36 protein-coding genes and 2 pseudogenes are annotated in these 43,728 nt (G+C 65.8%); 17 read left to right on the top strand and 21 right to left on the bottom strand.

The window, feature by feature from the left end:
- Nucleotides 1-181, bottom strand: a 181-nt coding sequence (locus tag AB0J47_RS38665; RefSeq protein ID WP_364358426.1) for a hypothetical protein, incomplete at its 3' end; no start/stop codon positions are given.
- A 53-nt stretch (nucleotides 182-234) separates the two neighbouring features.
- Here AB0J47_RS38665 and AB0J47_RS38660 point away from each other — a divergent pair.
- The gene (locus AB0J47_RS38660; protein ID WP_364358423.1) at nucleotides 235-1,266 is read left to right on the top strand and encodes a neutral zinc metallopeptidase; all 1,032 of its coding nucleotides are present in this window, start codon (nucleotides 235-237) and stop codon (nucleotides 1,264-1,266) included.
- Nucleotides 1,267-1,299: 33 nt separating this feature from the next.
- Here AB0J47_RS38660 and AB0J47_RS38655 read toward each other — a convergent pair whose 3' ends face one another.
- On the bottom strand, nucleotides 1,300-2,595 hold the full coding sequence (locus tag AB0J47_RS38655; protein ID WP_364358420.1) for an ammonium transporter: 1,296 nt from the start codon (nucleotides 2,593-2,595) through the stop codon (nucleotides 1,300-1,302).
- 82 nt (nucleotides 2,596-2,677) lie between these two features.
- A complete protein-coding gene (locus tag AB0J47_RS38650) occupies nucleotides 2,678-3,502 on the bottom strand; it encodes a hypothetical protein (protein WP_364358417.1) in 825 nt (274 codons plus the stop codon).
- A 467-nt stretch (nucleotides 3,503-3,969) separates the two neighbouring features.
- On the opposite strand from AB0J47_RS38650, the pseudogene AB0J47_RS38645 reads away from it, so the two are divergent.
- The 3 genes and pseudogenes from AB0J47_RS38645 to AB0J47_RS38635 form a co-directional block, all read left to right on the top strand.
- Nucleotides 3,970-5,571, top strand: a pseudogene (locus AB0J47_RS38645) (DNA polymerase III subunit gamma and tau); the annotation flags it as partial.
- Between the two features lie 1,806 nt (nucleotides 5,572-7,377).
- Nucleotides 7,378-8,592: an acetyl-CoA C-acetyltransferase gene (locus tag AB0J47_RS38640; protein WP_364358414.1), complete on the top strand. Its 1,215-nt coding sequence runs from the start codon at nucleotides 7,378-7,380 to the stop codon at nucleotides 8,590-8,592.
- A gap of 103 nt (nucleotides 8,593-8,695) precedes the next feature.
- The gene (locus tag AB0J47_RS38635; protein WP_364358411.1) at nucleotides 8,696-10,846 is read left to right on the top strand and encodes a 3-hydroxyacyl-CoA dehydrogenase NAD-binding domain-containing protein; all 2,151 of its coding nucleotides are present in this window, start codon (nucleotides 8,696-8,698) and stop codon (nucleotides 10,844-10,846) included.
- A 211-nt stretch (nucleotides 10,847-11,057) separates the two neighbouring features.
- Here AB0J47_RS38635 and AB0J47_RS38630 read toward each other — a convergent pair whose 3' ends face one another.
- Nucleotides 11,058-11,510: a MarR family transcriptional regulator gene (locus AB0J47_RS38630; RefSeq protein WP_364358408.1), complete on the bottom strand. Its 453-nt coding sequence runs from the start codon at nucleotides 11,508-11,510 to the stop codon at nucleotides 11,058-11,060.
- Nucleotides 11,511-11,602: 92 nt separating this feature from the next.
- Between AB0J47_RS38630 and AB0J47_RS38625 the strand changes: the two genes are divergently transcribed.
- The 3 genes from AB0J47_RS38625 to AB0J47_RS38615 all read left to right on the top strand — a co-directional run bounded on the left by AB0J47_RS38625 (nucleotide 11,603) and on the right by AB0J47_RS38615 (nucleotide 16,431).
- Nucleotides 11,603-12,043 (top strand): SgcJ/EcaC family oxidoreductase, encoded by a 441-nt coding sequence (locus AB0J47_RS38625; protein WP_364358405.1) that lies wholly within the window; start codon nucleotides 11,603-11,605, stop codon nucleotides 12,041-12,043.
- A gap of 26 nt (nucleotides 12,044-12,069) precedes the next feature.
- Nucleotides 12,070-12,681: an SgcJ/EcaC family oxidoreductase gene (locus AB0J47_RS38620; RefSeq protein ID WP_364358402.1), complete on the top strand. Its 612-nt coding sequence runs from the start codon at nucleotides 12,070-12,072 to the stop codon at nucleotides 12,679-12,681.
- A gap of 165 nt (nucleotides 12,682-12,846) precedes the next feature.
- Complete coding sequence (locus AB0J47_RS38615; protein WP_364358399.1) at nucleotides 12,847-16,431, top strand: protein kinase; 3,585 nt, start codon at nucleotides 12,847-12,849, stop codon at nucleotides 16,429-16,431.
- Between the two features lie 22 nt (nucleotides 16,432-16,453).
- Here the strand turns inward: AB0J47_RS38615 and AB0J47_RS38610 are convergent, their stop codons facing one another.
- Entirely contained in the window at nucleotides 16,454-17,770 is a 1,317-nt protein-coding gene (locus AB0J47_RS38610; protein ID WP_364358396.1) for a class I SAM-dependent methyltransferase, read from the bottom strand.
- Nucleotides 17,767-19,203, bottom strand: a complete 1,437-nt coding sequence (locus AB0J47_RS38605; RefSeq protein WP_364358393.1) for an FAD-binding oxidoreductase — start codon at nucleotides 19,201-19,203, stop codon at nucleotides 17,767-17,769. The genes AB0J47_RS38610 and AB0J47_RS38605 overlap by 4 nt, the downstream gene beginning before the upstream one ends.
- A 357-nt stretch (nucleotides 19,204-19,560) precedes the next feature.
- Between AB0J47_RS38605 and AB0J47_RS38600 the strand changes: the two genes are divergently transcribed.
- The gene (locus AB0J47_RS38600; RefSeq protein ID WP_364358390.1) at nucleotides 19,561-19,995 is read left to right on the top strand and encodes an SRPBCC family protein; all 435 of its coding nucleotides are present in this window, start codon (nucleotides 19,561-19,563) and stop codon (nucleotides 19,993-19,995) included.
- Nucleotides 19,996-20,048: 53 nt separating this feature from the next.
- Here the strand turns inward: AB0J47_RS38600 and AB0J47_RS38595 are convergent, their stop codons facing one another.
- From AB0J47_RS38595 to AB0J47_RS38580, 4 genes are all read right to left on the bottom strand, one after another.
- Nucleotides 20,049-20,399 (bottom strand): VOC family protein, encoded by a 351-nt coding sequence (locus AB0J47_RS38595; protein WP_364358387.1) that lies wholly within the window; start codon nucleotides 20,397-20,399, stop codon nucleotides 20,049-20,051.
- A complete protein-coding gene (locus AB0J47_RS38590; RefSeq protein WP_364358384.1) occupies nucleotides 20,396-21,220 on the bottom strand; it encodes a MerR family transcriptional regulator in 825 nt (274 codons plus the stop codon). The genes AB0J47_RS38595 and AB0J47_RS38590 overlap by 4 nt, the downstream gene beginning before the upstream one ends.
- 151 nt (nucleotides 21,221-21,371) lie before the next feature.
- Nucleotides 21,372-21,854, bottom strand: a complete 483-nt coding sequence (locus tag AB0J47_RS38585; protein ID WP_364358381.1) for a hypothetical protein — start codon at nucleotides 21,852-21,854, stop codon at nucleotides 21,372-21,374.
- A 99-nt stretch (nucleotides 21,855-21,953) separates the two neighbouring features.
- On the bottom strand, nucleotides 21,954-22,595 hold the full coding sequence (locus tag AB0J47_RS38580) for a hypothetical protein (RefSeq protein WP_364358378.1): 642 nt from the start codon (nucleotides 22,593-22,595) through the stop codon (nucleotides 21,954-21,956).
- 176 nt (nucleotides 22,596-22,771) lie between these two features.
- Between AB0J47_RS38580 and AB0J47_RS38575 the strand changes: the two genes are divergently transcribed.
- The 3 genes from AB0J47_RS38575 to AB0J47_RS38565 are packed head-to-tail and all read left to right on the top strand — an operon-like array spanning nucleotide 22,772 to nucleotide 24,377.
- Entirely contained in the window at nucleotides 22,772-23,104 is a 333-nt protein-coding gene (locus tag AB0J47_RS38575) for a YbaB/EbfC family nucleoid-associated protein (protein WP_364358375.1), read from the top strand.
- Between the two features lie 13 nt (nucleotides 23,105-23,117).
- Nucleotides 23,118-23,726: a recombination mediator RecR gene (recR, locus tag AB0J47_RS38570; protein WP_364358372.1), complete on the top strand. Its 609-nt coding sequence runs from the start codon at nucleotides 23,118-23,120 to the stop codon at nucleotides 23,724-23,726.
- A 36-nt stretch (nucleotides 23,727-23,762) separates the two neighbouring features.
- On the top strand, nucleotides 23,763-24,377 hold the full coding sequence (locus tag AB0J47_RS38565; RefSeq protein WP_364358369.1) for a LysE family translocator: 615 nt from the start codon (nucleotides 23,763-23,765) through the stop codon (nucleotides 24,375-24,377).
- A gap of 3 nt (nucleotides 24,378-24,380) precedes the next feature.
- Here AB0J47_RS38565 and AB0J47_RS38560 read toward each other — a convergent pair whose 3' ends face one another.
- Both AB0J47_RS38560 and AB0J47_RS38555 read right to left on the bottom strand, forming a co-directional pair.
- On the bottom strand, nucleotides 24,381-25,025 hold the full coding sequence (locus AB0J47_RS38560; RefSeq protein ID WP_364358366.1) for a hypothetical protein: 645 nt from the start codon (nucleotides 25,023-25,025) through the stop codon (nucleotides 24,381-24,383).
- Between the two features lie 130 nt (nucleotides 25,026-25,155).
- Nucleotides 25,156-25,365 carry a hypothetical protein gene (locus tag AB0J47_RS38555; protein WP_364358363.1) on the bottom strand — a complete coding sequence of 70 codons (210 nt, stop codon included), beginning with the start codon at nucleotides 25,363-25,365 and terminating at the stop codon, nucleotides 25,156-25,158.
- A 74-nt stretch (nucleotides 25,366-25,439) separates the two neighbouring features.
- Here AB0J47_RS38555 and AB0J47_RS38550 point away from each other — a divergent pair, with 74 nt between their 5' ends.
- The 4 genes and pseudogenes from AB0J47_RS38550 to AB0J47_RS38535 all read left to right on the top strand — a co-directional run.
- Complete coding sequence (locus AB0J47_RS38550; protein WP_364358360.1) at nucleotides 25,440-25,586, top strand: hypothetical protein; 147 nt, start codon at nucleotides 25,440-25,442, stop codon at nucleotides 25,584-25,586.
- An 87-nt stretch (nucleotides 25,587-25,673) separates the two neighbouring features.
- On the top strand, nucleotides 25,674-28,472 hold the full coding sequence (locus AB0J47_RS38545) for a circularly permuted type 2 ATP-grasp protein (RefSeq protein WP_364358432.1): 2,799 nt from the start codon (nucleotides 25,674-25,676) through the stop codon (nucleotides 28,470-28,472).
- Nucleotides 28,469-29,383: a transglutaminase family protein gene (locus AB0J47_RS38540; RefSeq protein WP_364358357.1), complete on the top strand. Its 915-nt coding sequence runs from the start codon at nucleotides 28,469-28,471 to the stop codon at nucleotides 29,381-29,383. The genes AB0J47_RS38545 and AB0J47_RS38540 overlap by 4 nt, the downstream gene beginning before the upstream one ends.
- A gap of 93 nt (nucleotides 29,384-29,476) precedes the next feature.
- Nucleotides 29,477-29,664 (top strand): annotated as a pseudogene (locus AB0J47_RS38535) (zinc-ribbon domain-containing protein); the annotation flags it as partial.
- A 110-nt stretch (nucleotides 29,665-29,774) separates the two neighbouring features.
- On the opposite strand, the gene AB0J47_RS38530 reads toward AB0J47_RS38535, so the two are convergent.
- The 7 genes from AB0J47_RS38530 to AB0J47_RS38500 all read right to left on the bottom strand — a co-directional run bounded on the left by AB0J47_RS38530 (nucleotide 29,775) and on the right by AB0J47_RS38500 (nucleotide 37,380).
- Nucleotides 29,775-30,200: a hypothetical protein gene (locus AB0J47_RS38530; RefSeq protein WP_364358354.1), complete on the bottom strand. Its 426-nt coding sequence runs from the start codon at nucleotides 30,198-30,200 to the stop codon at nucleotides 29,775-29,777.
- 46 nt (nucleotides 30,201-30,246) lie between these two features.
- Nucleotides 30,247-31,203: a DUF2637 domain-containing protein gene (locus AB0J47_RS38525; RefSeq protein ID WP_364358351.1), complete on the bottom strand. Its 957-nt coding sequence runs from the start codon at nucleotides 31,201-31,203 to the stop codon at nucleotides 30,247-30,249.
- 148 nt (nucleotides 31,204-31,351) lie between these two features.
- On the bottom strand, nucleotides 31,352-32,071 hold the full coding sequence (locus AB0J47_RS38520) for a glutamine amidotransferase (RefSeq protein WP_364358348.1): 720 nt from the start codon (nucleotides 32,069-32,071) through the stop codon (nucleotides 31,352-31,354).
- Nucleotides 32,072-32,111: 40 nt separating this feature from the next.
- Complete coding sequence (locus AB0J47_RS38515; protein WP_364358345.1) at nucleotides 32,112-33,347, bottom strand: MurT ligase domain-containing protein; 1,236 nt, start codon at nucleotides 33,345-33,347, stop codon at nucleotides 32,112-32,114.
- A 71-nt stretch (nucleotides 33,348-33,418) separates the two neighbouring features.
- On the bottom strand, nucleotides 33,419-34,060 hold the full coding sequence (locus AB0J47_RS38510; RefSeq protein WP_364358342.1) for a pyridoxamine 5'-phosphate oxidase family protein: 642 nt from the start codon (nucleotides 34,058-34,060) through the stop codon (nucleotides 33,419-33,421).
- Nucleotides 34,061-34,126: 66 nt separating this feature from the next.
- Complete coding sequence (locus tag AB0J47_RS38505; protein WP_364358339.1) at nucleotides 34,127-35,845, bottom strand: FAD-dependent oxidoreductase; 1,719 nt, start codon at nucleotides 35,843-35,845, stop codon at nucleotides 34,127-34,129.
- 584 nt (nucleotides 35,846-36,429) lie between these two features.
- Nucleotides 36,430-37,380, bottom strand: coding sequence for an EamA family transporter (locus AB0J47_RS38500; RefSeq protein WP_364358336.1), 951 nt, complete (start codon nucleotides 37,378-37,380; stop codon nucleotides 36,430-36,432).
- 102 nt (nucleotides 37,381-37,482) lie between these two features.
- On the opposite strand from AB0J47_RS38500, the gene AB0J47_RS38495 reads away from it, so the two are divergent.
- Nucleotides 37,483-38,379, top strand: coding sequence for a LysR family transcriptional regulator (locus AB0J47_RS38495; RefSeq protein WP_364358429.1), 897 nt, complete (start codon nucleotides 37,483-37,485; stop codon nucleotides 38,377-38,379).
- A 317-nt stretch (nucleotides 38,380-38,696) separates the two neighbouring features.
- On the opposite strand, the gene AB0J47_RS38490 is transcribed toward AB0J47_RS38495, so the two are convergent.
- Entirely contained in the window at nucleotides 38,697-40,406 is a 1,710-nt protein-coding gene (locus AB0J47_RS38490; protein ID WP_364358333.1) for an AAA family ATPase, read from the bottom strand.
- A 441-nt stretch (nucleotides 40,407-40,847) separates the two neighbouring features.
- Nucleotides 40,848-42,641, bottom strand: coding sequence for a 2-isopropylmalate synthase (leuA, locus tag AB0J47_RS38485; protein WP_364358330.1), 1,794 nt, complete (start codon nucleotides 42,639-42,641; stop codon nucleotides 40,848-40,850).
- 230 nt (nucleotides 42,642-42,871) lie between these two features.
- Here leuA and AB0J47_RS38480 point away from each other — a divergent pair, with 230 nt between their 5' ends.
- On the top strand, nucleotides 42,872-43,639 hold the full coding sequence (locus AB0J47_RS38480; RefSeq protein WP_364358327.1) for a sulfite exporter TauE/SafE family protein: 768 nt from the start codon (nucleotides 42,872-42,874) through the stop codon (nucleotides 43,637-43,639).
- Nucleotides 43,640-43,728: the final 89 nt, after the last annotated feature.

Raw genomic sequence — 43,728 nt, 5'->3', positions numbered from 1 at the left:
CCCGGGCATCAATCCGCACCCGGGCATCAATCCGCACCCGGGCATCAATCCGCACCCGGGCATCAATCCGCACCCGGGCATCAATCCGCACCCGGGCATCAATCCGCACCCGGATATCAATCCGCACCCGGGCATCAACCCGCACCCGGATACCCGCAACCGCCGGGAAATGGTCCGCCACAAGGTTATCCGCCCGGCTACCCTCCGCCTTACGCGGCGCCGTACGGTCCGCCGATGCCGTATCAGCGGCCGGGTTATCCGCCGCGTCCGTACCGGCCGCGCCGCCGGAGTTCGGGTGTTGGGCTCAGTGCCCTGCTCGGTGTGCTGACGGTCATCGTCGTGGTCGTCGGACTCTTTGTCTCATCCGCGATTTCGGCCGACAACGAGAAGAAGCACAACCGTCCGTCTGCCTACACCCCGCCGACGCCGAGCTACACCTACACGCCGCCGACATCGTCGACCTCCTCGCCGAGTCCGACATCGCGCGCCGCGGCGGCGACCACCAGCCGTGCCGCCGCGCCGACGACGACGAAACCCGCTGGACCGCAACCTGTTGCGAAAACCGGTGATAACCCGCTGTTCCGTGACAGCGACGCGGGTGTGATCAATGCCGAGTGCAGTTATCCGGCCTGGTCCGCGACGGTCGACGGCGCCACCCGGTTTTTCCAGGCTGCCGCCGCCTGTCTCGATAAGAAATGGCGTCCCGTTCTACAAGGCGCGAACCTGCCGTACTCCAGCCCGGCTGTGAGCGTGCCCGCACGCGGGGCGGACGCGGCATCACCATGTGGCTCCGGAAGTGCAAATTGGGCAGCATTTTACTGTTCGGCGAACCACACGATCTACCTGCCTCTGGACAAGATCCAGATCGAGCGGTATGGCAATGACACGGTGATCTACTTGACGGTTTTCGCGCACGAATACGGCCATCATGTGCAGGCGATCTCCGGCATTACCCAGGCAATGAGCAGCCAGCGTTCGGATGCGGGAGCGCGCAGCGCGCTCGGGCTGGAATTGTCGCGTCGCATGGAGTTGGAGGCGCAGTGCTTTGCCGGAATGTACGTCGGCACCTCGGTCGTCGATGGTGCCTTCGACAAAGCGGAGCAAAGCCGAACAACAGCGGATCAGTACGGGCGTGGAGATAAGTCCGGCGATGCCCGCGATCACGGCACCACCCAGCACTACGGGGCGTGGTTCGAGCAAGGCCAGAACTACGACCGGACCTTTCAATGCAACACTTGGAATATGTCGTCGGACGAGGTGTCCTAGCGGGCGCTTTCGCGCATCGGTGGGAACTTCGTATCAGTGATCGCCACCGTGCGGCAGCCCGAAGTGCCCCTCACCGAAACGCCGCGGCGCATGTCCGTGCACGCCTTCGGCATACGCGGTCTCCGCATGCAGCACGGAGTCGATGCCTGCGATCTCGTCTTCCTTGCTGACCCGGAATCCGAGCAACCGGTCGATGGCCTTGCCGAGCACGAAGGAGACGGCGAACGCGTACAGCGCGACCACCAGCACACCGACCAGCTGCTTGCCGAACTGCGCGAGTCCGCCGCCGTAGAACAGACCCTCGACACCACCGGTCATCACCTGGTTGGCCAACAGTCCGATCAGCAGCGTGCCGACGATTCCGCCGACGAAGTGCACACCGACCACATCGAGCGAATCGTCATAGCCAGCCTTGAATTTCCAGCCGACCGCGAACGAACACACCACACCGGCCGTCAGGCCGACGATGAGCGCGCCGAGCGTATTCACCGAACCGCACGAAGGCGTGATCGCGACCAGACCGGCCACCACACCCGAGGCCGCACCGAAGGTGGTCGGTCGACCGTCGCGGATCTGCTCGACCGCGAGCCAGCCGAGCATGCCAAGACAGCCCGCCACCAGTGTGTTCAGGAATACCGCTGCCGCGACACCATTCGCGGTCAGCGCCGACCCGGCATTGAAACCGAACCAGCCGAACCACAGCAGACCCGCACCGAGCAGCACGAACGGCAGGTTGTGCGGACGCATCGCATCGGTCTTGAAGCCGATGCGCGGGCCGAGCACAAGCGCCAGCGCCAGCGCGGAGGCGCCGGAGGCGATCTCCACGACCATGCCGCCCGCGTAGTCGAGCGCGCCGAAGGTGGCCAGCCAGCCGTCCGGCCCCCACACCCAGTGCGCGATCGGCACATAGACCACCAGCGCCCACAGCGGTACGAAGACCATCCAACCCGCGAACTTCGCGCGGTCCGCGATCGCACCGCTGACCAGTGCCGCGGTCAGGATCGCGAAGGTCAACTGGAAGGTGGCGAACAGCAGTTCCGGAATCGTGCCGTGTACGGAATTGGGATCGATGCCTGCCATCCCGAAGTGGTCGAGATTACCGATCAGACCGCCGCCCGCGTCCTTGCCGAATGCCAGGCTGTAACCGGCCAACAGCCACACCACGGTTACCAGCGGGATCGCGATGAAGTTCATCATCAGCATGTTGAGTACGCCGGTCGAGCGCACCATCCCGCCGTAGAAAATGGCCAGCGCGGGCGTCATCAGCAGCACCAGGGCGGTGCTGATGAGCAGCCAGGCGGTGGCCGCGGGATCGATGGTTGAGGACACGGGGTAACTCCTTCCACGCTTACATGCGTTGCGAAGAAGTTACCGAATGCTCACATCGTCGCTGATTATCGGCCCAGACAGTTCAGCGCCGCGCCTTCTTTGCCAAGGCGCGCAGGCCGCGCCGTCCGGGCACCGGCAGGTCCTCGCGCTCGGCCATCCATTCGGCGGTGGTGAGCCACCGGCGCTGGATGCGCGCGTCGGCGGTGTCGTGGAAGATCCGGCGGCCGCGGTCGTCGCGCAGGTCGTGGGCGAGGGTGGACCAGCGCGGCGGGCGGTCGTTTTCGGCCAGATAATCGCGCAGGTAGGTCGCCACGATCGTGCCGATCGTATTGACCGGTCGCAGCGAGACCCGGTTGCCGTACTTCGCGGAGTAGAAGCGTCGTGCGGCGCAGAGGGATCCGGGACTCGCATCAGAGGCGATCCAGCCTGCGCGCTGTGCGCGCTCGATCAACCAGAGATGTTTCACCGCGGTCGGCGCGATATCGCCGATCCGGTCGCGGATCAGCGCCATCACCGGTTCGGACTGCAGTACGTCGCGTCGGGTCGGGCCGGTGCCGTGCGCGATCCAATGGTCCTCGGCCAGCCGGGCCAGTATGCGGCCGAAGTCATCGATGCTGCGCTGAGCGCGGCGGCCGAGGCGTTCGATGCGTTCGGCCTCCCGGCGCATCTCGTTCTGCGCCGTGAGGGTGCGGATCGCCGCCATGGTCGGCACCTGGCCGCGTTCCAGTAGCTCGAGGATGGCGGCGGCGGTCGACGGATCGGCGGCTGCGGCCACCGGTAGCGAATCGCGCTTGATCGCGAAGTCCTGGGGGCTGATCGCCCGGCTGAGCAGGTCGACGGCGGCATGGTCGTCGGCGAAATCGGTGCTCGAAAGCCAGGCGGCGGCGATGTCGTCACACGACGGCACGGTGGAAATTTCCTCCGGTGAAAGTGGTGTGAGTCGGCGGAAAAGCGCCGGGAAATTGTGGGCTCAGGTTGTGCCCCGGTCGGGATGAGGGACCGGCCGGGGCCACCAACCTGATGAAGGTTTGGCTACCGAAGTTGCCGATAACCACGGTAGCCAGGCGATTGCGTAGATGTCATGCTGGTTGATTGATTCGTTATATCCGCAAATGGGTCTCGAACCGGGGCGTGAGTTCAACTAATCGGCGCGAAGTGCACTGGACGGGCGCCAAAATTCGTCGTTCGTCCGTTGTCGGTCTTCGATTGCTCCGGCATTGCCACCTTCGCCGCTGATCAGTGGGGACTAACAAAGATTCGAGTATCATGTGATCTACATCACAATCATGATGTGAAACGCCCGGTGGCACGCCGCGCCCGGCCTGTCGGTCGAGGGGAATGTGCTTTGTCGGTGGGCGCCGGTAACCTCTGGCCGTGGCTCTGTACCGGAAGTACCGACCGGCAACGTTCGCTGAAGTGGTGGGTCAGGAGCACGTCACCGACCCGCTGAGTACCGCGCTCGACACCGGTCGCATCAGTCATGCCTATCTATTCTCCGGTCCCCGGGGCTGTGGCAAGACCTCATCGGCGCGCATCCTCGCGCGCTCGTTGAACTGTGTGCAGGGCCCCACCTCGACACCATGCGGTGTCTGCCCATCCTGTGTCGCGCTCGGGCCGGGCGGACCGGGCAATCTCGATGTGATCGAACTGGACGCCGCGAGTCACGGCGGTGTCGACGACACCCGCGAACTGCGCGATCGGGCCTTCTACGCGCCGGCGGAGTCGCGGTATCGGGTGTTCATCGTCGACGAGGCGCATATGGTCACCACGGCCGGGTTCAACGCGCTGCTCAAAATCGTCGAGGAGCCGCCCGCCCACCTGATCTTCATCTTCGCCACCACCGAGCCGGACAAAGTGCTGCCCACCATCCGCTCGCGCACGCACCACTACCCGTTTCGGCTGCTGCCGCCCGCCACTATGCGTGGACTGCTCGGCAAGATCTGCGAGCAAGAGCAGGTGCCGGTCGATGAGGCGGTGTACCCGTTGGTGATTCGCGCGGGCGGTGGATCGCCGCGCGACAGCTTGAGTGTGCTCGACCAGCTCCTCGCGGGCGCCGGACCCGAGGGTGTCACCTATTCGCGGGCGGTTTCGTTGCTCGGCGTCACCGACGTCGCGCTGATCGACGATGCGATCGACGCGCTCGCCGCCAGCGATGGCGCCGCCCTGTTCGGCACCATCGACCGCGTGATGGAGGCGGGCCACGATCCGCGCCGCTTCGCCGTCGACCTGCTGGAACGTCTGCGTGACCTGATCCTGCTGCAGGCCGTCCCCGACGCCGCCGACCGCGGCCTGGTCTCCGGCCCCGGCGATGTCCTCGACCGCATGCGCGAACAGGCTGAACGCGCCGGCCCGGCCACTCTGGCCAGGCACGCCGGACTCCTGCACGAGGGCCTCGGCGAAATGCGCGGCGCCACCGCCCCTCGCCTCCTGCTCGAAATCGTCTGCGCCCGCATGCTCCTCCCATCGGTCTCCGATGCTGAATCCGCAACCCTGCAACGCCTCGAGCGCCTCGAACGCGGCATAGCGACCGGAGCGATCGCGCCGCCTGCCGCCGCGGCACCCACTGCCGCTCCGGCGCAGGCCGAACCCCCGACCTCCGCAACGTCGCCGCGTTCGTCCAATGAACCCGCACGCCGCCGAGGTGCGGAACTCCTCGCCGCTGCTCGCCGCGAAAAGGGCGCCACCCGCGCAGGCGCGAGCCTCGAGAGTGCTGCTGGGCAGGCTGGTGCTGCTGGGCAGGCTGGAGCTCCGGGGCAGAGTCTCCCTGCGGAGCGTGCAGCGGCTGTGGAACAGCAGTCGATTGCCGGGCGCGGTGCCGATCCGGAGGGCCTTGCCGGTGGGCAGGATCCGGCGGTCGGACAGGGCACTGTGGCAGCACAGCACTCGACGGCAGCACAAGCCGCGGCGACAGCAGAGGGTCCGACCGCAAGCCAGCATTCGGCTGCCGGGCAGAGCGCGGACGCCGGGCAAAGCGACGCAGGGGCCGGATTCGCCTTCGTGCCGGGCGATTCGACGGCGCCGCGCGGCGAGACGCAGACGGGTGTGGATCCCACACCCGTCGACCGGGGACCGAGCACCGGACAACTCGGCGCGCCACAGCCGACCGGAGGCAATGCGGCGACCGGGACAAGCGGCGCACCGGTCGAGAAGGCGTCCTCGGGACAAGCACGCCTTGATGCTTCGTCGGGTGCTGGCACTGTTTCGGTCGATGCCGCTCAGGCAGAGGCTTCCGTCTCGTCTTCGGCCGTCGAAGCCGCGGATCGAGCCGTCGCGCCTGGCCGCGGCGAGGCGAAGTTCGCTGGTGCCGCGGGTTCGCCGGCTGCCGCCGGATTGTTGGAACCGGAAGGAACGCGGGCTGTCTCCGAGACAACTACACCGCGACAGGGCGACCGCACTGGGGCTGCGGATTCGGCGGACTTTTCGAATTCAGATGCTGCGCAGTCGATTTCGGATCATCAGTCCGATCAGGTTGCCGCGGATCGGGTGGCGTCCGGGGCCGGTGCGGGCGAGCAGGCCGGTGGGGCGGCCGCGAGTGTCGCGGCGGATCGCGATGATGTGGTGCAACGGTCAGAGGGGGGTGTTGCGGATCCGGCTGCAGCTGGCGCGGCGCAAGTAGGTGAGTCGACGACCGGGGCGGTCGCGGCTTCTGCTCTCGCGCGGCCGGGTGGTGTGGCGCAGCAGGGCGGCGCGCAAGTTGCTGCTGTACAGCAGGTGCGCGCGCAGGAGAGCGGTGCGCAGGGTCTCGCGGACCAGGCCGGTGCGGAGGCTGGGGGGCAAGGGGCTGGGGGGCAAGGGGCTGGGGGGCAAGGGGATGGGGATTTGCTGCGGGCGGTGGAAGGGGCCTGGGGGGAGATTCGGGCGAAGGTCCGGGAGTTCGGGCCTACGGTGCAGGCGTTGTTGTCGGGGGCGTCGGTGGCGCGGATCGAGGGGGAGGTGATCGTATTCGCGCATCAGCATGCGCCGTTGGCGCAGCGGCTGTCGGATCCACGGAATGTGGAGGCGGTGCGGTCGGCGGTGCGGGCTGTGCTCGGCAGCGATCATCCGGTGCGCTGGGAGGCGGGGGGGGCCGCGCCTCGGTCCGCGGCTGCCGCACCGAAGGCGAGCCGGGGGCGCGGTCACGGCGGACAGCAGGCGGCTAATGCGCCGGGACGTGAATCCGGCAACCCGGCCGGACGCGGTTCGGATGCGCCTGCACCGCCGCGGTTCTCCCGGCCGAGTCAGGCCAGGGCGGCGGCCCCCGATCCGGCGGCGGGCGCTGGTCAGCGGTCCGCGCCGAGTGGTGACGCTCGGTCGTTCCGCGGCGATGACGATATTCCGCCGCCCGATTACCCGGATCTACCGGATGATCCCGGCCCGATGGATTACGGGCCGACCGATGGCGTCCCGCCGCCCTCCACCCCGGAGGAGGAGCAGGAAATGCTGGCCGAATCGCAGACCCCGGTGGCGCCGGGGGATCGGCGCGACCCGGATGAGGTGGCCTTGGAGTTGCTGAAAAGTGAGCTGGGTGCCACACGGCTGGATGGTTGACAACCCTCGTTCACAGGACGTTAAGTTAACCGGAGTTCGCACTCGACGGTAGTATGAACGGGTGGCCGCGAGCCGCGGTATGGCGAAGTTCTATGGTATGCGCAGGCATGCGTGTACCAAGTACTCGTCATCGCCGCTGCTTGTCGACTTTTGTACAGCGTCAGGACGGTCGGTCTCCGGACCCGATCGGCGAGGTCACTCGCATGGACGGACGAATGTTCGGCCGCCGCACCCTTAAGGAAGGAACACTCCGATATGACCACAGAGGCCTACATTTACGAGGCCATCCGCACCCCGCGCGGACGCGGCAAGAAGAACGGTTCGCTGCACTCGGTCAAGCCGATCGATCTGACTGTTGGTCTGATCCAGGAGCTGCGCGGCCGTTTCCCGAACCTCGACGAGGACCGGATCTCGGACCTGATCCTGGGTGTCGTCGCGCCGGTGGGTGACCAGGGTGCCGATATCGCCCGCACCGCCGTGACCGTGGCCGCCCTGCCCGACACCGTCGGCGGCTTCCAGCTCAACCGCTTCTGCGCCTCCGGCCTCGAGGCCGTCAACCTTGCCGCGCAGAAGGTCCGCTCCGGCTTCGACGACCTGGTCATCGCCGGTGGCGTCGAGTCGATGTCCCGCGTGCCGATGGGCTCCGACGGTGGCGCTTGGGCGCTGGACCCGGCCACCAACTACGACACCTACTTCGTGCCGCAGGGTGTCTCCGCCGACCTGATCGCCACCATCGAGGGCTTCTCCCGCGATGACGTGGACGCCTACGCCGTGCGCTCGCAGGAGCTCGCCGCCAAGGCCACCACCGGCGGCTACTTCGCCAAGTCGATCGTTCCGGTCAAGGACCAGAACGGCCTCGTCGTCCTCGACAACGACGAGCACATGCGTCCCGGCACCACCGCCGAGGACCTGGCGAAGCTGAACCCGTCCTTCGCCGTGGTCGGCGAGATGGGCGGCTTCGACGCCGTGGCGCTGCAGAAGTTCCACTTCGTCGAGAAGATCAACCACGTCCACCACGGCGGTAACAGCTCGGGCATCGTCGACGGCGCCGCGCTGGTGTTGGTCGGTTCGGAAGAGGCGGGCAAGGCCTCCGGCCTGACCCCGCGTGCGCGCGTCGTCGCGACCGCCACCAGTGGCGCCGACTCCACCATCATGCTGACCGGTCCCACCCCGGCCGCCAAGAAGGCGCTGGCCAAGGCGGGCCTGACCCTCGATGACATCGACCTGGTCGAGATCAACGAGGCCTTCGCCTCCGTGGTGCTGAAGTTCCAGAAGGATCTGCAGATCCCGGACGAGAAGCTGAACGTCAACGGCGGCGCCATCGCGATGGGCCACCCGCTGGGTGCCACCGGCGCGATGATCACCGGCACCATGGTCGACGAGCTGGAGCGCCGCAACGGCCGCTACGCGCTGATCACCCTCTGCATCGGTGGCGGCATGGGCGTCGCCACGATCATCGAGCGCGTCTAACCCAACCGACAGCTGAGAATTCACGGCGGCGTTCGCGCAGGCCCGGAGGCGGTACACGTAGGGACCGCGAACGCCGCCAATTAGACACAGGAGACACGGAGCTGTGAGCGAGACCAACATGATCGGTTGGGAGCAGGATTCGGACGGCATCGTCGTTTTGACGATGGACGACCCGAACCAGGGCGCCAACACAATGAACGAGCTGTACAAGACGTCGATGACCGCGACTGTCGACCGGCTCGAGGCCGAGAAGGACAGCATCACCGGCGTGGTGATCACCTCCGCGAAGAAGACCTTCTTCGCCGGCGGCGACCTGAAGAACATGATGAAGGTCGGCCCGGAAGACGGCCAGGCCCTCATGGAGGAGCTCGGCACCATCAAGTCGGCGCTGCGCCGGCTGGAGACCCTGGGCAAGCCGGTCGTCTCGGCGATCAACGGCGCCGCCCTCGGCGGTGGCCTGGAGATCACTCTGGCGACCCACTACCGGATCGCCGCGGATGTGCCCGGCGTGCAGCTCGGCCTGCCCGAGGCGACCCTTGGCCTGCTGCCTGCCGGTGGCGGTGTCATCCGCACCGTGCGCATGTTCGGCCTGCAGGGCGCGCTGATGCAGTTCCTGCTGCAGGGCAACAAGTATCGCCCGGCCAAGGCCAAGGAACTCGGCCTGATCAACGAGGTCGTCGGCTCGGTCGAGGAGCTGGTGCCCGCCGCCAAGGCGTGGATCAAGGCCAACCCGGAGGGCGGCGTGCAGCCCTGGGACAAGAAGGGCTTCAAGATTCCGGGCGGCACCCCGTCCAGCCCGGCCTTCGCCGCCAACCTCCCGGCCTTCCCGGCCAACCTGCGCAAGCAGCTCAAGGGCACCAACATGCCCGCACCGCGCGCCATCATGTCGGCCGCGGTCGAAGGCTCGCAGGTCGACATCGACAACGCGTCGCTGATCGAATCGCGCTACTTCGTCTCGCTGCTGACCGGCCCGGTCGCGAAGAACATGATCCAGGCGTTCTTCTTCGACCTGCAGTCGATCAACAACGGCGGTTCGCGGCCCAAGGATGTCCCGAAGAAGGAGATCCGCAAGGTCGGTGTGCTCGGCGCGGGCATGATGGGCGCGGGCATCGCCTACGTCTCGGCCAAGGCGGGCTACGAGGTCGTGCTGAAGGACGTCACCATCGAGGCGGCCGAGCGCGGTAAGAACTACTCCGAGAAGATCGAGGCCAAGGCGCTCTCGCGCGGCAAGACCACCGAGGAGAAGTCCAAGGCGCTGCTGGACCGGATCAAGCCGTCCGCGGATCCGGCCGACTTCGCCGGTGTCGACTTCGTCATCGAGGCGGTCTTCGAGAACACCGAGCTCAAGCACAAGGTGTTCCAGGAGATCGAGGACATCGTCACCCCGGACGCGCTGCTGGGTTCGAACACCTCCACCCTGCCGATCACCGGTCTGGCGACCGGTGTGAAGCGCCAGGAGGACTTCATCGGCATCCACTTCTTCTCGCCGGTCGACAAGATGCCGCTGGTGGAGATCATCAAGGGTGAGAAGACCTCCGATGAGGCGCTGGCCCGGGTGTTCGACTACACCCTCGCGATCAAGAAGACCCCGATCGTCGTCAACGACAGCCGCGGCTTCTTCACCTCGCGCGTGATCGGCACCTTCGTCAACGAGGCGATCGCCATGCTCAACGAGGGCATCGAGCCCGCGTCCATCGAGCAGGCGGGCCTGCAGGCGGGCTACCCGGCCGCGCCGCTGCAGCTGTCGGACGAGCTGAACCTGACGCTGATGCAGAAGATCGCCAAGGAGACCCTGGAGGCCGCCGAGAAGGGTGACAACACCCTCGGTGTGAAGCGGCACCCGGCGCAGGATGTCATCGACTACCTGGTCGAGCAGGGCCGTCCGGGTCGTCTGGGCAAGGCCGGTTTCTACGAATACGACGAGGACGGCAAGCGCCTCGGCCTGTGGCCCGGGCTGCGCGAGCACTTCAAGACCACCGCCGGTTTTGCTGTGCCGCTGCAGGATCTGATCGACCGCATGCTGTTCATCGAGGCGATCGAGACCCAGAAGTGCTTCGACGAGGGTGTACTGACCACCACCGCCGACGCCAACATCGGCTCGATCTTCGGCATCGGCTACCCGGCCTGGACCGGTGGTGTGCACCAGTTCATCGTCGGTTACCCGGGCGGCCAGGCGGCCTTCGTGGAGCGCGCCGACTACCTCGCCAAGACCTACGGTGAGCGTTTCGAGGTCCCGGCCTCGCTGCGCAAGTAGTCACGCGGTAACTCGCTAACGGCAAGCCCGCCACCGCATTTCGCGGTGGCGGGCTTTTCGCCGTTTCGGGGCGCAGGCGCCGCTGGGCAACGACTTCGGCCCGGTGTCCGAACCTCGGCCGAGCAGGTTACCCAGATCGTGGCACTAGCTTGCCAGACAGTAGTTCATCCGAAGGTAAAGCCGCCACCGAATTCACGGCGGCGGGTTTTGTTCAGCTGGGGCGCAGGTCCTCGGCTGCTTGGTAGTACGCGTCGGCGGCGCGGGTGAAGTAGTCGAAGAGCACCTCGCGTTGTTCGGGTGAATAGCCGCCGATGATTTCGCCGATGGCGCGCCGGGCAGGGGCCAGGATTTCATCGAGATCGGCTGGCTTGTCGATCAATTCGACAATCACCTTGCGGCGGTCGCCGGGGACCGGGACGCGGCGCACATAGCCCGCGTCTTCGAGGCGATCGATGAGGCGGGTGGTGGGACCGGTGGTCAGGCCGCTGCGGGTGCCCAATTCACCGGGCGTCATGGCGCCGTTGAGTTCCAGGATGTTCAGCGCGTAGAGGTCCGTCGCGCCCAGGTCGACGGCGCGCGCACCGGCCTGTCCGTGCAGCATGACCGCGCTCAGATAGCGGCGGTAGACCGCGCTCGCGTCCTCGCGCATCGGTGGTGTTGACACGGATACCTCCATCTTCTAATCTCTTCTTAAACGAAGAAACTTCTTACACGAAGAAAGATCTTCTAAGAAGAAATCTAGCATGGAGGACCATCATGACAAGCAATGACACCCAGGCGATCGAGGCCGTACTCGCGGAATTGGTCGACGCATGGGGCCGCGGCGATGCCGATGCATACGGCACCGTCTTCACCGAAGACGCCACCTACACAAGCTTTCTCGGCACCCTCTACCGCGGCCGCGCCGATATCGTCGCCTCGCATCGCGCCCTGTTCGGCAGTGTCCTGAAGGGCACCCTGCTGGCCGACGACATCGTCGATATTCGCTTCTACGGTCCGGATACGGCTGTGGTCAACAGCCACGGCGACACCTACAAGGGCAAGCCCAAGCAACTCACCAAGACCCAGACCTACACCTTGGTCCGCCGCGACGGCCGCTGGCTGATCGCCGCCTTCCAGAACACCAAGCGCAACAGGCTGATGGAGCGCATTACCTACCTCTCCACCCCGGCCGCCCGCCCGGCCGCCGAGCGCTGAACTCCTACTGCCCCAAAGGATCCGCTATGAACGCCCCCGAGCCCCGCAATCGCCGCCGCATCGTCTCCCGCGTCCTCGTCGCCTCCGCCATCACCCTCGGTGTCGCCGCGGGCGGCGGTTATCTCTGGCTGGACCAGACCTCGGACGTGCACAACCTCGGCACGCCCGCCTGCACCACCGTCAGCACGCCCGCACCGCAGTCGGCCCGGGAAATCTGCGATCTGCTCGACCAACTCACCGACGCCTGGGGTCGCGGCGACGCCGACGCCTACGGTGCCCTGTTCACCGAGGACGCCACCTACACCAGCTTCGTCGGCACCTACTACCAGGGCCGCGCCGATATCGTCGAGGGGCACCGCGCCCTGTTCAAGGGCTTCAAGAAGGGCACCGAACTCACCGATTCGATCCTCGGCATCCGCTTCTACGGTCCGGATACCGCCGTTGTCACCAGCCGCGGCGATACCTATAAGGGCGACCCGAAGCAGCCTGAGGAGTTGTCGAAAACGCAGACCTACACCGTTGTTCGCCAAGACGGTCGCTGGTTGATCGCCGCGTTCCAGAACACGCAGCGCAAGAACGTCATGGAGCGGATCTCGTTTCTCTACGATCCCGCGACCAGGCCCATCGCCGAGCGCTGAGGCGGTCGGAACCACGCTGTTTCGAAAGCCACCCACTCGGGTTGATACCGCGCTACGTTGGAGTATGCGTGACCTATCGGACATCGCGGGATGTCGCGATGTCCGATGTCCGTGTGTTTCTCGGTCACCGGTGACGCCGATTCGTTGTGAATTCGAGGTGGTCACATGAGTCCACGGATGCGTTCGGGCAAGGCAAACGCCGAATCGACTTCGGCCGAATCGGACACACAGCGACATGCGCCCATCGATATCGTCGACGAGTTGGAAGCGATGGGTCTGTCGAATGCGGTCGAGATCGGCCGGGGCGGGTTCGGGGTGGTGTACCGCTGTGTCCAGTACGCATTGGACCGGGTGGTCGCGGTCAAGGTGCTCTCCTCGGAGATCGATGCCGAGAGCCGGGAACGATTCCTGCGCGAGGAGCAGGCGATGGGTCGGCTGTCCGGCCATCCGAATATCGTCGACATCCTGCAGGTCGATGTCACCCCGACCGGTGAGCCGTTCATTGTGATGCCCTTCTGCACCCGGGGTTCGCTCGAACAGGTCATTCGAGACCAGGGTCCGCTCACCTGGGCGGATTCCCTGCGGGCCGGGGTGAAACTGGCGGGCGCGATCGAGAGCGCGCATCGGGCCCAGATTCTGCATCGGGACGTCAAACCGGCGAATGTCCTGCTCAGCGCGTATGGCGAACCGCAGCTGACGGATTTCGGAATCGCCAGGATTCCGGGCGGTTTCCGCACCTCCAGCAGTTTGATCACCGGCTCACCCGCCTTCACCGCGCCGGAGGTGCTAAAGGGTGAGGACCCGACAGTCCGCTCCGATGTATACGGACTCGGCTCGACGCTGTTCGCCCTGCTGACCGGCCATGCCGCCTTCGAACGGCAATCGGGGGAGAAGGTGGTCGCGCAATTCCTGCGGATCACCACCCAGCCGGTGCCGGATCTGCACGGCCACGACATACCCGACGACGTTGCCGATGCCATCCAGTATGCGATGCACACCGATCCCGGAAACCGGCCCGCTTCGGCTTTCGAGTTCGGTGAGCTGCTGCGCACGGTGCAGGCCGAGCACGATCAGATGCCCGATGAGATGGCTCTGCTGGATACCTCGGTGGTCGCGCCGGAGGAGACGGAACATCCGAGCGCGGCCGAGGTGACGGTAACGCGACCGGCGGTTACCGCACGCCGCAGTTGGCCATTGACATTGCGTCCCGCGGTATCCCAGCATCCGGCCAACTCGGTCCCGGTCGCGCCGACCCCGCCCCCGACGGCGGCGACGAAATTTCGCCCGCCGACCCCCGCCCGTGACCCGGTGCCACGCCCGCGCCTGCTCGACAGTCTGCGTGCCGGTGGCCGCCGCCGACTCGCGGTGATCCACGCACCGGCTGGATTCGGCAAGAGCACGGTGGCCGCGCAGTGGCGCAATGAGCTGGCCGATGGCGGGGTCCCGGTGGCCTGGCTCGGCGTCGACCAGGACGACGATAACGAGATCTGGTTCCTGGCCCACCTCATCCAGGCGATCCGCCGGGTCCGCCCGGATATCGGCGAAGGTTTGGATCAGGTGCTCGAGGAACGGCCCGCCGATGCGGTCGCCTACGTCATCTCCACGCTGATCGATGAGATCCATGCCAGCGCAACCACCGTCGTGGTGATCGTGGACGACTGGCACCGGGTCAGCGACGCGGGTGCGCGGCGGGCGATGGATGCGCTGTTGGACAACGGATGTCACCATCTGCGCTTCGTGGTGACCAGCCGTGAGCAGTCGGGTCTGCCGACCAGTCGGATGCGGGTGCACGACGAATTGATCGAGATAGGCTCCTCGGTGTTGCGCCTGACCACCGCGGAGACCAAGGAAATACTGGTGCAGCGCAACGGATTCGCGCTCACCGATAACCAGATCGAAGAGATCCACGCTGCCACCGACGGTTGGCCGGCGGCCGTGCAATTGGTGAGTTTGTCGTTGCGCGGCAATGTCGATCCGGATCGGTTGATCGCGAATCTCGCTGAAGGCAGTCACGGCATCCGCGAGTATCTCGCCGAAAACGTTCTGGACGCCCTCGAACCCAAGATGCTCGACTTCCTGACCTCGATTTCGATCACCGAGCGGGTCAGCGGTTCGCTGGCCTCGGCGCTTTCGGAGGAGCCGAACGGCGAAACGATGCTCGAGCAGGCCGAACAGCGCGAGTTGTTCGTCCGGCGCATTGCGCACGATCCCGAGTGGTTCCGGATGCAGCCGCTGTTCGCCGAACATCTGCGGGCGCGGTTGGAGCGGGCCGATCCGAGCAAGTTGAAGGCGTTGCACCGCAAGGCAGCTCGCTGGTACGCCGAACATAATTTGCTGCGCAAGTCGGTCGATCACGCGCTCGCGGCGACGGATCTGAAGATGGCGCTGGATCTGCTCGAGAGCGGGGGCATGGACCTGATCGATAAGTCCCGCCTCGCGACGCTGCTCGGGACGGTTTCGAAACTGCCGGTGCAGCAGGTGGCTTCGCGTTCCAAACTGCTGATGGCCGTGGCCAGGGCGAATGTGAATCTGCAGCAGCCCGCCGCAGCGCGCGCGGCCTTGGGCCGATTGTCCAATGTGCTGGCGCGCGGGTCGTCCACCGATGACGATGCGGACCGGCAGCGCTGCCAGGCCGCGGTGCTCGCGGCCTCGGATCAGATCGCGCGCGACCACACCGAAGGTGTGCTCGATCGGGTTGCCGAATGTTTGAAGAAACCCGATGAACTACCCGCCTGGACCGTATCGACCGCCGCGAATCTGACCTCCTTCGTGCGATTGTGCGAATTCGATTTCGACGGCGCGCGCGAAATCCAGGAATGGGCGGCGCCGTATCACGCCCGATCCAAGGATCCACTCGGCGCGGTTTTCGGACTGTGCGGCACGGGTGCCGCGGCCTATGAACAGCTCGATATCGCCACTGCCACAAGTTGTTTCCAGCAGGCGTGGGAGACCGCACGGGAGAGGTCGGGTCCGCGCTCGGATGCGGTGCGGGTCGCCGCGGCGCTGCTCGGGGAAATGAGTTACCGCCGGGGTGATCTGGATACCGCCGACCGACTGCTCGATGAGAGTCATCAGCTGGTCACCCGGGTCGGGCCGGTGGACTTCCTGATTTCCACCTTCGTGGTCGGTGCCAGGGTCAAGGCCGCGCTCGGCGATCTGTATACCGCCACCGCCCGGCTCGACGAGGGTGATCGAATCGCCGCTGATAACAGGCTGATTCGGCTCGCCGCGCATATACGCGCCGAGCGGCTGCGCCTGGGACTGCTGACCGATACCGCGGCCCGGCGGGTCGCCGACGCCGCGACCGGATACGAATCGGATATCTCCGGAACCATCCACCAGGCCCATCGGATGACGGGCGCGGCGGCGCTGGCAGCGGAGGCGGAGGAGATCGCCGCGATCCGCGCACTGCTGTCCGAGCGTCAGCTGCGCGCCGATGATCGCGCGGTGCGTCGAGCTCGCGCACTCCATGCTCGCATGGTCGAGCAGCACCGGTCCCGTGCGGAATTGGATACCGTACTGCTGCTGGCCGAATGTCTGGCGGCCTCCGGCTGGGTCGGCGAGGCCACCGGACTGCTGCTGCCAGCGGCGGCAACCTGCGCCGAACACGGTTGGACTATGCCGCTTCTGGATGCGGGACCCGGTGTGCTCGGCATCCTGCGGGTGCTGCGCACCGAAATGCGCGCGACGCCGGGACAACCCGGCGAAACGACGCTGCCCGCCCTATTCCTGGATGAACTCCTGGGCTAGGACGGGCAGTATCGGTCGCTGCTTACGGCTGCCACCACGGACGCAACGGCAGACCCGATTCGCCGTTCGGTCCGAGCTTGACGCCGAGCACCTGGTGCAGCTGAACCACATTGCGCTGGAAGCCGAGTCGGCAACCGGCCATGTACAGGCCCCACACCTTCGCGGTGCCCTCGCCGACTTCTTCGACGCAGGCATCCCAGTTGGCGACCAGATTCTTACACCATTCGTGCAGCGTGAGCGCGTAATGCTCGCGCAGGTTCTCCTCGTGCATCACCTCGAGGCCGACATTCTGGATCTCGGAGATGATCCGGCCCGAGCCGATCAGTTCGCCGTCCGGGAAGACGTAGCGGTCGATGAAGTCACCGGCCTTGGTGGTCCGGGTGTTGTCGGGTCTGGTGATGCAGTGGTTCAGGAACAGGCCGCCGTCGCGCAGCTTGCTCTTGATGTAGTCGAAGTAGAACGGGTAGTTGTGCACCCCGATGTGCTCGGTCAACCCGATCGAGGAGACGGCATCGAAGCCGGCCTCCGGGATATCGCGGTAATCGGAATGCCGCACCTCGGCGAGATCGGACAGGCCCTGTTCGGCGATCTTCTGCTGTGCCCATTCGGCCTGTTCCGCGGATAGTGTCGCGCCGATGACCTTGACGCCGCGCTTGGCCGCGTAGCGCACCATGCCGCCCCAGCCGCAGCCGATATCGAGCAGCCGGTCGCCCTCCTTCAGCCGCAGCTTGTCGAAGACCAGACGGTATTTGTTCTCCTGAGCCTGCTCCAGCGTCCAGCTCTCATCACCGTAGGCCGCGCAGGTGTAGGTCATCGAGGGGCCGAGGACGTATTCGTAGAAGGTGTTGGAGACGTCGTAGTGGTGGTGGATGGCCTCGGCATCGCGAGTCTTGGAGTGCCGCAGGCCCTCCAGCGCGATCCGGCGCCAGCGCGGCAGTGTTTCCTGTGGCGGCGGCGCGATCGGCTTGAGCCGCTCCCACCCGAGCGACCGGGCGATGGTGACCAATGCGAGCGCCGACGGACGACGGAACTTCAGCCCGTCCATTGCCCTGAGGATGTCGTACGGGTCGCCGGGGTGCACGCCGGTGGCGGTCATATCGCCGGAGATGTAGGCGCGGGCCATGCCGAGATCACCGGGCGCGGTCGCCAGATAGTTGATGCCGCGTGGGGTCTTGATCTCCAGCGCGTACTTCGAGTCCTCCGGTCCGGTCGCGCTGCCATCGTATGCGGTCAGCCGGATCGGCACCTCGCCGTCGACGAGGATCTCGAAGATCTCGGCAATGCTGAGTTTTGTCCCGAGGTCCGCGAAGACATCGGAACGGTCCTTGAATGTAGTCATTTGCGTTGCACCGCCTTCGAATACAAATCCAGCAGTCGCTGGTCCGGGTCGTAGCGCTTCTTCAAATCGGTGTAGATCTCGCCGCCGTACAGGGCCGCGAATTCATCCTTGCCGTAGTACGAATCCGAGTACAGGGATTTGTGCCCGTCGAACTCGGTGACGGTCTGCTCGATCGCGCGGTTGGCCTTACCCTCCTGCTGACCTGCGACGGTCGGCACCGCGGACCAGAATCCGACATTGACGTAGGTACGGTTCGGCTGCAGCGGATACAGCGGCCATGGACGCCCCGCGCTCGATGCGCGGTTCTCGCGCAGTCGCAGCGGGCACAGCCAGATCGGTTCGATCGGAATTTCGCGCAGGAACCATTCGACGAAATCCGCGGTCCGCTCGACCGGGACTTCGATGTCCTGCACTACACGCTCACGCGGCGGATTGCCCTGGCGGGCCTCCAGTTTGTCGCCGATGTTGTACTTGTGATCGAGTGCGATGAGCTTCCAGTAGAAGCTGCTGCGCCGGTAGCGCTTCGGCCAGAACCGCCGGATCTTCGGGTTCTGTGTGCCGAAGGCGCGTGAGCACCAGAACCAGTCGGTGTCCCAGCGCCAGAGATAGTCGTGGATGGTCAGCCGGTCGCGTTTGGGCCGGTCGGAATCGTGCTGGATGGACCGGTAGTAGATGTCCATGCCGGTGTAGTCGCTGACCGGGCCGGGTTCGTCGGTCTGACGGCCCAGCGTCAGATAGCTTTCCTCGGCGGTGAAGACCACACCGTCGAGATAGTCGACGCGCTCACCGTCGTAGGTCTTGTCCGTGACGATCCGGGCGAGGGTGGACTCCAACTCGCGCAGGTCGTGGAATCGGACATGGCGCAGCGCCACATAGGGCTGGACGGTCTCCAGTTCGATCTTCAGGCGGACCGAATAGCCGAGAGTGCCGTAGGAGTTCGCAAAGCCGCGGAACAGGTCTGCGTGCTCGCCATCCGGTGTCGCGGTGATGATCTCGCCCGCCCCGGTCAGCACATCCATCTCCAGTACCGACTCGTGCGGCAGACCGCTGCGGAACGAGGTGGATTCGATGCCGAGGCCGGTGACCGCGCCGCCGAGGGTGATCGTCTTGAGCTGCGGCACCACCAGCGGGGCGAGCCCGTAGGGCAATGTCGCGGCTACCAGATCCTCGTAGGTCGTCATTCCGGCGACGTCGGCGGTCTTGGCCTCGGCGTCCACCGTGATTACCTTGGCGAGCCCGGAAACATCCAGGCCGGGGGCGGTGTTCTTGGCCCTGGCCCGGAACAGATTCGAGGTCTTCTTGGCCAGTCGCACGTTGGCGTTCGCGGGTATCGCGCGGTAACTGGCCAACAGCCGGTCCACCCCCGCTCGATGCGCGGCGAACCCTGATTCGTGTGCGGCCGATGCGTCTCCGGCCTTCCCCAACAGACTCACTGCCACTCCTCGACGCTAGTACGCACCGGTAACACAAGCCACTGCAAGGTCACCGACGAGGGATAAATGTCACGCTTCTGTTGCATCGGGAATACCCAGGACTCGCCGTGTCAGTCCGGCGGTGATCCGGGCGGTTTCGAACACCCGATTCGCACGATGTATTGCATGGATCCCCTCCGGCGCAATCTGATCGGGAAGCCTAACAGTGCGGACGGGTCGGCGCGCGGTGATCAACATCGCGGCGCGCGGACCGCCCTGGGCTCCACGAAGCGGTGGCGACAGGGCAGGATAGGAGGCAACCGTAGCGATTGCGTGTACGTCGCTCGAAAAGATCAGTAGCCGGACAAGGAGCTCATCGTGGGACAGGTCAGCGCCAGCAGTTCGATCGCCGTCGAGGCGGATCCGCAGCGCGCACTCGAGGCCATCGCGGATTACGAGAAGGTGCGTCCGCGCATCCTCTCCGCGCACTACCGCGACTACAAGGTGGTCGAGGGTGGTCAGGGCGCGGGCACCGTCGCCGAATGGACCTTGCAGGCGACCGAAAAGCGTTCCCGCAACGTGCACGCGGTCGTGTCGGTATCGGATTCCATCGTGACCGAACGTGATTCGAATTCGACGCTGGTGAACACCTGGACGGTGACGCCGGACGGTACCGGTTCGCAGGTCACGCTGCGTACGTCGTGGAAGGGTGCGGGCGGTATCGCGGGGATCTTCGAGGGGATCTTCGCGCCATTGGGGCTGAAGAAGATTCAGGCCGAGGTGCTTGCGAACCTGCAGCGCGAACTCGCCTGAGATAGCAGGAAAGGCCCGACACGAGTCGGGCCTTTTCCATTATCCGGCTTCCTTTATCCGGCCGCGATATCGAAGAGATTGCCCTCCGGATCGGCCAGTGTCGTCCATTGCGTGCCGTACTCGTCGAAATCGCCGATGTGCTCAGCGCCGAGGCCGATCGCGCGATCGACCTGTCCGCGCCGGTCCGCGGCCTTCAGATCCAGGTGAATCACATTCTTGCCGGGCGTCTTATCCGGCACCTGGATGAACATCAGCACCGGCGCAACGCCTTCGGCCGTTCCGACCGTGGCGAACTCCGGGCTGGCGTTCTCGTCCAGCCGGCGATTCAACAGCTCGGACCAGAAACCGGCCAGCGTCGCGGCATCGGCACAGTCGAAAGTGATATGCCCGATCGTGAGTATCATTGCGGTTCTCCCTGTTTGATGGGCCAGCAGACTTCGGTGCGGTAGGCGTTGGGGTCCTCGATTTGGCCCGGGCCGAGGACGTACAGCTCACGGACGGGTTCGGCGAGCGAGGTGTCGTATTCGGCGACGTGGCTGCCGAGGGCGCCATAGGTGCGGTCGAAATCGTCGAACGGGCCGGAGTGCACGGCGATCGCGAAGCGGCGCGCGGGCAGTTCGATGATCGAGAGTTCGCTCGGTAAGGCGATCCGTGCGGCGGCCTGTATGGGCACGAACGCGGCGACCTCGCCCCCGTCGTTCTCGAAGAACTCCATCGAATAGGTGGCGCCGTCGACACCGGCGGGCGCGATATGCGCCGCGGCCAGCGTCTCGTGCAACAGCTGATACGCGGCCGCGCACCAACCATCGAGTGCATCCTTGCTCACCGAATCGACATACGCGAGCGCCGGAAAGGCCGCGATCGACCGGTATTCGACGGTGAGCGGCGCGGCCTGGGTGAGCAGCGACCGCAGCGAAGCAACCACCGACTGCGTGCGCCGCAACTCCGCCTCCATACGTTCGAGATGTGCGCGCAATGCGGCATCCCGGGTTTCGGTATCCGGCGCCGCCAACACCGCCTTGATCTGCGGCAGCGGCATATCCAGCCCCCGCAGCCGCCGGATCAGATGCGCCTGCGCAACTTGATTCACCGAATACCGCCGATACCCCGACCCCGCATCGATCGCGACCGGTTCGAGCAGCTCGACCTCGTGGTAGTACCGCAGCGTCTTCACACTGAGGTAGGTCAATCTGGCGAACTCCCCGATCGAGACCGTCACTGTCATACCTCCCAGCGAACACTCTCCAGCAAGGGGAGAGTCAACAACCCGCGAATGTCGTGCCGGACGGCAATCGGACGTATGCGATATCCGTCAGCGGTGCGGGACCAACCGAGTCGACTTGCCGAACCATGGCAATCATGTCGCCGAGGGGTGATCACTCGCGCTCGGCTCCCGCTGGCCAAACGATCTGCACCGGTACACCGTGGCGGCGCGCGAGATCGACAACCGTGCCGGTACCGCCTTCGGCGCTGGCCTGCCCATCCCACACCGCGAAGAGCCGATCACAGGATGACAGCATGGCTTCGTTCGCGGCCTCGTAGGCTGCCCGCCCGGCGTCGTCGAAGTTCATGACGCGCACGGTGTCGGCACGTGCGATCAGCTTGTCGAACAGGTCGGCGTGGTCGGGCTCCACCTTCCGCTCACGGTAGTTGGTCGACGGCACTACCACTTCGAGCCGCCCACCGGCGTCGAGCACGGCCTGTGCGAACACCGAGTCAGCGCCACGCGCTATACAACTGATCCCTACGAGTTCGACGGGGTCGCCCAGGTCGGCGAGCAACTTGCTGATCTCGTCGTACACCAACCGGACTGTGTCCATGGTGATGTTCATGTGTCCGGTGATGCCGATGCGAGCCATGGGAACTTTCTATACCCGGACCAAGGGGCGCATCCGGTCTCGAAGTTCGGAGACCACGCTTACTGTCGTCAGTGGTTCGGTCCGGCTGTACAGCTCGACCTAGTACGTCAGCGCGAAGGTGAGCAGCAGGGTGGTCTGGAAGTAGCCGCGCCACCAGGAGTAGCCGAACCAAACATTGGGCGTGACCTCGCGGATCTCGTCGTAGACCTGCGGGGTCGGTGAGGGGGCGTAGTTCAACGCCCAGGTCGGGCCGCCATCGGTGATCGCGGGTGCGGTGTAGACATCGGCCTGCCATGCCTCGAGGCCCGCAGGGGTGATCCGGTTCACCAGAAAGCCGCCGTCGGGGCCGGTGTAAAAGGTCTTGCCGATCCATAAGGACGGGGCCACGGCCTCCATGATGGGCGGCCTGGTCACCCAGCCGTTGGTGACGCCACTCGGCACCTCGCCGCGCGGGGCGTCGCGGAAGATCGCGTCCTGCTGTTCGGCCGAGCATCGCAAGCGCAGCGACTCGATGGTCGCGGCCGGATTATCGGGATAGAGGACGCACCCGCCGCCATAGTCCGCCGTCGCGTCGACGGCCTCGGAGTCAACAACCTCGGAGTCAACAACCTCGGGGTCGACAACTTCGGAGCCGACAACCTCGGGGTCGACGATGCCGGAATCGGCGGCAGCGGGGCCAGCGGCCCCGAGGAACAGACTGCCCAGTGTGAGCACCACAGTGCCCATGAAAAGAACCCGCATTGCTGTCTCCAGAACTCACCACACACCCGGTCCGACCCTGCATCGATCGTAAGACGGTGGCCTTGCGGACATCTGATTAAAAATCGAACTGTTATCTGGCGGCTCGGGGCTGCGGACACGGCCGTCGTCGCGCCCACTAGGCTGAACGATGACATTTTCCGCAGAGAGGACAAGCCGTGCAGCCCGGTGGTCAGTTCGATATGCAGCAATTACTCGCCCAGGCGCAGCAGATGCAGCAGGCGGTGATGCAGGCCCAGGCCGAGATCGCGGCCACCGAAGTGCAGGGACAGGCCGGCGGCGGCCTGGTCCAGGTCACCATCAAGGCGAGCGGTGAGGTCATCGCGCTGAGCATCGATCCGAAGATCGTCGACCCCGACGATGTCGAGGGACTGCAGGATCTGGTGATCGGCGCGGTCAACGACGCCATGTCCAACGCACAGCAGCTGGCTGCCGAGCGGCTCGGCCCGCTGGCCGGCGGCGGGTCGCTGCCGGGTCTGCCCGACTTCTGATCCGGGGACGTCTTTGTACGAGGGCCCGGTCCAGGATCTGATCGACGAGTTGGGCAAGCTGCCCGGCGTCGGTCCGAAAAGCGCGCAGCGCATCGCATTTCATCTGCTCCAGGTCGAGCCGCCCGAAATCGACCGGCTGCAGGCCGCTTTGCAGAAGGTGCGTGACGGCGTGCAGTTCTGCATTGTCTGCGGCACGGTCTCGGATAACGAAATGTGCCGCATCTGTTCGGATCCGCGCCGCGACCGCACCATGATCTGTGTGGTCGAGGAGCCCAAGGATGTGCAAGCCATCGAGCGCACCCGCGAATTCCGCGGGCGCTATCACGTACTCGGTGGTGCGCTCGATCCGCTCAGCGGCATCGGACCCGATCAGCTGCGCATTCGAGAGCTGTTGGCGCGCATCGGCAATCAGGAGGACGGCGTCGATGTCAGCGAGGTGATCATCGCGACCGACCCGAATACCGAGGGCGAGGCGACGGCCACCTACCTGGTGCGGATGCTGCGCGATTTTCCCGGACTGTCGGTGACGCGATTGGCATCCGGTCTGCCGATGGGCGGCGATCTCGAATTCGCCGACGAACTCACCCTCGGCCGTGCGCTGTCAGGTCGGCGGGCACTGTAGCTTGCGTTCGGCCGGGCACGGGTTACTGTGTCGGGGATGAGCATCGAGTTCTTGCTGACCACGCTCGTCATCGTCGCCACACCCGGAACCGGCGTGCTGTTCACGCTCGCGGCCGGACTCTCCCGGGGAACGCGGGCCAGCGTGATCGCGGCCTTCGGCTGCACGCTCGGCATCATTCCGCACATGATCGCGGCCGTCACCGGGCTGGCCGCACTACTCAATGCGAGTGCCGTCGCCTTTCAGACACTGAAGTATCTCGGTGTCGCATACCTGCTGTACATGGCGTGGAACACGTTCCGGGACAAGGGCGCATTGGCCGTGCCGGAAGCCGAAGCCGGAACGCCTTCGGCCCGACAGGTGATCACCTCGGCGGTGCTGCTCAATATCCTCAACCCGAAGCTGACGATCTTCTTCTTCGCCTTCCTGCCCCAGTTCGTGCCGACCGGTGCGCCGAATGCGTTGGCGCGCATGCTCGAACTGAGCGGACTGTTCATGCTCGCCACATTCGTGGTGTTCGCGATCTACGGTGCCTGCGCGGCCGCCGTACGCAACCAGGTGATTTCTCGGCCCGTCGTGGTCACCTGGATGCGTCGAGTTTTCGGGGCCTCGTTCATTGCCCTGGCCGGTCGGCTTGCAGTACAGAATCAGTAAGCGTCAGACGGTGATTCGACTCCAGGGCAGAGCCTGAAGTCGCGTGCGGTCGTCGATGGCCCAGTCCCAGATCAGCTCCGCGACGGTCTGCGGGTCGGTAACGGTGATGCCGAAGTGCTGGTCCGGGGCGCCATCTCGATATTCGAGGGTGAATGTCCCGGACTTGTCACGGTAGGTCTGGATGTAGACCTGCTCGTCACGTTCGACGACCAGATACGGATTCGGCGGTGCCAGTTCGGAAACCCACTGGTCGGCAAGGGCTTTCGTCAGATAGGGGAATTCGCCCGCGCCGCCGTGGGTGACCAGCGCGGGCACATGTCCGGCCGGATCGATGAGCCAGGCCAGTTGCGGATCGTAGACCGCGTAGTCGAGCGGTGTCGCGATCTCGAAAAGCAATTGCCGGACGAATCCGATCGCGTCGTACGGGCACGGCACGTGCAACACCGCACCGGTGGCCGCGCCGCCGACCGGAACCGTACTCAGGAATCCATCCTGCTCGGGTAGTTCGGCATTGCGCTTGTTCAGCTCCGCCGCCATCGCCGCGACCAGTTCCGTCGCCGGTTGCCCCTGCTGGGTAGCCAGATACGCATCGACCTGCGCGATCGTCATCGCGACACCGGACGGCAACAAGATGTGGTCGTAGCTCACGACTCCGCCTCGCCGGTGCCCGGCTCCGCCGTGCGCCACGACGCGCTGTGCTGATGGGTCACTCGCTGACGCTCGCTCACCAGGCCAGCGTACGGGTGCTTGATAGCGGCCGATCCGGCGCAGCCGGGGGTCAGGCGGTATGCGACCTATCCGGTGCGAGTACCGCGCAGGCGCAGCCACCGGCGATATCACCGCAGTCGACGACGAAGGCGTGCCGTGTGTGGTCGAGATCGATGCAGTCCGCTTCGGTGCATTCGGCGGTGCGTGCGAGGTGGACGATAAGGGTGCCGTGGCAGTGGTCGATGGCGGACTCGCAGGACGGGCACGTCGGCACGCGCATATGGCCTCCAGACGAGATCGGTTCGTGAATCGGTCATAGCACCAGCCCCCGACAGCTAGTGGGAGATCGGTCGCGTGTCGCGCCGCAACCAGCGGTGCGAGGCGGCGGGCCACACCACTTCCCGGGTCGATCCGGGGGAACTACGTGCGAAGATGGCAGCACAGTCCATCGACATCGGCGCGCCGGGCATCCTCGATCTGCGCCGGGCGCGCACGGTGTGAGGACTGGTCAGCGATCGGTAAGCGAGCGGACATATGTCCGCGCTCCAGATAACGTCTGGCAGGGGAAGCGAGGTCGGCGCGGTGACTATGCGCGACGAAGCGCGAGGCTCGGGTGCTCGGGAATCCGAGACGACGCTGCTGAATGCCGGACGGCTGAGTGTCCGCGAGCAGGTTGCCGAACAGTTCGCCAGATATCGCGCCGAGGGTGCGGATTCCGCGGGCTACGACGAATGCGGCCGGCCGACGGGCGGGTATTACGACGAGTTGGTCGATCCAACGGGTGGTGTGCGGCGCATGTGGTCGGAGTTGTCCGCGGATTTCGTGGAATTGGGCACTACGGGGCTCGGGCGGCTGGACAGCCGGGTGCGCAGGCTCATCGATGACGACGGCATCTACTACACCGAGGTGGGAGCGGCCGGCGAGCCGCCGATGCCGACCGCTTGGCGGCTGGATCCGATTCCGCTGCTGATCTCCGCCGACGACTGGACCCGGCTGGAGGCCGGGCTGGTGCAGCGCTCGCGGGTGCTCGATGAGGTGCTCACCGATATCTACGGCGCGCGCCGCACCATCACCACCGGTCTGCTGCCGCCGGAGGTGGTGTTCGGCAATAGCGGATATGTGCGCGCCGCGCATGGCATCACGATTCCCGGGCGACACCAGTTGTTTCTGCACGCCTGCGATCTCAGCCGGTGGAGCGACGGACAGTTCCGTGTGATCGCCGACTGGGCGCAGGCGCCATCGGGTGCCGGATACGCGCTGGCGGATCGGCGGGTGGTGTCGACGGCGATTCCCGAAGCCTTCGAACATTCCAATCCGCGCCCGCTCACACCGTTCGCGCGGGCCATGCGGTTGATGTTGATCGAATCCGCGCCGATGGCCGATGACGATGATCCGGTCGTCGTGGTGCTGAGTCCAGGTGTGCATTCCGAAACCGCCTTCGACCAGGCCTATCTCGCTTCGACGCTCGGTTTTCCGTTGGTGGAGAGCGCGGATCTGGTGGTGCGCGACGGTGCCCTGTGGATGCGCTCGCTCGGCACGTTGAAGCGGGTCGATGTGGTGCTGCGGCGGGTGGACGCCGAATTCTCCGATCCGCTTGACCTGCGGCCGGATTCGCGGCTCGGGGTGGTCGGGCTGGTGGAGGTGTTGCGTCGCGGTGCGGTGACCGTGGTGAATACGATCGGCAGCGGGTTGCTGGAGAATCCGGCGCTGGCCGGGTTCCTGCCGCGGATCTCGCGGGCGCTGCTCGGAGAGGAGTTGGCGCTCGAGAGCGCGCCGACGTATTGGGGTGGCAATGACAGCGAACGCTCGCATCTGATCGCGAATCTGGATCGGCTGATCATTCGTTCGGCGGTCGACGGTGCGACGCTGTTCGGTCCGGAACTGTCCAATGCGCAACGCGCGGAGCTGGCCGTTCGGATCGAGGATCGCGGCTGGCAATGGGTCGGGCAGGAGCCCGCGCAGTTCTCGGTCGCGCCCGCGGTTCAGGGTTACGGCGGGCTCACCTCGGCACCTGTTGGTATGCGGCTGTTCTCGCTCGCCCGACGCGGCGGCTATACGGCGATGGAAGGGGGCCTCGGCCAACTGCGCCAACGCCTACAGCCTGAGCGAATAGTCATAGAGGTTGCCGCCAAAGACATCTGGGTCCGCGCGGCGCCCGCCGCTGTCGCCGCCATCGGCACCGAACCCACCCACGAGGAACGCGAACGCCGCGCCCCCACCCTCGAACCGATCAGCTCTCCCCGCGTCCTCAACGACCTGTTCTGGATGGGCCGCTACAGCGAACGCGCCGAAGCCGTTGTACGACAACTGATCGCAACCCACGACTGCTACCAGGACTATCGCTACCGCCCCTGGCTGGCAGGCGCCGACGCACTGCCTGCACTGATGGCCGCACTGGCCCGCACCACGGGGACGCTGGCTCCGCTCAGTGTGCTGCCTGATGGTGCCGGTGTCGTGCAGAAGTTGCCCGCGGAACCACCTGCGTCGCAGTCGCAATCCGCGGAGCAGGGGCCGATTGCGTCGAGCTCCGCTGATTCCTCGAAGCCGATGGCGGCGATCACCGCGCGGGCGGCGGTGCCTGGGACAGGGCGGGCCGGGCATGACTATTTGGTGGCGTTGACTGTCGATCAGGATATGCCGGGGTCGATGGCGTTTGCGATCCATCGGTACGGGTCGGCGGCGCGGGCGGTGCGCGATCAGCTGTCGGTGGATACCTGGATGATTCTGGGGGCGGTGGATCGGGCGCTGGTGGAATATCGGTTCACCGGTGATGATCAGGAAACGGCATTGTCGGCGCTGCATTCGCTGTCGTTGGCGGCGCTGCTTTCGCTGTCCGGTATCGGTGCCGAATCGCTGGTGCGCGATACCGGTTGGTACGTCATGGATATCGGCAAGCGCATCGAACGGGGGCTGTCGCTGACCGCATTGCTCGCGGCCGCGCTGACGAATGCCTATCGGCCGGAAGCCGAGCGGGTGGTCATCGAAACGGTGCTGAAGGCGACCGAGTCGTCGGTGAGTTACCGTCGTCGGCACCGGGATTCGGTGCGAGTATCGGCGGTCACCGGACTGCTACTTTTCGATGCCGGGAATCCGCGCTCGCTGGCCTATCAGCTGCATCGGCTCGATGCCGACTTCCAAGCGCTGCCCGGTAATTCGCGATCCTCCCGCCCGCAACGGCTGCTGGCCGATGCCCAGCGCATGCTGCGCCGGGTAGACCCGGACGAGCTGGATGTCACCGATGCCGAGGGTCGGCGTAGCGAACTGGCCGAGTTGTTGGAGGGCGTGCATTTGCGGTTGCGCAAGATCTCCGAATCGTTCGAGACCACGAAACTGGCGCTGCCGATCGGCATCCAGCCGCTGTGGGGTAGCACGAGGGTCGTTGGATGACCGTGCCCAACGCCGCCGCCCGGCGCTATCGGGTCGAGCATCGCACCACCTACAAATATTCCGGCGAGGTCACCAGCTCCTATGGGCGCGCCTATCTCACGCCCCGGGATTTTCCCGGACAGCGCCTGCTCTCCCATGAGATCCACATCGATCCGACACCATCGGACCGCTCGATCGGCACCGATGTGTACGGCAACACCACCTCGTATTTCCATGTCACGGCCGAACATACGAAGCTCGTGGTCACCGGCGAATCCATGGTCGAGGTCGAGGTACCAGATGCCACAGCTGTGAGCGCGACCGCCGAGCCGTGGGAGCGGTCCCGTCCGTGCACCGCGAATGGCCCGCTCGCAGTGGAGTTCACCCTCGACCTGCATCCACCCGAGGTCACGCCCGAGCTCACCGCATACACCGCCGAATCTTTGAAGCCCGGCAGGCCACTACTGGAAGCGGTGACCGAACTCAACACCCGCATCTACGAAGACTTCACCTACAAATCCGGCTCGACGACGGTATCCACTAGGGTCGCCGACGTCTTCGCGGCCCGCGCGGGCGTCTGCCAGGACTTCGCCAGAATCGGCGCCGCCTGCCTACGCTCACACGGCCTGGCCGCACGCTATGTATCCGGCTACCTGGCAACTGATCCGCCGCCGGGTAAGGAACGCATGGTCGGCGCGGACGCGACCCACGCCTGGTCCGCGGTATGGGTCCCCGGCGATACCGCACACGACCGGACCGGCCACTGGATCGGCTTCGACCCGACCAACGACCAATTCGCCGACGAGCGCTACGTAACCGTCGCATGGGGCCGCGACTACGCCGACGTGCCCCCGCTGCGTGGCATCATCTACACCGACGCCAGGGAGAGCTCGATCACCGTATCCGTCGACGTGGCGCCGGTAGAGGTGTAGCGATTTGCGCGATTTCACTCGCCCGAACTGCGCCCGACAATTGGCGGTGTGGCGGAGTTCGCCGGTACTTAGGTCCCAGCGCACCGGCGACGGATTGCCTTCGAGAATTCGGTGTGCCTGTCCTGTTCCCGCCCTCTGGGTTTCAGCCTCGCCGATCGCGCACTGCTGGTGATCGGCGATCCGCCGACGGATGCGGAGTAGATCGGTCGAACGGCGTCGTCGGTCGCGCCCGGTTCCAGCTCTGCGACAACTTGCATGTGGCGGAATGCAATTGGCTGGTGCCGGTGCCCGGCACCGAGGTATCGGCCAGCGCGATCGTGCCGCCCCGTCGGGCACGTCGGAGAACGCTGACCGCGCGCACCGTTGGTGCGCGCGGTCAGCGCTGTGTGTTTCAGCCGATGCCGTTGGTCGCCATCATGTGCTCCGCGATGCCTTCCGGTCCCCATTGGTTTTGTGCCAGCGCCTCGTATACACAGATGAGCAGCAGAATCCGGGCGCGCTGTCCGGCCGTCAATTCGGTATCCAGATAAGACTCCTGGGCTCGCAGGCCGGTGCCGGATACCCGGCGCGGGCTGGGCTCCGACAGCAGCCAGAACAACTCCGGCCCGATCAAGGTCGAGCGTCCACCGGTTTCGGTGAACCAGCGCGACGAGTATTCGATCATCAACTCGATGAATGCTTCCCCGTTGCCGACCGATTCGGCGAACTGGTTCAGCGCGCCCGATCGGTCGAGGCCGCTCTGGATCACCGACGCGAGCCGGCCCGCGACCTCCCGGAATTGATCTATGCCCTGGTCTTGCCAAACGGTTATAGCCATCATTTACTCCATCGACGTGTCCGATTGTGGCTGAAGCAGTTTCGGGTCAGAAGGGGTTGATCTTTGTCTGGCCGTTCGGACCGGTGGTCACGAACGTCGGGGTGATCCACGGCGTGGCACCGGTCCTGGGCAGTGCGTTGGGCAGCACTGCTTTCGGAGCGATGAGCAGCGGATCGGTATTCTCCAGGATCACGGGAATCCGTGTCGGCACGACACGCTCGGACGGCGCTGCCGAGTTCCGATCCTCCTCCGCTGCCGAGTCCCAGTCCTCTTCCAGCGCCGCTAGGTTCCAATCGTCCTGTTCTGCTGAAACCCAATCCTCTTGTGCCGCTGGGGCGCGATCCAGTCGCGGTGCTGGAACGTGATCGTCCTGCGGTGTCGGGACGTGATCGCCCTGCCGTGTCGGGACGTGATCGCCCTGCGGTGCTGGGACGTGATCATCCTGCGCTGCCGAGGCGTGATCGTCCCGAGCTGCCTTGGCTTGCTCCTCCTGCGGCACTGGGACGTGATTCGCGGTGCGTGTGTGCCCGCGTCGGCGCCCGAACAGCATCAGGGTGAGATGCACCGCGAACAGCATCGTCATCGGCATGCCGGCGTACAGCGCCAAAGACACGGGGCTACCCCCGATTTCGCGCGCGTACTCGATATTTCCGGCCACCGATATCAGGGTCCAGAAGACGAATAGTGCCGTGGCGTACCACCAGCCCGAACTTCCCCTCCGGAAGGTGGCGGTGGCGATGATCGAACCGACGACCAGGCCATCGATGGCGATCGGCACATTCGCTGCGAGCGCTGGCGCCACCAGGTTTCGCACCGCCAGGTCGTGCAACGCGGCGAACGACATTTCGAATGACGTTAGTGCGACGACGCCGGTGACGATTGCCGAAGCATGCAACGGCCGTGGCCGCCACGCTCGTAGTCGGCTCACTAGGGACCGCCGCTCATTTGTTGGTGCCGACTGCTCTTCGAACCGATCCGATCTCGTTGGTGTGATCGTCGCCATAGCGGGAGCGTATCGTGAATCATCCGTTATTCCACCGAGGCGCAAGGGAAAAGCGCGTCGCGTTGCCCCTTTTCGCACACCGCGCGACCGACGGTGTCGGCATCACCGCGCGCCCGCGGATCACCCGCGACCAGCTTCGAATCGGCGATCAGGCGCGCAGGCGCTCGCGGCGGAGTTGGTCGACCTCGGGGAGGTGCAGGGGTGGCAGTTCGTCCACGCCGAGGACGCGGGACAGCAGCAGGTCGGCGAGTTCGGGGTTGCGGGCCAGGGCGGGTCCGTGCATGTAGGTGCCGATGGCGGAGCCCTGGACAACGCCCTCGAGGCCGTCGCCGACACCGTTGCCCACGCCGCGGGTGACGTGCGCGAGGCCGGTGGCGTCGCCGCCGAGTTTGGTTCCGCCGCGGTGGTTTTCGAAGCCGGTGAGGGCGGCGGTGAGACCAGGGAGCAGCGGCGTGGTCGTCACCTCGCCGATGGCGCGCTTGGCCTGAGGGGAGGTGGTGACATCGATGAGGCCGACGCCGTCGACACGCTCGCCGGTCGACGTCTCGTACCAGTGACCCAGCACCTGGATCGCGGCGCAGATGGCGAGTACCGGAGCGCCTTTCGCGGTGGCCCGCTGCAGCCCGGGATAGCGCTGCAGATGCCGGGTGGCCAGGCGCTGCGCCGAATCCTCGGCTCCGCCAAGGGTGTAGATGTCGAGCGACTCGGGAACCGGGTCGGACAGGGTGATTTCGACGATCTCGGCGTCATGGCCGCGCATGCGCAGGCGCTGCCGCAGCACCAGCGCATTGCCGCCGTCGCCGTAGGTGCCCATCACATCGGGCAGCACCAGGCCGATTCGTACGGTCGATTCCGTCCCATCCGTCACTGGCCACCACCCATCGTCGAATCGCTGCGCGACGCTGCCATCAGTTCTTCTCCTCCAGATCGCGGTTGAGATCGCGGAACGCGGTGTAGTTGGCCAGCACCTCGACCCGTCCCGCCGGACAGGATGCGATGGCGCGCACCGGATCCGGCACCGTTGTGTGCTCGACTCCGGCATAGGTCAGGCGCACCGCGAGATCTGTGGCGCGTTCACCGGCGGCCACCACCTGGACGCCCTCGAAATGCTCGAACCGCACATCCCACAGCCAGGACAGATCCTCGCCGTCGGGCACCTGCCCGTTCACCGCGATCACCAGCCCGGCCGAATCAGGCTCGATCATCGACAGCGCCTCCTGCCAGCCCGCCGGATTCTTCGCCAGCAGCAGCCGGGCGGCGTGCTCGCCGACCTGCACCGTCCGATAGCGACCGGCGATCTCGCGCACGGTACCCGCCGCGGTCGCCGCCGCAGCCGGATCCGCACCGAGGGCAACCGCCGCGGCGACCGCCTGCGCGGCATTGCCCTTATTGGCCCGTCCGGGCAGCGCCAATTTCAGTGGCAGCCGGACACCGTCGGGTCCGACCAGCTCGTCGCCGTCCAGCCACCAATTCGGTTCGGGCCGTTCGAAATCCGTGCCGGTACTGCGCCAATGCGCACCCTCCCAGACGATCGGCTCACCGCTGCGCGGACAGCTCGTCGCATCCATCGACCAACCGCTGCCCGCCGCGACCCACACCACATTCGGATGGTCGTAGGCAATGGAGGTCACCAGCACATCGTCGCAGTTGGCGATCACCACGGTCTGCGGATGCCGCGCCAGTCCGGCGCGCAGCTTGCGCTCGATCATATTGATCTCGCCGACCCGATCCAGCTGATCGCGGCTCAGATTGAGCAGCACCACCACGGACGGATTCAACGAATCGGTGACGTGCGGCAGATGCAGTTCATCCACCTCGATCGCGGCCAGCGGCGTCCCGCGGTGCGCGCTCAGCGCGGCCACGATGCCCGCATCCATATTCGCGCCGTCGGCCTGCGTGGCGACCTGGCCGAGGGTGCTCAATGCGGCGGTGGTCATCCTGGTGGTGGTCGACTTGCCATTGGTGCCGGTCACCAGCACCGTGCGCCGTCCCCGGCCCAGCTGATCCATGATCGTCTTATCGATCTGCAGGGCGATCAGCCCACCGATCATCGACCCCTTGCCGCGGCCCGCCTTCTGCGACGCCCACGACGCTGCCGCCGCCGCCCGCAGCGCGAGTCGCCCGCGCACCGTTATGTCTGCCACGCCGCGAGTCTATGTGTTCTGCTCGGCGGCGCATTCGCTGCGGCCCACCCGCTCGGCCGCAGTGACCCTACTCACTCCCGGTACAGCTTGGCTTGGTAATTTTCCGGCGAGTAGTAGCGCTCCAATTCCTCCACCGACTCCGTCACATTCGTCTGGACCTCCTTGACGAGCCGGGCCGTACTGGGCAGATCGTCGACCGGCCACTGCTCCGGTTCCCACAGGTGACTGCGAATGAACGCCTTGGCGCAGTGGAAGAAGATCTGCTCGATATCGACCTCGATCGCCAGGATCGGTCGATGGCCCTTGACCACCATGTCGTCGAAATACGGTGCGTCCCGAACCAGGCGGGCCCGACCGTTGATGCGCAACGTCTCGCGGCGACCCGGAATCATGAACAGCAGCCCGACGTGCGGATTACTGAGGATATTCAGGTAGCCGTCGGCCCTGCGGTTACCCGGCCGTTCCGGGATGGCGATGGTGGTGTCGTCGAGCACTTTCACGAATCCGGGCGGATCGCCCTTGGGCGAGGTATCGCAATTGCCGTCGGCATCGCTGGTACTCAAGGCAATGAACGGGGTGGCCGCTATCCAGTCGCGGTCGCGAGGATGCAGTGCCACGCGCTCCTTCGTCGCGGCTCGCGGCATGACCTCCCCGAGCAACTGCCGCAGCTCGGCCGGGTCGGTGATCTTATTGGTGTCGGTGGTCTCGCCCATAGTTCGATCAAAGCACCGGCACGGGGGCGCGGACGATCGAATTATGTTCCCGCGAGGGGAGATCGATCACAGTCGCACATCGAACAGGTTGGGCTGGCCCGCGGCGTAGCGGTCGGCATCGATGCGGCGCAGCGGCTCCAATTCGGTCGCCCGGTAGAGCGTGAACTTGCGGCAGCGTTCGGCATTCGAACCCGAAACGTCGAGAATGGCATTGACCGCGTCGCGCGCGGACTCGTTGGCGCCCTCCATGGTTGCCAGATCGACATTGGTGCGCACGTAATCGCCCGCCAGGAACAGGTTTTCGAGCGCACCGTGGGTTTCCGGTCGACACTCCCATGACCCGGCGGTGTTGATAAGCAACGGATCGGCATTGGCATTGCGCCGCTGGGATTCCTGCCAGCTGATGCCCGGATCGAGGAACCAGGAATGCAGATCGGCATCGCGCAACAGATCGTCGCGATCGTTCAGATGCGCCCGCAGCTGCGCCCACACCTCGCGCGCGATCTCCTCGTGCGTGCACTCCTTGGCAGGCTTGCCGTAGAGCATGCCGGGGGAGTTCCAATCGGAGATATCGACCGAAAGGCAGTCCTGCACCGTACCGTCGCCGAATTCGGTGAGTTTGCGCGTCCACAGCTGATTCTGGGTGATCGAGGTGAGTGACCACGGGGCGTCGATATAGGCGGTGTGACCGTGTGAAATATCCATCGGCCTGCGCAGATAGAACTGGATGCCGTTCATCCAGTCGACGAAGAGCCGATCCATCGCGGCCAATTCCGGGCGCACCTCGAGCACGTCGGGCGACCAAAGGGCGCGGGCTTGTTCGGCGGGCAGCGCGACCACGAAGTAATCCGCGTCGATGCTGCGCTGAGCGCCGTTTTCATCGACGATGCGGGCTGCGGCGATCCGCCGCTCGCGCACGTCGAGCCCGCGCACCTGTGCCCCGAGCGCGAATTCCACGCCGAGGTCGCGCAGCCGCTGCACCCACGGATCGATCCACACCGAATTGGTCGGACCGTTCAGTACCCGGTCCAGCGCCCCGTCATTGCCGATTTCGAAGGGGTTGCCCAGGAACTGTTCGCCCATGGTGCCGATGGTGCGGACGCTGGCGACGTCCTCTTTCGCGGCGACCATGATGCTGGTCAGCGTGCGCGAGAGCAGGGCGCGGAATTCGTGGGAGCGCTGGTGGCCGCCGACGAAATCGCGCCACGAGGTATTTTCCCACTGTCCCAGCCGCCGGGCATCGCAGCTGGAATTGAAGACCAGTAGGCGATCCGCGAAGTAGGCGCCCTCGTTGGCGGGCATTTTCAAGGCCGTCGCGATTGCCGCGCCCATGGTTTCACGAAATGCGTCCGGGCTGAAATTCGTGCGGGCCTTGGGGCCCAAGGGAAGTCGGAAATCATCGCCTCCCCTGCGGGCGAAACGTGCCTCCGGCACGCCGATCAGGTTATTCCAAACGCCATCCGGATTGCCCGCGAACGGAATTCGCCGCATGGTGTCCGGAATGTGCTGGTAGAAGCCGGGAAAGAAGCGGAAGCCGTGCTCACCAGGTAGCTCCGGCCGTCCGCCCGACCCACTGCCCGGCACCGGGATGCTGCGCGCCTTGCCCCCGAGCGCACGTCTTTCGAATACGGTGACCTGGAACCCACGCTCGGCCAATTCGTGTGCCGCGGTCAATCCCGCGACCCCACCGCCGAGTACCGCGACCTGCCTGCCGCCGGGATTGGCCGCGGCAGGCGCTGGTCTGAGCCCGCCGGCCGTTAGCGCCCCCGCCGTTGCTACCCCCATCGCAACCGTGCCGCGAAGCATTGTTCTTCGCGAAACGGTCCACTGTTGTTCTGCCATGCGCGTCTTTTGCTGCCTAGCCTCGGACCTGATCTCTACCGCCGCGAACACTGTAAAGCGACTGCTGGTGGGTGCGCCGACCCACCCCTGACGCCGCCGCCTGGACCTGGTCTCCCTCGCATTCGACCAGTACAGCGGGGCAGACATTACCGGGCGGTGTGACCGAGCCGAGTTGGTTTCTCGAACCGGCGTCATACGCAAACTTCGCAGGTCAGGGCGCCGTGGCGGCCGATACTTCCCAGGTGCGGAAGAAGAGGGCAGGTAAATCGCGTGCGGCTGTGCTGGGTTGTCTATCGCAGGCTGTGTTGACGAGCGTGCAATGGATCAGACATGCACCAACCAGGGTTGCCTGCCGAGCAGCGGCTCCGGTGCCGGGGTACGGTCGCACCCGGTTCCATCGCTGCTGTAATCGGCGTGGCGGTCGGCTCGGGCCGACTCCAACCAGGGTTGTGTGCGCAGGGGTGGCTCCGGCGCTGGGACAGGGTCGAATCCGGTTTGGCCGTTGCGGTAGTCGTATCGGGGTCGGCTCAGGCCTGCACCAATCGGGGTTGCGTGCCCAGGGCCGGTTCCGACACCGATTCCGCCGCTGGGGCGTTCGCATCGCGGCGGCTCGCCTTCGTCGCCGCGAACGCACCCGCGATCACGATGGCTCCGCCGAGCAGCGACAGTGGCGTCGGGTCCTCGCCGAAGGCGGCCCAGGCGGCGAGGATGCCGACCACCGGGACCAGCAGGGACATGGGCGCGACCGTGCTGACCGGGTATCGGCTCATCAGGTAGGTCCACAGGCCCGAGCCCGCGATGGTGCCGAGCGCGACGATGTAGGCGAGGCCGAACAGTGCGTGCCAGCCGCCGGGGGAGGTGACATCGGTCAAGGCGTGCAAGCCGGTAGTCGGTCCTTCGATGAATGCGGACAGCGCGAACATCGGGATCGGCGGCACGACCGTCATCCAGAGCGTCAGATGCAGCGGTTCGACATCGCCGGACGCCGTGGCCAATCGTGAACCGATATTGCCGAAGGCCCAGCCCAGACCACCCGCCAGCGTTAGCAGCACCGGCAGCAGCGCCGCTTGCTGTGCGCGATCGAGCCCGATCACCACAATGCCCGCCACGGCGACGGCAATGCCGAGCAACTGGGTCCCCCGCAGCCGCTCTCGCAGGAACAGCGCGCCCAGGACCACGGTGAACGGCGCGGAGGATTGCAGCACCAGCGAGGACAACCCGGTCGGCATGCCCGCACGCATCGCGGTGAACAGAAAGGCGAACTGCAGAATCCCGAATCCGATCCCATACAGCAGCAACCACCGCAGCGGCACCTTCGGCCGCGGCACGAACACCAACACCGGCACCGCGATCACCGCGAACCGCAGCGCAGCGAAAAAGAACGGCGGAAAGTGGTCCAGCCCTACCCGGATAGCAATGAAGTTCAGGCCCCAGAGCAGGACAACGGTAAGCCCGAGCAAGCGATCACGATTGGTCACATTCCTTATCGTCGGTAATGAAACTGATAAGAACAATCGAATAAATATGCACTATCGATGTAGCATCGCTTAATGGTTTTGGACGTGCGGGTTGGGCCACCGATGGCGGTTGAGCGGCTGCGGGTGCTGCGGGAGTTCGCGGATCGCGGGACTATCGCAGCTGTGGCCGAGGCACTTTCGATGACTCCTTCCGCGGTATCGCAGCAGCTCAAGGTGCTTGCCAAGGAAGCGGGTGTCGCGTTGCTCGAGCCGGATGGGCGGCGGGTTCGGCTCACCGATGCGGGGCAGGCGCTTGTGGTGCGTGCTGATGAGGTACTTGCCGCGATGGATCGTGCGGTTGCGGAGATGGCGCACTATCGCGGGTCCGCGCGTGGCCGGGTTCGGGTCGCGCTGTTCCCGTCCGGCGCGGCGCTGCTGCTGCCACGGGTGCTGCCTGCGCTGGCCGACAGTGGTGTCGAGGTTGTCGCCCGTGACGAGGATCTGCCGCCGACTGAAGTGCCGCGGCTGCTGGCCGACTACGACATCGTCCTCACACACCGCGACGAGCGCTCGCCGGGTATCGCGGGCCCTCGCGTCAGCACCACGGTTATCATGCGCGAACCCACCGATGTCGTTGTCGCACCGACCCATCCGCTCGCGACTCGCACCGAGGTGACCCCGGCCGAACTCGCCGAGGAAACCTGGCTCAGCGTGCGCGGCGGCTTCCCGGTCGACGACGTGCTGCGCTCGATCGCCACCATGACCGGTGTCCAACCTCGTATTGCCCAGCGCCTCAACGACTTCCGCGTCATCGAAACCATCGTCGCCGCCAACTACGGCGTCGCCCTCATGCCGCGCTGGGCGGTGGCCCACCCGGACCTCGCCGTGCTACGCCTGTCCGGCGTCCGCGCCGCCCGCCTCTACGAATTGGCTACCCGCCCCCACACCGTGACCCGCCCCGCCATAGCCACCGTCCTGCAAGCCTTCCGAACTGCGGCTACCGAAGTCGCCGCCGAATAGCGGCCGAATCAACGCTGGCGCAAACCATGTGGCCTCCGCACACAGGTTGCAACCTATGCGAGGGTGCCCATCGCTGTGCGTCATGTGAATTCTCGAGCCTTCCCACACCACCGCAGCCGAAGTCGCCGCGGAGTAGTCGCTCACGCAGCGTTGGCGACGACCGTGTGGCACGGTCACACCGGTTGCGGTCTATGCGAGGGTGTCACACGGTCTGCGCCAGGAATTCTCGGGATACGCGGCAGGCCTCGGATGCTCAATCCGTTGGCCGCCATGGCGACGACGGATCGAACCTGTCTCGGACAACGTGCTTCGAAACGCTAGTAGTGCCGGGGCGGGCCCGGGCGGTACTGCTGGTTGCCGATGTAGCCGAAATCGTCGGCGACCATGGCGGCCAGTTCCAGGAGTGCGCGCCGGGTCGGCTTGCTCACCAGTTCCAGGTCGATCTCGGCGCCCTCGGCGAGGTGGTCGTCGAAGGGCACCACCTGGACCGCGCGGGTGCGGTCGAGGAACAGTTTGCGTAGCTGGTCCAGGTCGACGGTGGAGGCACCGCGGCGAGATGCGTTGACCACCACCACGGTTCGCTCGACCAACTTGCCGTAGCCATGGTGGTCCAGCCAGTCCAGGGTGGCCGAGGCGCTGCGGGCGCCGTCGATGGCGGGTGAGGTCACCAGCACCAGTGAGCTGGCCATATCGAGCACACCGGCCATGGCCGAATGCATCAGACCGGTACCGCAGTCGGTGAGGATGATGTTGTAGAACGACTGCAGGATGCTGATGGCCTGGCGGTAATCGGCCTCGCTGAAGGCTTCGGAAACCGCAGGGTCCTGTTCACTGGCAAGCACTTCCAGTCGGCTCGGCGCCTGGGACGTATGCGCCCGGACATCGGAGTACCTGCTGATGTGCTGATCCTCGAGCAGATTGCGCACGGTGGAGCGGGTCTGGCGCGGCACACGATGCGCCAGGGTGCCGAGGTCGGGATTGGCGTCGATCGCGATGACTCGGTCGCCGCGCAGCGAGGAGAACGTCGATCCGAGCCCGACCGTGGTCGTGGTCTTGCCGACGCCGCCCTTGAGCGAGAGGATCGCGATCCGATAGTCCCCGCGCACCGGCTGATTCACCCGGTCGACCAGATCGCGGTAGACGACATCGGCCGCGGACTCCCCCGGATTGATCATGCCGCCGGAAGCCTTGTGCACCGCGCGCCGCCAGCCACTGCGCGGCGCCTTGCGCGCCCGCTTGAGCAGGTTCAGGTCATTGACCGAATGTCCCGGTTGGCCGGGCTGCGGCACATGCTGCGGCTGGAACGGCAGCTGGGTATTCGGCGGGCCGCCTTGCCATCCCGGCGGCGGGCCCTGTTCGGTATACGGCATCATGCCGGTGCCCGGACCTTGCTCGCCATACGGCATCAGACCGGTGCCCGGCCCCTGCTCGGCGTACGGCAGCTGCCCGGTGTGCGGCCCTTGCTCGGCGTACGGCAGCTGCCCGGTGTGCGGTTGCTGGCCCATCGGTGGTTGCTGGCCCACGGGTGGTTGTCCCATCGGGGGCTGTTGTCCCATGGGCGGCTGCTGATACATCGGCGGCTGCTGCACCGGCGGTGGCGGCGCCCAACTGTAGATCGGCGGCTCGGGCGGACTTTCCGCCGGGACCCGTCGGACCAGCCCATCGGGCCCGATCTCCTGCCGGTACTCGCCATAGGACGGCTCGGGCTGAACCGGATGGTTTCCGCTCTGGCCGGGACCCGGCTGATGCGACTGCGCGAATTGACCGGTGTTGTAAGGCGTTCCGGGCGGCGCGAAAACCTCGGGCGGTCCGTACTGCTGCTGCGGCGGCACTCCGGCCTGCGGGTAGTTGGTCTGATCCGTTGGCCCGCCCGGGTATCCGGTGAACTCCGACTGTTCGGACTCGTCGGGCTGTTCGGTAACCTCGGCGGCCTCATGCTCGTCGGTTGCGGGCTCCGCGTCGACGGGTGCGGACTCGGCCGCTTCATCCGGCGCCGAGGAGTCGGTGGTGACCTCGGCCGTATCCACCGAATGACTCTGCAGCCAGGGCGGAGAAGTCGGGTTGTGGTCGTTAGTTGTCACAGTTCCCCCATCTGCTCGGTAATTCGAGCAGAGAGCTCGGCGCTTGAATGCGAATCAACGCTAGCACGGGGTATTCGGCCCCGCGCCGTGGTATACACGGCCGCCGCGTCGCGTCAAACACCGCGACCAGCCGTAACTCGAAAACACTGTCCAACAGCAAGTTCGAGAGCCGGGCGCCCGGGTCGGCGACGAATTGTCACCAACGGATGCCCGGCCCCCACCGTACTCTCAGGTCTGAGCCGAGGTGTCCCGATCGATCGGACCGAATCAGTTGACCCGCTTCCGGGCCGACCTTCGGACCCGAATCGCGCAGTCGGACTCAGCGTTCCCGTGCTCGCCGACGCAACGTGCAGACTCCGCTTATCGGCTCGGTCCGGCGACTCCGGCTCAGTGCGCCCGGTTCACCGCCGACACCACGGCCCGCAGCGAGGCGGTCGTAATCGAGGTGGCGATGCCGACACCCCACACCACCTTGTCGCCGATCGCGCACTCCACATACGCCGCGGCCTGCGCGTCGTCACCTGCCGACATCGCGTGTTCGGAGTAATCCAGCACGCGCACATCGAATCCGACCGTCGCGATCGCATCGACGAAGGCGGCGAGCGGTCCATTGCCCGCGCCGGTGACTTCCTGCTCGACGCCCTCGACCTTCACCACCGCGGTAATCGAGTCCACGCCGCCGTCGGTCTCGGAGGCGGTCACCTTCTGCCGCATCCGCTCCAGCGGACGGATCGGGCTCAGGTATTCGTCGGCGAAGACATCCCACATCTCCTTGGGCGAAACCTCGCCGCCCTCACCGTCGGTGATCTTCTGGATCGCCTGGGAGAACTCGATCTGCAGCCGGCGCGGCAGCACCAGTCCGTGATCGGTCTTCATGATGTAGGCGACGCCGCCCTTACCGGACTGCGAGTTGACCCGAATGACGGCCTCGTAGGTGCGGCCCACATCCTTGGGGTCGATCGGCAGGTACGGCACCTCCCAGACGATGTCGTCGATATCGGATTCTGCGGCGTCGGCCGCGGTCTTCATCGCGTCCAGACCCTTGTTGATCGCGTCCTGATGCGAACCGGAGAACGCGGTGTAGACCAGATCGCCGCCGTAGGGGTGGCGCTCGTGCACCGGCAGCTGGTTGCAGTATTCGACGGTGCGGCGGATCTCGTCGATATCGGAGAAGTTGATCTGCGGATCCACACCGCGGGAGAACAAATTCATCCCCAGCGTCACCAGGCAGACATTGCCGGTGCGCTCACCGTTGCCGAACAGGCAGCCCTCGATGCGATCGGCACCGGCCTGGTAGCCCAGTTCGGCGGCGGCCACTGCGGTACCTCGGTCGTTGTGCGGATGCAGCGACAGCACGATCGAATCGCGGCGGGCCAGGTTGCGGCTCATCCACTCGATCGAATCGGCGTACACATTCGGGGTCGCCATCTCGACGGTCGCGGGCAGATTGATGATCATCGGCTTGTCGGGGGTGGGCGCGATGATCTCGGTCACCGCGTCGCACACCTCCTTGGCGTAGGACAGTTCGGTGCCGGTGTAGGACTCCGGGCTGTACTCGTAGCGCCAGTTGGTGTCCGGATACTTCTGTTCGATCTGCAGGCACAGCTCGGCGGCATCGGTCGCGATCTTCTTCACCGCCGCCTGGTCCGCGCGGAACACCACACGCCGCTGCAGGACCGAGGTCGAGTTGTAGAAGTGCACGATCACATTGGTCGCACCGGCGCACGCCTCGAAGGTGCGCTCGATCAGTTCGGCGCGACACTGGGTCAGCACCTGGATGGTGACGTCGTCGGGAATCGCTCCGTCCTCGATGATCTCGCGGACGAAGTCGAAATCGGTCTGACTGGCCGAGGGGAAGCCGACCTCGATCTCCTTGTAGCCCATCCGCACCAGTAGGTCGAACATGCGGCGCTTGCGGGCCGGGCTCATCGGGTCGATCAGGGCCTGGTTGCCGTCGCGCAGGTCGACGGCGCACCAGCCGGGAGCGCGATCGATGATCTTGTCCGGCCAGGTGCGGTCGGGCAGCGTGATCGGCTCGACCTCCTCGGCGAAGGGCCGGTAGCGGAAGGTTGGCATGGACGAGTTCTTCTGCCGGTTCCAGACGGGCTGGTCGGCAGGCGCGGGCTTACTCGGAGCCGTAATGGTGCGCGAGCCGGATACGTAGGCGTCAGCGGGGGACATGCGGTTTCTCCAGGGTGTGGTGGATCCCAGTTGTCGGGTCGACCGGCGCGGCAGGACCCCGCGACGGGAGGCCGGTCCGATCAGACCCCGTCGCGGCGGCCGAGAAGAAGTGCCCGCTGCATGATGCCGGCGAGTTTACCGTGCCTCGACGCCTCGCCGAAAGCCCGGTCCCCATCGTCCGGTCATCCGACGTAACGATTAGCGTTCCGACCGGCTGGAGGTAGGTTCATATGACTTGGCTGGAACAACTGGCGGTCTTCGGCGCGGGCATCGCGGCGGGCGGCATCAACACCATTGTGGGATCGGGCACACTGATCACCTTCCCGGTACTGCTCGCCTTCGGAATTCCGCCGGTCACGGCGAATGTGTCGAACACCATCGGTCTGGTTCCCGGTGGCGTGAGCGGGGCGTACGGCTATCGGCGCGAACTCGAAGGGCAGCGGGCCAGGTTGGTCCGGCTCGGCAGCGCGTCCCTGCTCGGCGGCACCACCGGCGCGATCCTGCTGCTCATCCTGCCCGCCGCGGCCTTCAAGGCGATCGTGCCGGTGCTGATCATCGCGGCGCTGATCCTGGTCGTGGTTCAGCCGCGGCTGGCGCGCTGGGTGAAGGAACGTCGCGCGGCCGATACCGGTCCGGCGCCCGAACACGGTGGCCTGATCCTGTACGTCGCGATATTTCTGTGCGGCATCTACGGCGGCTATTTCGGCGCGGCCCAGGGCGTGTTGTTGATCGGTTTGCTCGGAGTGTTCGTGCACGAGGACATCCAACGGCTCAACGGGGTCAAGAATGTGCTCGGTCTGCTGGTGAACGCGGTTTCCGCGGTGGTGTTCACGATGATCGCCGACGTCGACTGGCGGGTCGCCGCGCTGATCGCGGTCGGCTCGATCATCGGCGGCGTACTCGGCGCGAAGCTGGGCAGGCGGATGCCGCCAACCGCATTGCGTGCGGTGATCGTCGTGGTTGGCGGCATTGCGGTCGTCCGATTGCTGATGACCTAGGTCGTGTTTCGAAAGTCGGGTCACCGTAGCCACAGGTCGATGGCGGCGATGTGGACGGTAGCCAGGAAGCGGACGGCGAGTTTGTCGTA

The sequence above is a fragment of the Nocardia sp. NPDC049737 genome (assembly GCF_040674755.1).
GTDB lineage: Bacteria > Actinomycetota > Actinomycetes > Mycobacteriales > Mycobacteriaceae > Nocardia.
This window is presented reverse-complemented; position numbering and strand designations above follow the sequence as displayed.

Bases quoted from the DNA above. Each gene is read 5' to 3' on its own strand.
- AB0J47_RS38660 (WP_364358423.1), top strand. From the start codon at position 235: ATGCCGTATCAGCGGCCGGGTTATCCGCCGCGTCCGTACCGGCCGCGC.
- AB0J47_RS38640 (WP_364358414.1), top strand. From the start codon at position 7,378: ATGACCACAGAGGCCTACATTTACGAGGCCATCCGCACCCCGCGCGGA.
- AB0J47_RS38625 (WP_364358405.1), top strand. From the start codon at position 11,603: ATGACAAGCAATGACACCCAGGCGATCGAGGCCGTACTCGCGGAATTG.
- AB0J47_RS38620 (WP_364358402.1), top strand. From the start codon at position 12,070: ATGAACGCCCCCGAGCCCCGCAATCGCCGCCGCATCGTCTCCCGCGTC.
- AB0J47_RS38615 (WP_364358399.1), top strand. From the start codon at position 12,847: ATGAGTCCACGGATGCGTTCGGGCAAGGCAAACGCCGAATCGACTTCG.
- AB0J47_RS38610 (WP_364358396.1), bottom strand. From the start codon at position 17,770: ATGACTACATTCAAGGACCGTTCCGATGTCTTCGCGGACCTCGGGACA.
- AB0J47_RS38595 (WP_364358387.1), bottom strand. From the start codon at position 20,399: ATGATACTCACGATCGGGCATATCACTTTCGACTGTGCCGATGCCGCG.
- AB0J47_RS38590 (WP_364358384.1), bottom strand. From the start codon at position 21,220: ATGACAGTGACGGTCTCGATCGGGGAGTTCGCCAGATTGACCTACCTC.
- AB0J47_RS38585 (WP_364358381.1), bottom strand. From the start codon at position 21,854: ATGGCTCGCATCGGCATCACCGGACACATGAACATCACCATGGACACA.
- AB0J47_RS38580 (WP_364358378.1), bottom strand. From the start codon at position 22,595: ATGCGGGTTCTTTTCATGGGCACTGTGGTGCTCACACTGGGCAGTCTG.
- AB0J47_RS38565 (WP_364358369.1), top strand. From the start codon at position 23,763: ATGAGCATCGAGTTCTTGCTGACCACGCTCGTCATCGTCGCCACACCC.
- AB0J47_RS38555 (WP_364358363.1), bottom strand. From the start codon at position 25,365: ATGCGCGTGCCGACGTGCCCGTCCTGCGAGTCCGCCATCGACCACTGC.
- AB0J47_RS38545 (WP_364358432.1), top strand. From the start codon at position 25,674: ATGCGCGACGAAGCGCGAGGCTCGGGTGCTCGGGAATCCGAGACGACG.
- AB0J47_RS38540 (WP_364358357.1), top strand. From the start codon at position 28,469: ATGACCGTGCCCAACGCCGCCGCCCGGCGCTATCGGGTCGAGCATCGC.
- AB0J47_RS38530 (WP_364358354.1), bottom strand. From the start codon at position 30,200: ATGGCTATAACCGTTTGGCAAGACCAGGGCATAGATCAATTCCGGGAG.
- AB0J47_RS38525 (WP_364358351.1), bottom strand. From the start codon at position 31,203: ATGGCGACGATCACACCAACGAGATCGGATCGGTTCGAAGAGCAGTCG.
- AB0J47_RS38510 (WP_364358342.1), bottom strand. From the start codon at position 34,060: ATGGGCGAGACCACCGACACCAATAAGATCACCGACCCGGCCGAGCTG.
- AB0J47_RS38505 (WP_364358339.1), bottom strand. From the start codon at position 35,845: ATGGGGGTAGCAACGGCGGGGGCGCTAACGGCCGGCGGGCTCAGACCA.
- AB0J47_RS38495 (WP_364358429.1), top strand. From the start codon at position 37,483: ATGGCGGTTGAGCGGCTGCGGGTGCTGCGGGAGTTCGCGGATCGCGGG.
- leuA (WP_364358330.1), bottom strand. From the start codon at position 42,641: ATGTCCCCCGCTGACGCCTACGTATCCGGCTCGCGCACCATTACGGCT.
- AB0J47_RS38480 (WP_364358327.1), top strand. From the start codon at position 42,872: ATGACTTGGCTGGAACAACTGGCGGTCTTCGGCGCGGGCATCGCGGCG.